59 protein-coding genes, 1 tRNA gene and 2 riboswitches (1 of these 62 cut by a window edge) are annotated in these 51,450 nt (G+C 67.2%); of the genes, 22 read left to right on the forward strand and 38 right to left on the reverse strand.

What is annotated here, in order from left to right; translation table 11 throughout:
* Together LWW96_RS18500 and LWW96_RS18505 are read left to right on the forward strand one after the other, a co-directional pair.
* A protein-coding gene (locus LWW96_RS18500) for a LysR family transcriptional regulator (protein ID WP_291489333.1) crosses the window boundary here: on the forward strand, window positions 1-380 show its final stretch. 532 nt of this gene lie to the left of the window's left edge; the window shows 380 of its 912 coding nt (coding positions 533-912); the start codon falls outside the window, past its left edge; it ends in the stop codon at window positions 378-380.
* Between the two features lie 107 nt (window positions 381-487).
* Window positions 488-1,402 carry an EamA family transporter gene (locus tag LWW96_RS18505; RefSeq protein WP_291489334.1) on the forward strand — a complete coding sequence of 305 codons (915 nt, stop codon included), beginning with the start codon at window positions 488-490 and terminating at the stop codon, window positions 1,400-1,402.
* A gap of 3 nt (window positions 1,403-1,405) precedes the next feature.
* Here LWW96_RS18505 and LWW96_RS18510 read toward each other — a convergent pair whose 3' ends face one another.
* Window positions 1,406-1,921: an Lrp/AsnC family transcriptional regulator gene (locus LWW96_RS18510; protein WP_291489335.1), complete on the reverse strand. Its 516-nt coding sequence runs from the start codon at window positions 1,919-1,921 to the stop codon at window positions 1,406-1,408.
* 160 nt (window positions 1,922-2,081) lie between these two features.
* Here LWW96_RS18510 and LWW96_RS18515 point away from each other — a divergent pair, with 160 nt between their 5' ends.
* On the forward strand, window positions 2,082-3,098 hold the full coding sequence (locus tag LWW96_RS18515) for a 1-aminocyclopropane-1-carboxylate deaminase (protein WP_291489336.1): 1,017 nt from the start codon (window positions 2,082-2,084) through the stop codon (window positions 3,096-3,098).
* A 112-nt stretch (window positions 3,099-3,210) separates the two neighbouring features.
* A complete protein-coding gene (locus tag LWW96_RS18520; protein WP_291489337.1) occupies window positions 3,211-4,209 on the forward strand; it encodes a tripartite tricarboxylate transporter substrate binding protein in 999 nt (332 codons plus the stop codon).
* Window positions 4,210-4,231: 22 nt separating this feature from the next.
* Here LWW96_RS18520 and LWW96_RS18525 read toward each other — a convergent pair whose 3' ends face one another.
* Genes LWW96_RS18525 through LWW96_RS18535 form a run of 3 tightly spaced genes read right to left on the reverse strand, consistent with a single transcriptional unit; the run spans window position 4,232 to window position 7,604 of the window.
* Complete coding sequence (locus LWW96_RS18525) at window positions 4,232-4,765, reverse strand: hypothetical protein (RefSeq protein ID WP_291489338.1); 534 nt, start codon at window positions 4,763-4,765, stop codon at window positions 4,232-4,234.
* Window positions 4,765-6,702: an MFS transporter gene (locus tag LWW96_RS18530; RefSeq protein ID WP_291489339.1), complete on the reverse strand. Its 1,938-nt coding sequence runs from the start codon at window positions 6,700-6,702 to the stop codon at window positions 4,765-4,767. The genes LWW96_RS18525 and LWW96_RS18530 overlap by 1 nt, the downstream gene beginning before the upstream one ends.
* Before the next feature lie 44 nt (window positions 6,703-6,746).
* Window positions 6,747-7,604: a hypothetical protein gene (locus LWW96_RS18535; protein WP_291489340.1), complete on the reverse strand. Its 858-nt coding sequence runs from the start codon at window positions 7,602-7,604 to the stop codon at window positions 6,747-6,749.
* Between the two features lie 122 nt (window positions 7,605-7,726).
* Here LWW96_RS18535 and LWW96_RS18540 point away from each other — a divergent pair, with 122 nt between their 5' ends.
* The 6 genes from LWW96_RS18540 (at window position 7,727) to LWW96_RS18565 (ending at window position 12,441) form a co-directional block, all read left to right on the forward strand.
* Window positions 7,727-8,458 carry a helix-turn-helix transcriptional regulator gene (locus LWW96_RS18540; protein ID WP_291489341.1) on the forward strand — a complete coding sequence of 244 codons (732 nt, stop codon included), beginning with the start codon at window positions 7,727-7,729 and terminating at the stop codon, window positions 8,456-8,458.
* 197 nt (window positions 8,459-8,655) lie between these two features.
* The gene (locus LWW96_RS18545) at window positions 8,656-9,489 is read left to right on the forward strand and encodes a TetR/AcrR family transcriptional regulator (protein WP_291489342.1); all 834 of its coding nucleotides are present in this window, start codon (window positions 8,656-8,658) and stop codon (window positions 9,487-9,489) included.
* Window positions 9,486-10,055 (forward strand): DUF2867 domain-containing protein, encoded by a 570-nt coding sequence (locus LWW96_RS18550; protein ID WP_291489343.1) that lies wholly within the window; start codon window positions 9,486-9,488, stop codon window positions 10,053-10,055. Before LWW96_RS18545 ends, LWW96_RS18550 begins: the two co-directional genes overlap by 4 nt.
* Window positions 10,048-11,385, forward strand: a complete 1,338-nt coding sequence (locus LWW96_RS18555; RefSeq protein WP_291489344.1) for an AarF/ABC1/UbiB kinase family protein — start codon at window positions 10,048-10,050, stop codon at window positions 11,383-11,385. Before LWW96_RS18550 ends, LWW96_RS18555 begins: the two co-directional genes overlap by 8 nt.
* Complete coding sequence (locus tag LWW96_RS18560; RefSeq protein WP_291489345.1) at window positions 11,382-11,762, forward strand: hypothetical protein; 381 nt, start codon at window positions 11,382-11,384, stop codon at window positions 11,760-11,762. The genes LWW96_RS18555 and LWW96_RS18560 overlap by 4 nt, the downstream gene beginning before the upstream one ends.
* 214 nt (window positions 11,763-11,976) lie before the next feature.
* Window positions 11,977-12,441, forward strand: a complete 465-nt coding sequence (locus tag LWW96_RS18565) for a YXWGXW repeat-containing protein (RefSeq protein WP_291489346.1) — start codon at window positions 11,977-11,979, stop codon at window positions 12,439-12,441.
* 30 nt (window positions 12,442-12,471) lie between these two features.
* Here LWW96_RS18565 and LWW96_RS18570 read toward each other — a convergent pair whose 3' ends face one another.
* Window positions 12,472-13,257 (reverse strand): fumarylacetoacetate hydrolase family protein, encoded by a 786-nt coding sequence (locus tag LWW96_RS18570; protein ID WP_291489347.1) that lies wholly within the window; start codon window positions 13,255-13,257, stop codon window positions 12,472-12,474.
* A gap of 147 nt (window positions 13,258-13,404) precedes the next feature.
* A riboswitch (glycine riboswitch) is annotated at window positions 13,405-13,494 on the forward strand.
* Window positions 13,495-13,610, forward strand: a riboswitch (glycine riboswitch).
* A gap of 95 nt (window positions 13,611-13,705) precedes the next feature.
* Between LWW96_RS18570 and LWW96_RS18575 the strand changes: the two genes are divergently transcribed.
* Entirely contained in the window at window positions 13,706-15,025 is a 1,320-nt protein-coding gene (locus LWW96_RS18575) for a D-amino acid dehydrogenase (protein ID WP_291489348.1), read from the forward strand.
* A gap of 93 nt (window positions 15,026-15,118) precedes the next feature.
* Here LWW96_RS18575 and LWW96_RS18580 read toward each other — a convergent pair whose 3' ends face one another.
* Window positions 15,119-15,451: a c-type cytochrome gene (locus LWW96_RS18580; protein WP_291489349.1), complete on the reverse strand. Its 333-nt coding sequence runs from the start codon at window positions 15,449-15,451 to the stop codon at window positions 15,119-15,121.
* Window positions 15,448-16,653: a sulfite oxidase gene (locus LWW96_RS18585; RefSeq protein WP_291489350.1), complete on the reverse strand. Its 1,206-nt coding sequence runs from the start codon at window positions 16,651-16,653 to the stop codon at window positions 15,448-15,450. Before LWW96_RS18585 ends, LWW96_RS18580 begins: the two co-directional genes overlap by 4 nt.
* A gap of 262 nt (window positions 16,654-16,915) precedes the next feature.
* Here LWW96_RS18585 and LWW96_RS18590 point away from each other — a divergent pair, with 262 nt between their 5' ends.
* Window positions 16,916-18,094 carry a rhodanese-like domain-containing protein gene (locus tag LWW96_RS18590; protein WP_291489351.1) on the forward strand — a complete coding sequence of 393 codons (1,179 nt, stop codon included), beginning with the start codon at window positions 16,916-16,918 and terminating at the stop codon, window positions 18,092-18,094.
* Window positions 18,095-18,196: 102 nt separating this feature from the next.
* Window positions 18,197-19,522, forward strand: coding sequence for a hemolysin family protein (locus tag LWW96_RS18595; RefSeq protein WP_291489352.1), 1,326 nt, complete (start codon window positions 18,197-18,199; stop codon window positions 19,520-19,522).
* A gap of 76 nt (window positions 19,523-19,598) precedes the next feature.
* Here LWW96_RS18595 and LWW96_RS18600 read toward each other — a convergent pair whose 3' ends face one another.
* The 4 genes from LWW96_RS18600 to LWW96_RS18615 all read right to left on the reverse strand — a co-directional run bounded on the left by LWW96_RS18600 (window position 19,599) and on the right by LWW96_RS18615 (window position 23,150).
* Complete coding sequence (locus LWW96_RS18600) at window positions 19,599-20,948, reverse strand: FIST N-terminal domain-containing protein (RefSeq protein ID WP_291489353.1); 1,350 nt, start codon at window positions 20,946-20,948, stop codon at window positions 19,599-19,601.
* Window positions 20,949-21,012: 64 nt separating this feature from the next.
* The gene (locus tag LWW96_RS18605) at window positions 21,013-21,900 is read right to left on the reverse strand and encodes a PhaM family polyhydroxyalkanoate granule multifunctional regulatory protein (protein WP_291489354.1); all 888 of its coding nucleotides are present in this window, start codon (window positions 21,898-21,900) and stop codon (window positions 21,013-21,015) included.
* A 115-nt stretch (window positions 21,901-22,015) separates the two neighbouring features.
* Window positions 22,016-22,522 carry a copper chaperone PCu(A)C gene (locus tag LWW96_RS18610; protein ID WP_291489355.1) on the reverse strand — a complete coding sequence of 169 codons (507 nt, stop codon included), beginning with the start codon at window positions 22,520-22,522 and terminating at the stop codon, window positions 22,016-22,018.
* A 256-nt stretch (window positions 22,523-22,778) separates the two neighbouring features.
* Window positions 22,779-23,150, reverse strand: coding sequence for a DUF2946 domain-containing protein (locus tag LWW96_RS18615; protein ID WP_291489356.1), 372 nt, complete (start codon window positions 23,148-23,150; stop codon window positions 22,779-22,781).
* A 153-nt stretch (window positions 23,151-23,303) separates the two neighbouring features.
* Here LWW96_RS18615 and LWW96_RS18620 point away from each other — a divergent pair, with 153 nt between their 5' ends.
* The 4 genes from LWW96_RS18620 to LWW96_RS18635 all read left to right on the forward strand — a co-directional run bounded on the left by LWW96_RS18620 (window position 23,304) and on the right by LWW96_RS18635 (window position 25,551).
* The gene (locus LWW96_RS18620; RefSeq protein ID WP_291489357.1) at window positions 23,304-23,951 is read left to right on the forward strand and encodes a glutathione S-transferase; all 648 of its coding nucleotides are present in this window, start codon (window positions 23,304-23,306) and stop codon (window positions 23,949-23,951) included.
* Between the two features lie 110 nt (window positions 23,952-24,061).
* Window positions 24,062-24,433 (forward strand): TraR/DksA family transcriptional regulator, encoded by a 372-nt coding sequence (locus LWW96_RS18625; RefSeq protein ID WP_291489358.1) that lies wholly within the window; start codon window positions 24,062-24,064, stop codon window positions 24,431-24,433.
* A 114-nt stretch (window positions 24,434-24,547) separates the two neighbouring features.
* On the forward strand, window positions 24,548-24,961 hold the full coding sequence (locus LWW96_RS18630) for a VOC family protein (protein WP_291489359.1): 414 nt from the start codon (window positions 24,548-24,550) through the stop codon (window positions 24,959-24,961).
* Window positions 24,958-25,551: a MarC family protein gene (locus LWW96_RS18635; RefSeq protein WP_291489360.1), complete on the forward strand. Its 594-nt coding sequence runs from the start codon at window positions 24,958-24,960 to the stop codon at window positions 25,549-25,551. Before LWW96_RS18630 ends, LWW96_RS18635 begins: the two co-directional genes overlap by 4 nt.
* Window positions 25,552-25,600: 49 nt before the next feature.
* Here the strand turns inward: LWW96_RS18635 and LWW96_RS18640 are convergent, their stop codons facing one another.
* Window positions 25,601-26,152 (reverse strand): Rrf2 family transcriptional regulator, encoded by a 552-nt coding sequence (locus tag LWW96_RS18640; RefSeq protein WP_291489361.1) that lies wholly within the window; start codon window positions 26,150-26,152, stop codon window positions 25,601-25,603.
* Window positions 26,153-26,298: 146 nt separating this feature from the next.
* Between LWW96_RS18640 and nhaR the strand changes: the two genes are divergently transcribed.
* Complete coding sequence (gene nhaR / locus LWW96_RS18645) at window positions 26,299-27,198, forward strand: transcriptional activator NhaR (protein WP_291489362.1); 900 nt, start codon at window positions 26,299-26,301, stop codon at window positions 27,196-27,198.
* Window positions 27,199-27,298: 100 nt separating this feature from the next.
* Here nhaR and LWW96_RS18650 read toward each other — a convergent pair.
* The 25 genes from LWW96_RS18650 to LWW96_RS18770 form a co-directional block, all read right to left on the reverse strand.
* A tRNA-Met gene (locus LWW96_RS18650) sits at window positions 27,299-27,375 on the reverse strand.
* A 22-nt stretch (window positions 27,376-27,397) separates the two neighbouring features.
* Window positions 27,398-27,787 (reverse strand): 50S ribosomal protein L17, encoded by a 390-nt coding sequence (rplQ, locus tag LWW96_RS18655; protein ID WP_291489363.1) that lies wholly within the window; start codon window positions 27,785-27,787, stop codon window positions 27,398-27,400.
* A gap of 170 nt (window positions 27,788-27,957) precedes the next feature.
* Window positions 27,958-28,950, reverse strand: coding sequence for a DNA-directed RNA polymerase subunit alpha (gene rpoA / locus LWW96_RS18660; protein WP_291489364.1), 993 nt, complete (start codon window positions 28,948-28,950; stop codon window positions 27,958-27,960).
* 117 nt (window positions 28,951-29,067) lie between these two features.
* Window positions 29,068-29,691: a 30S ribosomal protein S4 gene (gene rpsD, locus LWW96_RS18665; protein ID WP_291489365.1), complete on the reverse strand. Its 624-nt coding sequence runs from the start codon at window positions 29,689-29,691 to the stop codon at window positions 29,068-29,070.
* A gap of 92 nt (window positions 29,692-29,783) precedes the next feature.
* Window positions 29,784-30,188, reverse strand: coding sequence for a 30S ribosomal protein S11 (gene rpsK / locus LWW96_RS18670; protein ID WP_011793799.1), 405 nt, complete (start codon window positions 30,186-30,188; stop codon window positions 29,784-29,786).
* Window positions 30,189-30,206: 18 nt separating this feature from the next.
* Window positions 30,207-30,572 (reverse strand): 30S ribosomal protein S13, encoded by a 366-nt coding sequence (gene rpsM, locus LWW96_RS18675; RefSeq protein ID WP_291489366.1) that lies wholly within the window; start codon window positions 30,570-30,572, stop codon window positions 30,207-30,209.
* 23 nt (window positions 30,573-30,595) lie between these two features.
* Window positions 30,596-30,709, reverse strand: a complete 114-nt coding sequence (gene rpmJ, locus LWW96_RS18680) for a 50S ribosomal protein L36 (RefSeq protein WP_005793651.1) — start codon at window positions 30,707-30,709, stop codon at window positions 30,596-30,598.
* Between the two features lie 141 nt (window positions 30,710-30,850).
* The gene (gene secY, locus LWW96_RS18685; protein WP_291489367.1) at window positions 30,851-32,170 is read right to left on the reverse strand and encodes a preprotein translocase subunit SecY; all 1,320 of its coding nucleotides are present in this window, start codon (window positions 32,168-32,170) and stop codon (window positions 30,851-30,853) included.
* A gap of 24 nt (window positions 32,171-32,194) precedes the next feature.
* Window positions 32,195-32,626: a 50S ribosomal protein L15 gene (rplO, locus tag LWW96_RS18690; protein WP_291489368.1), complete on the reverse strand. Its 432-nt coding sequence runs from the start codon at window positions 32,624-32,626 to the stop codon at window positions 32,195-32,197.
* Window positions 32,627-32,636: 10 nt separating this feature from the next.
* Window positions 32,637-32,819, reverse strand: coding sequence for a 50S ribosomal protein L30 (gene rpmD, locus LWW96_RS18695; RefSeq protein WP_291489369.1), 183 nt, complete (start codon window positions 32,817-32,819; stop codon window positions 32,637-32,639).
* A 13-nt stretch (window positions 32,820-32,832) separates the two neighbouring features.
* Entirely contained in the window at window positions 32,833-33,351 is a 519-nt protein-coding gene (gene rpsE / locus LWW96_RS18700; RefSeq protein WP_291489370.1) for a 30S ribosomal protein S5, read from the reverse strand.
* A 17-nt stretch (window positions 33,352-33,368) separates the two neighbouring features.
* Window positions 33,369-33,734: a 50S ribosomal protein L18 gene (gene rplR, locus LWW96_RS18705; RefSeq protein WP_291489371.1), complete on the reverse strand. Its 366-nt coding sequence runs from the start codon at window positions 33,732-33,734 to the stop codon at window positions 33,369-33,371.
* Window positions 33,735-33,745: 11 nt separating this feature from the next.
* Window positions 33,746-34,279, reverse strand: coding sequence for a 50S ribosomal protein L6 (rplF, locus tag LWW96_RS18710; RefSeq protein WP_291489372.1), 534 nt, complete (start codon window positions 34,277-34,279; stop codon window positions 33,746-33,748).
* A gap of 26 nt (window positions 34,280-34,305) precedes the next feature.
* Window positions 34,306-34,701 carry a 30S ribosomal protein S8 gene (rpsH, locus tag LWW96_RS18715; RefSeq protein ID WP_291432885.1) on the reverse strand — a complete coding sequence of 132 codons (396 nt, stop codon included), beginning with the start codon at window positions 34,699-34,701 and terminating at the stop codon, window positions 34,306-34,308.
* A 20-nt stretch (window positions 34,702-34,721) separates the two neighbouring features.
* A complete protein-coding gene (gene rpsN, locus LWW96_RS18720; protein WP_005793633.1) occupies window positions 34,722-35,027 on the reverse strand; it encodes a 30S ribosomal protein S14 in 306 nt (101 codons plus the stop codon).
* 8 nt (window positions 35,028-35,035) lie between these two features.
* Window positions 35,036-35,575 carry a 50S ribosomal protein L5 gene (gene rplE, locus LWW96_RS18725; protein ID WP_291489373.1) on the reverse strand — a complete coding sequence of 180 codons (540 nt, stop codon included), beginning with the start codon at window positions 35,573-35,575 and terminating at the stop codon, window positions 35,036-35,038.
* A 9-nt stretch (window positions 35,576-35,584) separates the two neighbouring features.
* Window positions 35,585-35,905, reverse strand: a complete 321-nt coding sequence (gene rplX, locus LWW96_RS18730; RefSeq protein WP_291489374.1) for a 50S ribosomal protein L24 — start codon at window positions 35,903-35,905, stop codon at window positions 35,585-35,587.
* 9 nt (window positions 35,906-35,914) lie between these two features.
* Entirely contained in the window at window positions 35,915-36,283 is a 369-nt protein-coding gene (gene rplN, locus LWW96_RS18735) for a 50S ribosomal protein L14 (RefSeq protein ID WP_007861702.1), read from the reverse strand.
* Between the two features lie 194 nt (window positions 36,284-36,477).
* Window positions 36,478-38,070: a glycerol-3-phosphate dehydrogenase/oxidase gene (locus LWW96_RS18740; RefSeq protein WP_291489375.1), complete on the reverse strand. Its 1,593-nt coding sequence runs from the start codon at window positions 38,068-38,070 to the stop codon at window positions 36,478-36,480.
* A gap of 182 nt (window positions 38,071-38,252) precedes the next feature.
* Complete coding sequence (locus tag LWW96_RS18745; RefSeq protein ID WP_291489376.1) at window positions 38,253-39,986, reverse strand: ABC transporter substrate-binding protein; 1,734 nt, start codon at window positions 39,984-39,986, stop codon at window positions 38,253-38,255.
* A gap of 188 nt (window positions 39,987-40,174) precedes the next feature.
* Window positions 40,175-40,483: a DUF2160 domain-containing protein gene (locus tag LWW96_RS18750; RefSeq protein WP_291489377.1), complete on the reverse strand. Its 309-nt coding sequence runs from the start codon at window positions 40,481-40,483 to the stop codon at window positions 40,175-40,177.
* Window positions 40,484-40,639: 156 nt separating this feature from the next.
* The gene (locus LWW96_RS18755) at window positions 40,640-41,452 is read right to left on the reverse strand and encodes a carbohydrate ABC transporter permease (protein ID WP_291489378.1); all 813 of its coding nucleotides are present in this window, start codon (window positions 41,450-41,452) and stop codon (window positions 40,640-40,642) included.
* Complete coding sequence (locus tag LWW96_RS18760; RefSeq protein WP_291489379.1) at window positions 41,445-42,341, reverse strand: sugar ABC transporter permease; 897 nt, start codon at window positions 42,339-42,341, stop codon at window positions 41,445-41,447. The genes LWW96_RS18755 and LWW96_RS18760 overlap by 8 nt, the downstream gene beginning before the upstream one ends.
* A complete protein-coding gene (locus LWW96_RS18765; RefSeq protein ID WP_291489380.1) occupies window positions 42,338-43,429 on the reverse strand; it encodes an ABC transporter ATP-binding protein in 1,092 nt (363 codons plus the stop codon). Before LWW96_RS18765 ends, LWW96_RS18760 begins: the two co-directional genes overlap by 4 nt.
* A gap of 1 nt (window position 43,430) precedes the next feature.
* Window positions 43,431-44,519, reverse strand: a complete 1,089-nt coding sequence (locus LWW96_RS18770; RefSeq protein WP_291489381.1) for an ABC transporter ATP-binding protein — start codon at window positions 44,517-44,519, stop codon at window positions 43,431-43,433.
* 181 nt (window positions 44,520-44,700) lie between these two features.
* Between LWW96_RS18770 and LWW96_RS18775 the strand changes: the two genes are divergently transcribed.
* The 3 genes from LWW96_RS18775 to proC all read left to right on the forward strand — a co-directional run bounded on the left by LWW96_RS18775 (window position 44,701) and on the right by proC (window position 48,115).
* The gene (locus LWW96_RS18775) at window positions 44,701-45,465 is read left to right on the forward strand and encodes a DeoR/GlpR family DNA-binding transcription regulator (RefSeq protein WP_291489382.1); all 765 of its coding nucleotides are present in this window, start codon (window positions 44,701-44,703) and stop codon (window positions 45,463-45,465) included.
* 154 nt (window positions 45,466-45,619) lie between these two features.
* On the forward strand, window positions 45,620-47,113 hold the full coding sequence (gene glpK / locus LWW96_RS18780; RefSeq protein WP_291489383.1) for a glycerol kinase GlpK: 1,494 nt from the start codon (window positions 45,620-45,622) through the stop codon (window positions 47,111-47,113).
* A 156-nt stretch (window positions 47,114-47,269) separates the two neighbouring features.
* On the forward strand, window positions 47,270-48,115 hold the full coding sequence (gene proC, locus LWW96_RS18785) for a pyrroline-5-carboxylate reductase (RefSeq protein ID WP_291489384.1): 846 nt from the start codon (window positions 47,270-47,272) through the stop codon (window positions 48,113-48,115).
* 42 nt (window positions 48,116-48,157) lie between these two features.
* Here proC and ubiA read toward each other — a convergent pair whose 3' ends face one another.
* Window positions 48,158-49,057, reverse strand: coding sequence for a 4-hydroxybenzoate octaprenyltransferase (gene ubiA / locus LWW96_RS18790; RefSeq protein ID WP_291489385.1), 900 nt, complete (start codon window positions 49,055-49,057; stop codon window positions 48,158-48,160).
* A 206-nt stretch (window positions 49,058-49,263) separates the two neighbouring features.
* Here ubiA and LWW96_RS18795 point away from each other — a divergent pair.
* Window positions 49,264-51,450, forward strand: a 2,187-nt coding sequence (locus LWW96_RS18795; RefSeq protein WP_291489386.1) for a CHASE3 domain-containing protein, incomplete at its 3' end; no start/stop codon positions are given.

Below are 51,450 nucleotides of genomic sequence, written 5' to 3' on the forward strand. Positions count from 1 at the left end.
ACCCCCATGTCACCAACGCCCTGGGCTTTGACGACTACCTGGCCGCCGGCCATGTGGTGGCCGACTATTCGGGCGCGCGGCACATTCCGGCGTTCGACGGCTGGTTTCTGGAACGCTTCGGAGTGAAGCGGCGCATCGAGATCTCGGCGCCCACCATGGCCGCCCTGCCCAGCCTGGTCGTTGGCACCCACCGTGTGGCCACGGTGCACAAACGCATCGCCCTGCGCGCCGTTCAGCTGGGTCTGCCCGTGCGCATCTGGGAGCCGCCCCTGGAGATTCCGCCCATGCGCCAGAAGCTGCAATGGCACCGGCATCGCGACAAAGACCCGGGGCTGGAGTGGCTGCGCGAGCGGGCCATGGCCGTGGCAACGCGCATCTAGCTGCGCAAAATGTCCCGTTTTGACCGGAAACCTGGCCTAACGCCACCGTCACCACCGGGGTGCGCAATCCACAATCGGTCCCCATCCACGGTCCCTTCCGCAACACCATGCCCTCGCCTCTGCGCCCCCGCGACCTTGCCCTGGCCCTGCTCGTCATCCTGGTCTGGGGCGTGAACTTCGCCGTCATCAAGGTCGGTGTGGCCGATGTTCCGCCCATGCTGCTGGGTGCGCTGCGGTATCTGCTGGCGGCCTTTCCGGCGCTGCTGTTCGTGCGGCCGCCCAAGGTGCCGTTTCGGCTGTATGCGCTCTACGGCATGACGATGGCCGTGGGCCAGTTTGCGCTGCTGTTCACGGCCATCCACATCGGCATGCCCTCGGGCCTGGCCTCGCTGGTGCTGCAGGCGCAATCGTTCTTCACGCTGCTGCTGGCGGCTTGGTGGCTACGCGAGCCGTGGCACGGCAACCAGGTGGCGGGCCTGGTGCTGGCGGCTGCGGGGCTGGTGCTGATCGGCAGCGCGCACGGGGCCTCCATGCCGCTGGCAGGCTTTGCGCTCACCGTGGCCGCCGCTGCGATGTGGGGCTGCGGGAACATCGTGACCCGCGCCGTGGGCCGGTACGGGCCCATGAACCAGTTTGCGTTCATCGTGTGGTCAAGCCTGGTGGCGCCCCTGCCCTTCGTGGCGCTCTCGCTGTGGATCGACGGCCCGGGTGCTGTGCTGTCTGCTGTACAACACCTGTCGCTGCGTTCCATGGCCGCGGTGGCGTACATCGCATGGATCTCCACGCTGCTGGGCTTTGGCCTGTGGACCTACCTCATGTCGCGCTACCCCGTGAACCGCGTGGCGCCCTTCACCCTGCTGGTGCCGGTGGTGGGGCTGACGACGGGCTGGCTGGTGTTTGGCGAGGCGCTGCAGCCGGTGCACTTTGCGGGCGCCGGGCTGTTGATGGCCGGGCTGGTGGTGAATGTGTTCGGAGGGCCGGTGTGGTCGCTGCTCAAGAGCCGGGTGCGCCCTGCCGCTTGAGGGTCACACCGCCAGCGGCAGCTCAGTGGTGGACAACACATTGCGCAGCACCATGAACGACCGCACCTGCCGCACCCCCGGCAGGTAGAGCAGCTGCTCGGCGTGCAGCCGGTTGAAGCTGTCGTTGTCGCGCGTGCGCACCAGCATGAAGTAGTCGAACTCGCCGGTGACCACATGGCACTCCATGCAGCCGGAGACCTTGGCCGCCGCCTTTTCGAACTCGGCAAACGACTCGGGCGTGGAGCGGTCCAGCACCACGCCAATCATCACCAGCATGCCCGCGCCCACGGCGCGTGGGCTCAGCAGCGCCACCACCTTGTCGATCAGCCCCAGCCGCTTGAGGCGCTCCACCCGGCGCAGGCAGGCGGGGGGGCTCAGGTGCACCTTGGCGGCCAGCGCTACGTTCGACAGCGACGCGTCGCGCTGCAGCTGGCGCAGGATGGCCCGGTCGGTGCGGTCCAGCTCGGCAGACAGGTCCACCGGCGGCACATTCTGCTGACGAACTTTTGTTGTGCTCATTTCAATAATTGAAAAATTCAGTGAGGCAATATTCTCTTTCACAACACTGAAAAGCCAAAAATTCACCCAACTTTGCAACCACCTGACGCACCCGTTTTCCTACGATGAAGGCATGGCAGACGCCCCGTCTGCGCTCCGTCACCGCTTGAGGAAAACCGCCATGAACCTGCAGAAATTTGAACGCCACCCGCTCACCTTTGGCCCCTCGCCCATCACCCCGCTCAAGCGCTTGTCGGCCCACCTGGGCGGCAAGGTGCACCTGTATGCCAAGCGGGAGGACTGCAACTCGGGCCTGGCCTTCGGCGGCAACAAGACGCGCAAGCTCGAATACCTGATCCCCGAGGCCATCAAAGGCGGCTACGACACACTGGTGTCGATTGGCGGCATCCAGTCCAACCAGACGCGCCAGGTGGCTGCCGTGGCGGCCCACCTGGGCATGAAGTGCGTGCTGGTGCAGGAGAACTGGGTGAACTACTCCGACGCGGTGTACGACCGCGTGGGCAACATCGAGATGAGCCGCATCATGGGCGCCGATGTGCGCCTGGACGCAGCGGGCTTTGACATCGGCATCCGCCCCAGCTGGGAGCAGGCGATGGAGGACGTGAAGAAGGCCGGCGGCAAGCCCTTCCCGATTCCCGCAGGCTGCTCGGAGCACCCCTACGGCGGCCTGGGCTTCGTGGGTTTCGCCGAGGAAGTGCGCCAGCAGGAGAAGGAGCTGGGCTTTCAGTTTGACTACATCGTCGTGTGCTCGGTCACGGGCAGCACGCAGGCGGGCATGGTGGTGGGTTTTGCGGCCGATGGCCGCGCGCGCAAGGTGATCGGCATCGACGCCTCGGCCAAGCCCGCGCAGACGCACGCGCAGATTCTGCGCATCGCCCAGAACACGGCCAAGCTGGTGGAACTGGGCCAGGAGATCACCGCCGAGGACGTGGTGCTGGACACGCGTTACGGCGGCCCCGAATACGGCCTGCCCAACGAAGGCACGCTGGAAGCCATCCGCCTGTGCGCGCGCCAGGAAGGCATGCTCACCGACCCGGTGTACGAAGGCAAGTCCATGCACGGGATGATCGACAGGGTGCGCAAGGGCGAATTCCCCGAAGGCTCCCGCGTGCTGTATGCGCACCTGGGAGGGGTGCCGGCGCTCAACGCCTACAGCTTTCTTTTTCGCAACGGCTGAGCCCCTGAACGAACAGCAGCGGCTGGCCCGGCTGGCCGCGCTGTCGGTGATCTAAGCGACCATTCCTCGCAGGGACCTTTCGCCTCCTGCGCCTGAATCCAAGGAGCGCCCCATGATGTGCCTGAAGCTTGACCGACGCAGCAGCCTGGTTCTCTGCGCCGCAGCCCTTGTGGGATCGACCTTCGGCACGGCGCAGCCTGCGCGTGCGGAGGGCTTTCCCGCCAAGCCGGTGCAGCTCGTTGTGCCCTTCCCGCCCGGCGGGGCGGTGGACATCGTGGGCCGGCTGATCAGCAAGAAGCTGGGCGACCGGCTGGGCCAGCCCGTGGTGATTGAAAACAAGGCCGGCGCCGGCACGGTGGTGGGGGCAGGCTACGTGGCCAACGCGCCCGCCGATGGCTACACGCTGCTGATCAGTTCCGGCTCGACCTTCACCGTGAACCCGGCGCTGCAGGCCAAGCTGCCCTACGACCCCGTCAAAAGCTACGAACCCATTGGCAGGGTGGCCCGCGTGCCCTTGATTCTGCTGGCGAACCGCGACGTGCCGGTGGGCAGCCTCCAGCAGCTGATCGCCGCCGTACAGCGCACGCCCGACAAGTATTCGTACGGGTCCTTCGGCAACGGCACCACGGGGCACTTCGCGGCGGAACTGACCTGGTCGGCCGCGGGCATCAAGCTCATGCATGTGCCCTACCGGGGCAGCGCGCCAGCGATGGCGGACCTGATGGGCGGGCAGATCCCGTTCACCATCGACACCGTGGCCGCCGCGCTGCCGCAGCTCAAGGCGGGCAAGATCAAGGCGATTGCCGTCACCGGCGCCACACGCGCCACGCAGCTGCCCGACGTCCCCACGGTGGCGGAAAGCGGCTTCGCGGGCTTTGCCGCCGACTCCTGGTTGGCCGTGGTGGCGCCGCGGGGACTGCCCGTGGAGGCCAAGGCCAAGCTGCACAAGGCGCTGGCCGACACCCTGGCGGACGCCGACATCCGCAACAAGCTGGTGGCCAGCGGTCTGGAGCCCGCTTATGCGCCCGGCGACGCGGTGCTGGCGCAGATTGAGGACGAACTGCCGCGCATGCGCGCGATCGCGCAGCGGGCGCAGATCCGCGCGGAGTGAACGCGGCAGGGCGCAGCGCGAATCAACCCCGCAGCCAGGCCAGCATGTGCGGATAGGCCGGCGGCCCACCGGCCACCCCCTGCGCCGGCAGCAGGGTCAGCCCCGCAGCGGCCAGGCCGGAGGCTCCCAGGTACACCCCCAACTCGAACGTGGTGCGCAGCCCGGCCGAGCGACCGTGGTAGCCGCCGTCATGGAACAGCACGGCGGACTCCAACCCCAGGTGTTGCAGCGCGGCCCAGGCCCACGCCGTGGCTTCGATCTCGCCGCCGTGCGGCACCGGCGGCAGTTCGGCAAGGTCATCGTCCATGTCCGAACGCAGGGCCGCGGGCACGACCGCCAGGTGGCCCGCCTCGTGCAGCAGGTCGCCGGGCCAGCGCAGGCGAGCACGGTCCACGCGCAGGCCGCCACGCTCGATGCGGATGCCGGGCAGGAAGCTGCCCTCAGGCACCTCGGCCTCGCAGACGGCAATGCCGATGTCGCGCAGGAAGCAGATGATGTGGTCGGTCACTGCGCCGTGGGGTGCTGCCGCGGCGACAGATGCGTTGTCGCGGTCCATCATGCTTGCAGCAAGTCCGCGACCTGGCTGCGCAGCAGCGCCGGCTGCACCTGGGCGGGCGCCACCGGCCGGCCCACATTGAGGCCCACGCGGTTGAAGAAGCCGCGCCGGAAGGGCCGCACCATGGCGCCGCCCTGCTCGATGCGGCTGAAGTACGAGCCCCACAGGTTGGTCAGCGCCATGGGGATCACCGGCGCCTCGACGCCTTCGGCCTGGGCGCGCTCGATGATCTTCATGATGCCGCCCTTGAACTCCTGCAGCTGCCCGTCGCGGGTGATGCCGCCCTCGGGGAAGATGGCCAGCAGGTCGCCCTCGCGCAGCACCTGGGCCGCGCGGTCGAACGCCGCCTCGTAGGTGGCGGGGTCTTCCTTGTAAGGCGCGATCGGGATGGCCTTGGCCAGGCGGAACAACCAGCCCAGCACCGGCACGCGGAAGATGCGGTGGTCCATCACGAAGTAAATGGGCCGGGGGCTGGCGGCCATGAGCAGCACCGCGTCCACAAAACTCACGTGGTTGCACGCCAGAATGGCCGCGCCCGCCGTGGGCAGGTGCTCGTCGCCTTGTACCTTGAAGCGGTACACAAAGCGCGACGACACCCAGGCCACGAAGCGCAGCAGGTATTCGGGCACGAGCAGGAAGATGTAGGCCGCCACCACCGCGTTGGCGATGCCGGTGAACAAGAAGATCTGCGGCACGGTAAAGCCCGCCCCCAGCAGCGCGCCGGCGATGAGCGAACTGGCGATCATGAACAGCGCATTGAGGATGTTGTTGGCCGCGATGATGCGCGCGCGGTGCGTGGGCTGGCTGCGCATCTGGATCAGCGCGTACATGGGCACGCTGTACAGGCCGGCAAATAGGCTGAGCAGGGCCAGGTCCAGCATCACGCGCCAGTGCGCGCCCTGGGCCAGAAAGGCCGCCAGGCCCATGACTTCCGACGGCGGCAGCGCGCGCGACGCGAAGTACAGGTCGATGGAGAACACGCTCATGCCGATGGCGCCCAGCGGCACCAGGCCGATCTCCACGTGGCGGCGCGAGAGCACTTCGCACAGCAGCGAGCCGATGCCGATGCCGATGGAGAACACCACCAGCAGCAGTGAGGCCACCTGCTCATTGCCATGCAGCACGTTCTTGGCCAGGCTGGGAAACTGGCTCAGGAACACGGCGCCGAAGAACCACATCCAGCTGATGCCCAGCAGCGAGCGGAACACCACCACGTTGCCGTGCGCGAGCTTGAGGTTGCGCCAGGTCTCCGAGAACGGGTTCCAGTTGATGGTCAGGCCCGGGTCGGTGGCCGGCGCGGAGGGGATGAACTGCGCCACCGCGCGCCCCACCAGCGCCGCCGCCACACAGGCAATGGCCACCGTGGTGTGGCCGATGCCCGGCAGGGCCACCAGCAGGCCCCCTGCCACGTTGCCCAGCAGGATGGCCACGAAGGTGCCCATCTCGACCATGCCGTTGCCGCCCGTCAGCTCCCGCTCGTTCAGCACCTGGGGCATGTAGGCGAACTTCACCGGCCCGAACAGCGTGGAATGCACGCCCATGAGGAAGGTGCACAGCAGCAGCACCGGCACGTTGCCCCGCACAAAGCCAAAGGCCGCCACCAGCATGATGGCGATCTCCAGGTTCTTCACGAAGCGGATCATCTTCGTTTTGTCGTACTTGTCGGTCAGCTGGCCCGAGGTGGCCGAGAACAGCAGGAACGGCAGGATGAACAGCGCGCCGATCACCAGGCCCGCCATGGCGGGCGGCATCCAGTCCACGCTGAGCTGGTAGGTCACCATCACCGTGAAGGCGAACTTGAACAGGTTGTCGTTGGCCGCGCCCGAGAACTGCGTCCAGAAGAACGGCGCGAAGCGGCGCTGGCGCAGCAGGGCGAACTGGTTGGGCTCGCCGTGCGCCGATGGCTCGGTGGTGGAGTGCCCGGGTTGGGGGGTCATGAAGTACTTCTCCTCACGTCTTGTTGTGTGGTGGGGGTGCTGCATTACGTGCGCCCCGCACGGTGCCCGCCATTCTGCATGCGGGCGGTCGCCCAGGGCCGGGCCGTATAGCGGCTGTGGTGCAGACGCGCCATGGCCCGCAGCAGGGGCCAGGCCGCACCGGCGGCTAGCAAGTGCTTGAGCGTGTGGCCGGACACCCAGTGGCCCGTGGCCTCGAACACCGCGTGGTCCGCCCCTTCCAGCACCTTCGCGGCCGCGTACCAGGCGATCACGGCGCCCAGCGGCAGGGCCAGTGCGCCATGGCGGTGCGGCTGCCACGCCAGCACCAGCACCACGGCCATGCCGCCCATCTGCACCACGGCCCAGGGCAGCAGATTGCCGGTGTGAGCCCACACCGCCACAGCCGCCGGGCCACCCACCAGCACGCCCAGCGCCACCGCCACACCCGCCCGGGAGCTGATGCGCCCCACCACCGCCCACCCCAGCAAGCCGGCGAAAGCTACCGCCATGCCCAGGCGGTCCCACAGCAAGCCGGCGTCCGAAGGCCGCCAGTGGTACACCGTGGAGCCCAGCGCCGTGAGCAGCAGCCCACCAAAGAACAGGCCCACCGTGGCGCGCGTGGCCCGGCACAGGCGCAACGCACCCAGGCGCCGCAACCACACCAGGCCTGCGACGCCCGCCACGGCAAACGGCAGGTTACTGAGCACGTCCAGCGCGCAGGGCAAGCCCCACCACGTGCGCTGGTCGGCAAAATCATGCTGGTGCGGGCTGGGTGCCAGCGCAGGCCCCCACACGGCCAACGCGAGCAATACCGCCAAGGCGGCCAGCAAGCCCCATTCGGAGCACTGGAGGGCTGCGCCATGGCGCGCAGCGGGGGGCAGTGGACGGACAACAGTGTGCATGGCGGCCTCCGTGGGCAACAAGAAGAAGATGCCGCGCAGTGTGCAAACGGCCCCCCCTGCAGCCCCTGAAAAGTCGCTCACAAGGCTACCCACGCCACCTACGGTATCCATAATCGATACCCATGAGCACCACCGCCGATCTCGTTGCCGCCCTGAAAAAGGAACTGAAAACGGCCCAGATGACCTACGCCGACCTGGCGCAGGCGCTGGGCATGGCCGAATCCAGCGTCAAGCGCATGCTGGCCAAGGGCGACATGCCGCTGTCGCGCATCGACGCCATCTGTCGCGCGCTGGCACTGGACTTTGCCGACCTGGCCCGCCGCGTGGCCGACAGCCAGCCGCTGCTCAAGGAACTGAGCCACGAGCAGGAAAAGGCCGTGGTGGCCGACAAGAAGCTGCTGCTCATGGCCATCTGTGTGCTCAGCCAGTGGACGCTGGAGCAGGTGACCGGCTACTACCGGCTGACCGAGGCGGAAGGCATCAAATACCTCGCGCAGCTCGACCGCATCGGCATCATCGAGCTGCGCCCGCTCAACCGCTACCGGCTCAAGCTGGCCAAGACCTTCCGCTGGCGCCCGCACGGACCGGTGATGAACTACTTCCGCGACCACGCGCTGCTGGACTACTTTGCCGGCGGCTTCGACGGCCCCGGCGAGGGCGTGCTGCTGGTGCACGGCAACATCAGCCGCGGCCTGGCGCCCGCCTTCATGGAGCGCATGCAGCGCGTAGCGCAGGACTTTGCCCAGCAGCACCTGGCCGACCAGAAACTGCCCGACCGCGAGCGCGAGGGCTACACCCTGCTGCTGGCCATGCGCAGCTGGGAGTTCGAGGCGTTTGCGCTGATGCGGCGCTGAGCGGCGGCATCGCGCCAATTGCTATCTTTTCAATAGCTGCTTGCACTTTACAGACAAGCTCTAGCGGCCAAAAACTCTTCCGCGTTCCACCTGCCATGCTGGCCCCCATTTCCAGTGGGCCTACACTGCCCGTTTGACGCCGCTAACAAAAATAACTATTCTTTAAATATCAAATTCGGCACATTTAAAGATAGCAAATGAAAACCACGCGCCAGCAGCAAGAGGCCACCCGCCGCCAGATCCTGGCCAGCGCGGTGGACCTGATGACCCGCCAGGGCTTTGACGGCACGACGATGAAGGACATCGCGCGCGCGGCCGGCATTGGCGACGCCACGATCTACAAGTACTTTCCCACCAAGGACCGCATCGTGGTGGGCTACCTGGACGACGCGGTGCAGCAGGCGCTGGACGCCACGCTGCAGACGCCGGGCTTCGCCGGCTACCAACTGCAGGAAAAGCTGCAGCGCCTGACGGACGCGGTGCTGGAGCACCTGCTGGCCGACCGTGAATTCGTGGCGCAGGTGCGCACGCTGGCCCAGCGCTCGCCCCTGTCCATGCTGGCCGAGCCGCTGGCTGCGCGCCAGCGCCTGCGCGAGGTGGTGGCCGGCTTTCTGGAAGCCGCCGAGGCCAGCGGCGAGATCGAGCCCTGCGATTTCAAGGGCGTGGCGGGCAGCCTGTACACCGACTACCTCGCCGGCGTGGTCACCTACTGGCTGGGCGACACCTCCGACGAGTTTGCCGACACCACGCAGCTGGTGGACCTGTCGCTGGGTGTGCTGGTGCAGACGCTGCGCAGCGGCCTGGTCAACCGGGTGCTGCAGCTGGGCGGGTTTGTGCTGCGCAGCCAGATGGCCCGCCTGGCCCAGCACCGCAGCGGGCTGCTGGGGCTGCTGCAGCTGGCCCGGCAGACGGTGGGCAGCGCTCCGCCCCCCGAGCGTCCTGGCGCAGGCACGCCGCCAGCGCCGCCCCGCAAACCCCGCGCAGCACGGCCAGCCACCCCCACGGGCAAAAAACAGAAGGGCACCCCATGACCACGACCGCGACTCCACAGCCTGCACCCGCCGTGCACGCCACGCAGGTGCCGCCCGGCACCGCCATCCACGCCACGCTGCCCGGTGCGCACTTCTTCGATGCCTACGAGGTGGCCGACCGGCACCCGGAGCGCCCGGCCCTGCAAGCGTGGCTGGACGTGGCCGCGCGCACCCCAGCGTGGACGCGCGCGCTCATGGCCGTGCGCAACAAGGCCGTGCGGCTCGTGGGCCTGAAGGACCTGGGCCAGCTGCACGACGGCTACCCGCCTGCCAGCGGCCGCGCGCTAAACGACGCACGCAGCTACCGGGTGGGCGACCGGGTGGGCATCTTCCGCATCCGGCACCTGAGCGACACGGAGGTGGTGATGGGCCAGGACGATCGGCACCTGGACGTGCAGGTCTCCATCTGCAAGCGCGCAGCAGCCCCGGGTGCCGCACCCACGGTGGTGCTCAGCACCGTGGTGCACATTCACAACCTGCTGGGCCATGCCTACATGGCGGTCATCACGCCCTTCCACCGCGTCATCGCCCGCGATACGGCGCGGCGCCTGGCACAGCATGGTTAGCGACCGCGCCCCGCGCACCGGCAAACTGGCCCGCAGCGCCATCACCGGCCTGGCCGCCGCACGCATCGGCATGGCTGAGGTGGGGCACCGCACCCGCCGCCGCACGCCCGCAGCCCAGGCCGAGCACGAGGCCGCCGTGGGCCGCATCCTGTTTGGCGCGCTGGGGCAGTTGCGCGGCTCGGCGCTGAAGGTGTCGCAGCTGCTCAGCATGCACCCGCAGCTGCTGCCCGAGGGGGTGCGGCGCGAACTGGCGCGCGCCCACCACCAGGCCCCGCCGCTGAACCGCGCGCTGGTGGGCCGCGTGTTCCGCCAAGCTTTCGGCCAGGAGCCCGAGGCGCTGTTCGACCCGTTCGAGCCGACCGCGTTTGCCGCTGCCAGCCTGGGCCAGGTCCACCGTGCCGGGCTGGCCGGCCACGGCACAGTGGCCGTGAAGGTGCAGTACCCCGGCATCGCCGGCACCATCGCCAGCGACATGCAGCTGGTGCGCGGCGTGCTGCGCACCCTGTCCCACACCGACCTGCCCTTGCCCGAAGCGCCTGTGGTGCAGGCAGTGATGGACGAGATCGAGGCCACCTTGCTGCGCGAAGTGGACTACCTGCAGGAGGCGGCGCAGCTGCAGTGGTTTGCGCAGCACGCGGCACAGCTTGGCGTGGTGATCGCACAGCCCGTGCTGTCGCACACCCGGGCGCAGGTGCTCACGCAGCAGTACCTGCCCGGCCTGCCGCTGCAGGCCTGGCTGGCCACGCAGCCCAGCCAGGCGCTGCGCGACCAAGCCGGGCAGCGCCTGTGGGACTGGTTCCTGCACTGCACCTTCGTACTCGGCAGAGTGCATGCCGACCCGCACCCCGGCAACTTCGTGTTCACCCCGGAGGGCGCGGTAGGGGTGCTGGACTTCGGCTGCACCCGCGAGTTGTCCGTGCCGTTCCGCCAGCACGTGGCCAGCGCCTGGTCGGCCCTGCTGCGGCCGGCCGGCGATGCACAGCGCGATGCGCAGGTGCTGCGGGCCTACCAGGCCCTGGGGCTGGCCCGTCCGGACCTCACGGCACAGACCTACGCGCGCGACATTGCCCCCGTGCTGGCCGAAATGCAGGCCTGGCAGGTGGAGCCGTTCACCCAGCCGGTGTTCGACTTCAGCACCAAGGCCCCCGTGCCCCTCACCCCGCCTGCGCACCAGCGCGTGCTGGGGGAGCATCTGGTGCAGGTGCCGCGGGAGATGCCCGTGTTCGAACGCATGTGGATGGGCCTCATGCACCTGCTCACCCTGCTGGGCGCGCGCGTGGACACGCACGACCCCCACGTCCACGGCCCCGGGCCGCAGTCGCCGGCATGAACACCGCACTGGTCCTGGCGGCTGCAGGCCTCGCAGTGGTGGGGGCGGCCCACTCGGTGCTCGGCGAACTGCGGGTGTTTCGCCCGCTGCGCACGCGCGGCATGGTGTCCACTGGGGGACAGCCGGTACTGCGCGAACGGCAGGTGCGCATCCTGTGGGGCTGCTGGCACCTGGTCACCGTGCTGGGCTGGGCCCTGAGCGCGCTGCTGTGGCGCCTGGGCACCGTGCCGGCGGACCCCGACCTGGGCGCCTGGGTGGCCGACGTGGCGGGCGCCGCCACGCTCGCCAGCGGCCTGCTGGTGTTCTTTGCGACGGACGGCCGGCATCCTGCCTGGGTGGCGCTGCTCACGGTGGCCGCCCTCGTCTGGTGGCGCTGACCCGGTGGCGCCGGCGTGAAAAATTTCACGGAATCGCGGCCTCACGCCCGGTCGGGAAACACTACGTCACAAGTCTTCGCCAAACGCCTACACCGGCTTGACAACCCGCACGCACCATGAAGGCTCCGGTTCCGCAAGGAATCACTTGTCAGACGCCTCGGACACGTCTCCAGAACCCTTGTGAGAACGTTGAAGAGGCGCCAAGGAGACCACCATGCACCGCAATGCAATCGCCGCTGTTTCCGTCGCCCTGCTGTCCGCGCTGGGCACCGCCACCGTGGCGCAGGCCCAGACCAGCGCCGCCGTCGTGATCCAGTCGGGTCCGCCCCCGCAATACCGTCCCGCCGCACCCGTCGTCGTCCAGTACGGGCCGCCGCCCCCGCCCCGCCACGAAGTCGTTCCCCATCCGCGCCGCGGCATGGCGTGGGTGCCTGGCCACTGGGAATGGCGCGGCCACCGCTACGTGTGGCTGCAGGGCTACTGGGTGAAGGCCCGTCCGGGCTACTACTACCGCGAGCCCCGCTGGGTGGAGCACGGTGGGCGCTGGGAGATGCGACCCGGCGGGTGGGACCGGGATGGCAACGGCGTCCCGGATCGCTACCAGCGGCCGCACGACCGCGACCGCGACGGCGTCCCTAACCGCTACGACCGCAACCCCGACAACCCGTATCGCCGTTGAGGCCTGCACCGTAGCCGGCGCGTGGGCGCCTCAGTCCACGCGCAGCACGGCGGACCCGAGCCCCGCAAAGTCCGCGACCACCTGCGCGCCGGGCGCCACCAGCACCGTCCCCGTGCACGAGCCGGTGGTCACCCACTGGCCTGCACGCAACCCGCCCAGGCTGGCAGCGCCGCTGTTGGCCAGCCACACCAGCAACCGCAAGGGGTCGCCCGCAGGGTTGCTGCCGGCGGCGTGGCGCACCGCCGCTTCGCCATTCACCCACAGGCAGACCGGCTGTTGCAACGGCCGCACTCCCGCCACGTCGGCCGACCCGCAGCCCACCACCAGGGCGCCATGGCAGGCCTGGTCGGCCAGCCGGCTCCACTCGCCTTGTTGCGCCCAGGCGGCAAACCGGGTGTCGCACACCTCGATGGCTGCGCGCACCGATACCACGGCGGCCAGCACCTCTTCCGGGCGGTACGGCGTGTCCCGGGGAGGCAGGTCGGCGCCCAGTTCATAGACCAGCTCCGCCTCCACGCCGACCACCGCAAAGTCCGCGGCCGCTAGCCGGACGGCCGGCGGCTCTCCCTCGCCCACCCACACGGAATCGCGGGTGAGCGCCGCACGCGCGGGTGGGGCCACGGGGCTTGCGGCCCCGACCTTCCAGCCGGCCACCTCGCCCCGCTCGCGCACCACGGCGTCCTGCACCGCATAGGCCTGGGCGGCATCGCGCGGCCGCAGCCCCGCGGGCAAGTCCAGGGGCCGGGCCATGCGCCCCTGGCGCGCCATGGTCAGGACGGCGGCAGCGGCAAAGGCATCAAAAGCGGTGTCGGGCATGGAAGGGATCCAGGAATACGAGGCGCAGGCCGTTGGGGCGAAGGGAAAGGTGCGACGGATTATGGCGACCCGGCACCGCCCGCATCAGCAACGATTGCCACCCATTAGCGCGGCGAGATGCCTGCCGGCTCCGCAGCGCCTCCTAGAATCGGCCTCGCAGGAGAGCACGCGGCACCGTCCGCGTCACCGAAGGCGCAAACTCCCATGCACGCTCAGGTTCCGTACTGCATCTTTTTCACAAAGCCGTCTGGAGAGACGCCACCGCCCGCCGGGCGCGGCGCACCGAAGGAGCAAGCCGCAGCCCGGGTGGGTGAGCGGTGAATCTCTCAGGTACCAAGGACAGGGGGAGCGGCAGCTTGGCGGACGCGCGCCAGCTGCATTGCTATCAAATTGATAGCTGCTTGCGCATATCCATCAAGCGCCAGAGCCCAGAAAGGCTTTGAAAATCATGCGCGTGATCGTTTTGGGTGCCGGCTTGCTCGGCGTGACTTCGGCGTATTTCCTTGCACAGCGCGGCCACGAGGTGACCGTCATCGACCGCCAGGCCGCCCCCGGCGCCGAGACCAGCTTTGCCAACGGGGGACAGATATCGGTGAGCCACGCCGAGCCCTGGGCCAACCCGAGTGCACCGCTCAAGGTGCTGCAGTGGCTGGGCCAGGAAGATGCGCCGCTGCTGTTCCGCCTGCGCGCGGACCTGCGGCAGTGGCTGTGGGGCTTGTCCTTCCTGCGCAACTGCACGCCGGCGCGCACCCGCTACAACATCGAGCAGATCGTCAACCTGGGCACCTACAGCCGCAGCGTGCTGCAGCAGCTGCGCGCGGCCACCGGCATCCAGTACGACCAGCGCACGCAGGGCATCCTGCACTTCTATACCAATGCCAGGGAGTTCGACGGCGCCCTCGCCCCGGCCGAGCAGATGCGCGCGCTGGGGTGCGAGCGCCAGGTCATCAGCGCCGACGAGGCCGTGCGCATCGAGCCCGCCCTGGCCCACATCCGGCCGCAGCTGGCCGGCGCCACCTACACAGCCGAAGATGAATCCGGCGACGCCAACCAGTTCACGCGCGAGCTGGCCCAGCTGTGCGAAGCGGCAGGCGTGCAATTCCGCCTGGGCCACCACATCACCGCGCTGCGCGAGGTGGCAGGCCGCGTCGACCATGTGGAGGTGACCTGCCCCGAAGGCCGCTTCGAGCGCGTGCACGGCGATGCCTTCGTGCTGGCGCTGGGCTCGTTCAGCCCGCTGCTGGCCAAGCCGCTGGGCGTGAAACTGCCCATCTACCCGGCCAAGGGCTATTCGGTGACCATGCCCGTCAAGGACGCGCGCTTGGCGCACCAGGTGAGCCTGACGGACGACGAGTTCAAGCTCGTGTTCTCGCGCTACACCAGCGAACGCGGCGGTGACCGCCTGCGCATCGCCGGCACGGCGGAGCTGAACGGCTACGACCGGCACCTGAACCCCGTGCGCTGCGAGGCCATCGTGCGCCGCGTGGAGCAGCTTTTCCCAGGCGCGGGAGACACCGCGCGGGCGCAGTTCTGGACGGGCCTGCGCCCTGCCACGCCCAGCAACGTGCCGCTGATCGGCGCCACGCGCCTGGGCAACCTGTACCTCAACACCGGCCACGGCACGCTGGGCTGGACGCACGCTTGCGGCTCGGGCCAGGCCCTGGCCGACATCGTGAGCGGCCGGGTGCCGGAGGTGGACTTTGCCTTCCAGGGCGTGCAAGGGCGGCGCCCCGGCGCGGGCCTGCTGCCGTCGCGCACGGCGGCCTGAGCGGCCTGAGCGGCTTGAGCTGCCGGCCTGCCCGCTGGCAGGCGCCCACCTCACGCGCAATGCCCGGCCACAGCGCGGAGCGCCGGGGCGACGCTACTCGGCCGCGCCCGTGGCGTTCGCCACAAAGCGCGCCACGGCCTGCATGTCCGCCTCGCTCAGGCGCTCCGCATACGAGGGCATCACACCGATGCCCGCCTTCAGCGCGCGCAGCACGCGCGCGGCGTCGGGCTTGAGCTCGTCCAGCACCGGACCCACCTGGCCTTCGGCGCCCGCGGCCTGCAGCGTGTGGCAGGTGGCGCAGGCGGGCTGCAGGGTGGTGAACAGCTCCTTGCCGCGCGCCAGTTCCGCGGGGTCGGCGGCGGTGGCCGCCCCCGCCCCCAGCAGCAGCGCGCTGCACAGCGCCGGGCGCAAACGGGCCCCCGTCATCCCACCGTGAGCGTGACGGCGTGGTCGCGCCAGCTGGCGTTGTTGTAGCCGCCCAGGTTTTCCTCGCGCTGCTCGGCCTGGACGTTGCCCGCGGTGTCGGTGGCGCGGCTGGCCAGCACGTGCGTGCCCGCCTCCAGGCGCACCGGCACGGCAAACTGGCGCCAGGCGAAGGGGCCCAGGTCCGGGCCGATCAACGGCGCCGCCTGCCAGGTCTTGCCGCCGTCCACGGACACCTCCACGCCCTTGACGCCGCGTGTGCCGCCAAAAGCCACGCCATGCACCTGCACCATGCCCGGCTTGAGCGGCCCCTTGTCGGGCAGCGGGCCGTTGATCCAGGATTTCACGCCCATCTCCCACACCGACGGCTGGTCGGGGCTGGCCTTGGTGCCGGGCGGCGACATGCGATAGCCGTGCGACATGATGCGCGCCTGCGACTGTGCGGCGGTGAAGGCCACGCGCTTGACGTACTTGATGTTGTTCACGCCCTGGTAGCCGGGCACCACCAGGCGCAGCGGGCCGCCGTGCGCCAGCGGCAACGGCTCGCCGTTCATCTCCCAGGCCAGCAGTGCATCGTCTGCCGCCTTGACCGGCACCGAGCGCTCCACCAGCACCGAAAGCGGGTCCACCCCCTCGGGCAGCTTTTCGCCGCCGGTTCCGGTCAGGTAGGCCGCGCCTTCCGCCAGCCCGCCCAGCGCGGCCACCACGCTGCGCAGCGGCACGCCGCTCCACACCACGCAGCCCGCAGCCCCCACCGTCCAGGGCGTGCCGCTGGGCTTGCTGGGGAAGAAGCCGCGGCCGTTGCCCGAGCATTGCAGCACCGTGGCCACGGTATCCACCCCCAGCGTCTTGAGTTCGGCCAGCGTCAGGCTGCGGGGATTCCGCACGCCTTCGACGGAGACGGTCCAGGCGTCCCGGTCCTGCAAGATGGCGGCGTCGGGCGCCGGCAGGTTGTTGCGCACGTACAGCTGGCTGGACGGGGTGATCACGCTGGTGCCAAACGCCGAGCGCCGCGTCTCCAGCGTGCTGGAGCTGTGCAGGATCAGGGCGTCTTGCGACTTCCAGCCAGCATAGGCCGGCAGCGGCTTGGGCGCCGCGGTCTGCGCAGCGGCGCGCCCGGCCCAGCTCGCCAGGCCTGCGGCGCTCAACGCGGCGGCACTTCCGGCCAGCAGGTGCCGGCGTGCAAGGGTCATGGAATCTCTCATGGGTTCGGTCTCCGAAAAATGGGGATCAAAAGAACCACGCAACCAGCAACACCCGGCGCTCCCGCCACGGCCGGTGGGCACCGGGCAGGCCCCTCCTCTCTCTGGCATTGCAGCTCCGCAGGGGAGTTGCATTCTGTGGGCGAAGGGTCTGTTTTCGTGCCGGCGGCGCATGTGAGTAGATGTAATAAAAACAAACGGCCTGAAACATTCGTGCACGGATAAACAGCCTTTGGCAGTATCCCGGCCCATCACAGGAGACTTTATGACTGGCCATGGCAGACCTCTCGGTACCCGGATGTGGGCGGCGGCTGTGCTGCTCGCGGGGGCGGCATGCAGCGCCCAGGCCCAGCTCACGGTGGTGGTGGCGGTGGAGCCCACCGCGAAGAAGGCGGCGCACACCATCGTGCGCAGCGCGGCGGAATCCGGGCTGTCCCGCGCAGCGGGCCAGCCGGTCACCGTCACCGCCAGCGAGGACCTGGCCGACGTGATGCGCGCCACCCGCAGCGCGGGCTTCGACGTGTTCATCGGCCCGGCCCAGGTCGCGGCTTCCGCGCTGCAGCGGGGCTACGAACTCGTGGGCGCGACCCAGAAATCGGACCGGTACCTGCTGGTGGCCGTGCCGCAAGTGGAATCGGTGGCCGCCATGCAGGGGCGCAGGCTGTACCTGCCGCAGCAGGATTCCGTCTACACGTACATGGCACGCGGACTGCTCAACGAGGCCGGACTCTCCTTGCAAAGCCTGCGCAGCGTGCAGTACGAGAAATTCCCGCAGGCCGGGCTCACGGCCCTGACGCTGAGCACCGCCGACGCCACCGTGGTGCGCGAGGACGAATGGGCCGAATGGTCAGCAGCCCATCCCAAGGCGGCCCATGTGCTCGCCACCTCGCAACCCGTGCCGGGGGGCTTCTCGGTCGTGGTCAGGAAAGACCTTCCCGCCGACACCCGCGGCAAGCTGGCCCAGTGGTTCGGCACGGCGTCCTCGGGTGCCGGGCTGGCGGCGGTGGCGGTGCGGCCGGACCCGGGCGAATACCGGCGCGTGGCCGAACTGGGCCTGTTCACGCCCGTCAGCCTGCCCGGGGTGAACCGCGTGAGCGCCAAGGAAGCGCAGGACCTGCTGGCGCGCGGCGCAGTGCTGGTGGATACCCGCACCGAAAAGGAATACAAGGCCAAACGCATCCGCGGCGCCGTGCTGGCAGCGTACGTGGAAAAGAGCCTCAAGGACGTGGCCTTCAACGCGGCGCAGGATGACTTCCAGTCGCTGGACAAGCTCACCCAGCTCGACAAGGCCAAGCCCGTGATCTTTGCCTGCAACGGGGCCGAGTGCTGGAAGTCCTACAAGGCCGCCAAGGTCGCGGCATCGCGCGGCTTCACCTCGGTGCACTGGCTGCGCGGGGGCTTGCCGGAATGGGACGCGCAGGGGCTGCCCACCGAAGGCGGCTGACCTCGCCATAGCCTCGTTTGCCGCGGGGCACCGCGCTCCTGGCCCCAGTTCCCTACAATCAGCGCCTTCTCAACACCCAAGGGCACGTTCGGCGCCCTTTGTATGGAAATCGCATTACTGTTCGCTCTCATCCTGCTCAACGGCCTGTTCGCCATGTCCGAGATTGCCCTGGTCACGGCACGCAAGGCGCGGCTGCAAAAGCTGATTGATGAGGGCGATAGCAGCGCCGCCGCGGCCGTGAAGCTCGGCGAGGACCCCACCCGCTTCCTGTCCACGATCCAGATCGGCATTACCTCGATCGGCGTGCTCAACGGTATCGTCGGCGAAGCCGCGCTGGCCGCACCGCTGGCCGGCCTGCTGGAGCGCCTGGGCGTGCCGCAGCCGTATGGCGGCTACGCGGCCACCGCGCTGGTGGTGGTAGTCATCACCTATTTCTCCATCGTGGTGGGAGAGCTGGTGCCCAAGCGCATCGGCCAGTCCTACCCGGAAACCTTTGCACGCCTGGTGGCCCGGCCCATCAACTTTCTGGCGGCGGCCACCAAGCCGTTCGTGCTGCTGCTGTCCACCTCCACGCGCACGCTGCTGCGCCTGCTGGGGGTCCGGGAAACCAGCGGCAGCCCGGTGACGGAGGAGGAAATCCACGCCATGCTGGTGGAAGGCACCACGGCCGGCGTGATCGAATCGCACGAGCACACCATGGTGCGCAACGTGTTCCGCCTGGACGACCGCCAGATCGGCTCGCTGATGGTGCCGCGCAGTGACGTGGTGTGCCTGGACGTGGAGGCGCCGTTCGAGGAGCACTTGCGCTGCATTGAAGAGTCCGACCATGCGCGCTTCCCCGTGGTGCGCGGCGGCATGGACAACATCCTGGGGGTGGTCAACGCGCGCCAATGGCTTTCGCGCGCCCTTCGCGACGACGCCCGCAAGCTGGCGGACCAGCCGCTGCAGACAGCGCTGTACGTGCCCGAGACGATCACCGGCATGGAACTGCTGGACAACTTCCGCCTGTCGGACGTGCACATGGCCTTTGTCATCGACGAGTACGGCGAAGTGCAGGGCATCGTGACGCTGCAGGACCTGATCGAGGCGATCACGGGCGAATTCCAGCCCCGCGACCCCGAGACCTCGTGGGCCTTGCAGCGCGAAGACGGCAGCTGGCTGCTGGACGGCCACATTCCCGTGCCCGAGCTGAAGGACCGGCTGGACCTGGACTCCGTGCCCGAAGAGGAGCGCGGCCGCTACCACACCCTGAGCGGCATGATCATGCTGCTGACCGGCCGCCTGCCCAAGGTGACCGACACCGTGCAGTGGGAAGACTGGAAGCTGGAAGTGGTGGACATGGACGGCAAGACCATCGACAAGATCCTGGCCACCCCGCTGACCGAGGCGGAGAAGGCGCAGGCCCAAGGCGACGCATCGGCCCCTTGACCCGCCCCTTGACCCGCCTCTTGATCGGCCACCGCTGACGCCCTGCCAGCGCGCCCGGCTTCAGGCGTTCCAGTCCTCAGCGGCCTGCCGGGTCCGGCGCCGCATCCACAAACACCGTGAGCACGCCGGTGTAGCCGTACAGGTGGTGGTGCGCAATCTCGCCGCCGGCAAAGAACCCCACCAGGGGGACCTCACCCAGCGCGTGGCGCACGATCTGCAGCTCGGCGCTGGGCCCGCCAAAGTGCGGGCCGCCGCGGCCTGAACAGCTCACGTACACCGCACCGCAGATCTGCCGCGCCGTAGGGCGTTCACCCGGCGCGTGCTGTGGCGCACGGGCCAGCGCGGCACGCTGTGCGGCTCCACCGCCCAGCGCCGCGGACGCCAGGGGCGCTGCTTCAGGCTCCTCCGGCGCCAGCTCTTCCCGGATCTCGGCGCAGATGCGCATCAGGTCGGCCCGCGCCGCCGCCACGTTGCGCTGGCAGAACGCGAGGTGCATGCCGGCTTCCACCGGCTCGGCGAGCGCCACGCCGCGCCGCGCGCCGTCCAGCCCGATGATGTGCCGCACGCGCGTGTCGGCACCGAAATGGCCGGTGCGGCGCTGGCCCTGGGGCTGCGCGCCCGCGTCCACCAGACCGGCCAGCGTGGCGCGGACCATGCGCAGGGCCGGCTGGGGATCGCCCTCCAGCGTCACCTGCAGTGTGTCCAGCAGCACGTCCAGCGCCGGCTCGTCGTCCAGCTCCAGCACCAGGTTGTCCTGCGCCTGGGTGATGGTGTGCAGCGGCCCCACCGGCTGGCAGCCCTGCGTGACCCGGGACAGCAGCGACACGCCGGCCCCGAACGCCACGCCCGACAGGCCGCCTCCGAAGACACCGCTGGCCGCACCCTGCCCGGCGATGTTGCCGTTTCCGCCCACTGCAAACTGCACGCTGGCGCCCCGGCTGGCGCTGACGCCGCCAAACAGGTACCCCGTTTCGGTGCGCGCCGCCATTTCCGTGAGCAGGCCGGCCAGATCCGGTGTGGTTCCGTCGGCATGCACCAGCGCCGTGTGGGCGGTGAAGGCGCCGGGATCCCGGTGGGGCGGGTGCGCGGGCAGCGGGGCGACCCCTGAGAACACGCGGTACTGGTCGGCCGGCACGTCCAGCAGCATCACCGACAGGGCGGGCTCGTCAAAGTATTCCGCGTTGCAGGCCGACACGCCCACGCCCACGGTCCCGCTCCAGTCGGTCACCTCGGGCAGCTCGCTGCTGAGGTAGTCGAGCAGTTCGCGGGCGTCGCCGGCGTAGTGGTCGGTGATGTACACCAGGCCCAGCGTAGGCGCCGCGGCGTAGCCGGGCAAGGCCATCTGCGCACGCAGCTGCGCCAGCACCAGCGCGGCGGCCATGCGCCATTGCGGGTGCGTGGCGTGGCCCGTAGGAAAGAGTTTCATCCGGGTCTCCCGAGGTCAGGCTGGCTGGCGGGCAGCGCCCGGGGGGCGCCAGCCGCAGGCGGCTTCAGCCGGCGCGCTTACGCGCCGTGCTGCGCGTGGTGGTGGATTTCTTGGCAGCAGCGCCGCGGGCCGGCTTGGCGCCCGAGGCCTTGCGTGGCGCGGTGCGCTTGGCCGTGGCGGCCCGGCCGGCAGGGGCGGCCTTCTTGGCCGCACCGGCGGCCTGCGTGCTCTTGGCCGCAAACTGGCTGGCCATGCCGGAGGCGGTCTTGAGCGCCTCCTTGGCGAAGCCGGTGGCCATGTTCTTGGTGGTCTCGATGGCCGTCTGCTTTGCCGCGTCCTTCATGGCATTGGCGGCAATCTGCTGGAACTGGCTGGTCAGCGCGCCCCACCATTGCATCGGGTCCACCACGGGGGCGGCGGCCGTCTCGGCGGCCTTGCCCCTGCGCGATTTTCCCGGGGCTTTCGGGGCTGCGGACGGCGCGGCCGCCTCGGCGTCCGCAGGCTCGTCGCCGGCCTCTTGCGAGGTCGCGGTCGCGCGTGCAGCGGCGCGTGCTGCCGCCCCGGCCACGGCGTCGGCGGCGCCGCTGACCGTGTCGGCGGCCTTCTGTACACCGCTCATCACGGTATCGGCCGTCTTGAGCTTGAAGGCGTTGGCCACGTCGCCCATGCTGAAGTTCATGCCCTTGAGCGTGGCCAGCGTCATCTTCTGCACTTCCAGCGCCTGGATGGTGGCGGCCAGCGCCCGCGAGTTCTGCTCCAGCCAGAACTGCACGGCCTTGAGTTCCTCGATGCGTTTTTCCAGCTCTTCGACGTTGATCGTCGGCGCCACCCAGTTGGAGAGATGGGGCAACTGCGGGATGCTGCTGGTCGCCCCCTTGGCCAGGTTTTGCAGAAAATCGAACCCGGGGACGAACTTGCCGAAACCGAAGGCGCTGGATGTGTTGTCACTCATGGCCGCTCCAGGAGGTGGTCTGTGGTGGGGGCACAGCTTACTCCAACCTGCACGGCCGCGGCAGGTGGCATCACCCCTGCACACGGGCGGCGTGCCGCCCCTTGCGCGGGGCCTTTCAGTGCTTGTGGCCGTTCATCATCATGCCGCCGGCTGCAGGCGCGCCCGCCGGGGGCGTGGCCGCCACGGGCACCGTCAGGCTCAGGCTGCTTTCGCTGCCCTTGGCGTCCTGGAACACCAGCGTCACCGGCACGGTGGTGCCGCTGGCCAGCGGGGCCTTGAGGTCCAGCAGCATGACGTGGTAGCCGCCGGGCTTGAGCTCCACCGTCTTCCCGGCGGGCAGCTCCAGCGACGGCACGGCGCGCATCTTCATCACGTCGCCTTCCATTTTCATTTCATGCACTTCGGTCACGCCGGCCGCGGGCGATTCGGCACGCACCAGGCGCGCCCCGTCCTTGGCGGTCAGGCGCATGAAGGCGCCGGTGGCCTTCTGGCCCTGCACGCTGGCGCGCGCCCAGGCGCCGTCGACGGTGACCGGGGCGGTGGTTTGGGCATGACCGGGCAGGGTCGCCAACGCCGTCACAAAGGCGCCAGCAAGGGCGGCGGAGTGGATCAGTTTTTTCATGGTGAAGAATCCTTGGGTCAGGGAGGGATGTCGCAAGATCGGGAACAAAGCGTTTTATAGGGTCATATTCGGCCCTGACGCTTATGCACAAAGCGCAAGCAGCTATATTTTTTATAGCATTCTGCAAAGCCAGGGAAGGCGGTTTTTTCCGCCTCGGGCGCTCAGGAGGATGGCATGGACCGCGCAGGGCTCGCCAGCGGTCTCCAAAGCCGCCGGCGGACTTCCCGCAGCGCCGGCCGCCATCAGGAAGGGCGCCTCAGACCAGCTGCGGCGGGCCGCGAGGCGGCAGCGGCGCAGCAGCGCGGACCGCCAGGGGGGAGTCAGGAAGCGGTCGCACAGCGCGCGCAACCGGCCCCGCCCCCGGCTCCTGCGGCCGGGCAGCGGGCGGCGGCGCGCCGAGGGATGCGCACAGCGGACAGTCCAGCGTATGGCCCGGCACCTGCTGGGCGCCGTCGCCCGCCTTCACCACCAGCTTGAAAGCCCCCGCGCCGGAGCAGACCAGCTCCAGGGCCTGCGGGCGGACCATCGGTGATGCCGTGGCCACGCCGAGCGTCAGCACAAACCACGCGAGCACCAGCCGGGTAAGCCAGCGGCAGCTGCGAAGGGTGTGCGCTAGGGGGGCGGCCATGGAAATTCGATTGTAGGGGCGGCTTTCACCAAGGCGTCCCCGGCCCCGCCCTTCCATGACGCAGGTCATGTGCGCGACGCCCGGTGCGGTGCCTGCGGCCTACGATGGCGCCCTTCCCCTCACCCTCTCAACCAAGAGCCTTCAGGAGACACCATGCTGACGCTTTGCGGATTTTCAGCCAGCAACTACTACAACAAGGTCAAGCTCGCCCTGCTCGAGAAGGGCGTGCCTTTTACCGAAGAGCTGGCCTGGGTCGGCGAGACCGATCGCTCGGCCAGCCCCTTGGGCAAGGTGCCCTACCTGCGCACGCCGCAGGGGCCGTTGTGCGAATCGGGCGTGATGGCCGACTACCTGGAGGCCGCCTACCCCGCGCAGCCGCTGGTGCCCGCCGACCCCTTTGCCGCCGCCAAGGTCCGCGAGCTGATCACTTTTCTGGAGCTGCACCTGGAGCTGGTCGCCCGCAATCTCTATCCCCAGGCCTTCTTCGGCGGCAGCGTGAGCGAATCCGCCCGCGAGAAGATCGGCCGGCAGCTCGAAAAGAACATCGCGGCCTTTGCCCAGCTGGCCCGGTTCAGCCCCTTTGTGGCCGGCGACAGCTTCACCCTGGCCGACTGCGCCGCCATCGTGCACCTGCCGCTGGTCAGCTCGGCCACCAAGATCGTCTACGGACGCGACTTCCTGGCCGACCTGCCGGTGCGCGACTATTTGGCCCGCATGGGAGAGCGCCCCCACGTGCAGCGTGTCAACGCCGACCGCAAGACCAACACCGCCGAAATGCTGTCCCGCCCGCCCAAGCATTGAGTCGCCCCCGCGGAGTCATGGGCCTGCGGCGGCAGGAAGGCTTGACTTCCGTCAACGCCCACCGGCACCCACGGGCGCACCATAGGGCTATTGCACCTTTGGAGACACGCATGGATTCCACCCAAGCCGCCCCGTTCCGCCAGCAACTCCTCGCGCAGCGCGCCGCGCTGCTGGCGCAGTTGGCCGAACAGCGGGGCGGCGCCGTCGGGCGCGCCGAGGCGGCCGCCAACCATTTCGCGCCCTCCGAGGATCCCCGGGCGCAGCAGGCCACCGAACGGGAGCTGGAGTTCGCCATCGACGAGCACGAAACGGCCCACCTGGCCGCCATCGTGGCGGCCCTGGAGCGCATCGAGGCCGGCACGTACGGCGAGTGCACCGACTGCGGCGCAGACATCGCCCGTGCGCGGCTGCAGGCCACCCCGGAAGCCGCGCGCTGCCTGGCCTGCCAGCAACAGGCCGAGCAGCACCACCGCCCCGCTTGAGCCCTCCGCACACCCTCGCCCTTGCGCCAATGCGACGCAGGGCGGGGAGCACCGGGCTGTGCCGGCTGGCCGTAGAGCCTTGGCGCCCTGGGCGGCTGCTATCCTTGACAGCCTATGCGCAGCCTTTTTCACCTGGCCTTTCATGTGACCGACCTGGACGCCGCCCGGCGCTTCTATGGCGGCGTGCTCGGGTGCCGAGAAGGCCGCAGTACCGACACCTGGGTGGATTTCGATTTTTTCGGCCACCAGATCTCCCTGCACCTGGGCCGACCGTTTGAAACCACCCTGACCGGCCGCGTAGGCGACCACCTGGTCCCGATGCCGCACCTGGGTGTCATTCTGGAGCTGCCGGACTGGCAGGCCCTGGCGGCCCGGCTGCAGGCCGCGGGCACCGCGTTTGTCATGGAGCCGCAGGTGCGGTTCGCAGGGCAACCCGGGGAGCAGTGGACGATGTTCTTCCGCGACCCGAGCGGCAACCCGCTGGAAATCAAGGGCTTCCGCTCGCTGGACACGGTCTACGCCCGATGAGCTACACCTTTGCCTCGGCCACGATCCTGCTGCTGCTGATCACCGATCCGCTGGGCAACATCCCCATTTTTGCCAACGCCTTGCGCGGCGTGGCGCCTGAGCGGCGGGCGCGCGTCATCGTGCGCGAGGTGCTCATCGCCTTTGCACTGCTGCTGGCGTTCCTGTTCTTTGGCGCCCAGTTCCTGCGGGTGATGAACCTGAGCGACCTTTCGCTGCAGATCGCAGGTGCCGTGGTGCTGTTCCTGATCGCGCTGCGGATGATCTTTCCCACCGCGGCCGGCCCCGAGACGGACCCACCGGGCGAACCGCTGATCGTGCCGCTGGCCATCCCCGCCCTGGCGGGCCCCTCGGCCCTGGCCACCGTGATGCTGCTGGTGGCGCAGGCCCCCGAACGGCGCCTGGAATGGGTGGGTGCGCTGTGCGTCACCATGGCGGTGTGCGCCGTGGTCCTCCTGCTGGCCGAGCGCATCCAGCGGCTCGTCGGCGAGCGCGTGGTCATGGCGTTCGAGCGCCTGATGGGGCTGATCCTGGTGGCCATTGCGGTGGAGATGCTGATCCGCGGCATCAAGCAACTGGCCCACCAACTGTAGCGGTACGCCCACCCGGCGTGGCCGGCCATTTCCGGCCACGGGCGCGCGCTCAGCGCCGCTGCAGCAGCGGCACCGCTCCCAGCGCAAACACGGAATTGGGCACGCCCACCCGTGCCATCAGCGGCCGGGGCTTCGCCGGGAGCTTCTTGGAGGCAGCGGCAGGTGCGGCGGCGGCCTCTTCCACTGCCACCCCTTTGGCCAGCTGCTGCTCCACCAGGCTCTGGAGCGTGACCGACTGCAGGTACTCCAGCACGCGCGCGTTGAAGCTGGTCCACAGCTCCCCGGTCATCGAGCGCACGCGCGCCGCCTGGCCGGATTCCAGGCTCTGCAGGTCGTCGGCCTTGAGGTTTTCGACGGCCAGGATGATGTCCGCCACCGAAATCTGCTCCGGGTTGCGGGCCAGCGTGTAGCCGCCGCCGGGCCCGCGCGTGCTGTCCACCAGCCCGGCGCGGCGCAGGCCGCTGAACAGCTGCTCCAGGTAGGACAACGAGGTCCCCTGGCGCGTGCTGATCGTCGACAAGGCCACAGGCCGCGCCTTCTGGCGCAGCGCGAGATCGGTCATGGCCGACACGGCCAGTTGTCCTCGGGTCGTAATCCGCATGGTGCTACTCCTTATGGCATCGGGCGGTCCGTTCTCGGTGCAGGCCGCACCGGTAGGCTGCCACGGGACAATGTAGAGCCTTTGACACTTCGCGTATATTCGCTTTATCGTTCTCAACACCTCTACTTTTTTCGAAGTATTGCCCCGTGAACTTCAAGCATCTGCGCTACTTCTGGACCGTAGCCAAGGCGGGCGGCGTCATGCGCGCCAGCGAGCAGCTGCACACCACGCCGCAAACGCTGTCCGGCCAGATCCGCCAGCTGGAGGAATGGCTGGGACACGATCTCTTCCGCAAAAGGGGCCGCGGGCTGGAGCTGACCCCCGAAGGGCGCATCGCGCTGGGCTATGCCGACCAGATCTTCACCCTGGGGGACGAATTGGAGGGCGCCATCCGCCTGGCCCGCAGCCAGGAGCGGCCGCTGGAGTTCCGGGTCGGTGTGGCGGACTCTCTTGCGAAGTCCGTGGTCTACCACCTGCTGGAGCCGGCACTGGGCATGTCGCAGCAGGTGCACATGACCTGCCAGGAAGGCAAGTTTCCGGAGTTGATCGCCCAGCTGAGCCTCCACCGGCTGGACCTGGTGCTGGCCGACGAGCCGGTCTCCCGAAAGATCGGCGTCAAGGCCTTCAACCACCCTTTGGGGACCAGCAGCCTGAGCTTCTTGTGCGCCCCGGCCTTGAAGGCGCAGCTCCGGGGTCCCTTCCCCGAATGCCTGCACGAGGCTCCGATGCTCATCCAGGGCCCCATGTCGTCCGTGCGCCAGCAGCTCGACCACTGGCTCAACCGCTACCGCCTGCAGCCGCGCATCGTGGGAGAGTTTGACGACAGTGCGCTGATGAACGCGTTCGGCCGGGAAGGCCGTGGCGTCTTCACGGCGCCTGCTGTGCTGGAGGCCGAAACCACCGCCCAGTTCGGCGTGGAAGTCATTGGCCGCTCGGCAGAACTGGTGGAAGAGTTCTTTGCCATTTCCGTGGAGCGCAGGATCACCCACCCCTGCGTGGCGGCCATCACCCGCGCCGCCCGGGGCGCGCTGTTTGCCGCGGAATAGCCCGCACAGAGCCGCTCCTCAGCACGCCGACATCTGCGTGCAAAAACAAAAACGCCCACTGAGAAGTGGGCGTTTCAGTGCAGCGGTTGCTGCGGGTATTTGGTTGCGCGAGAAGGATTTGAACCTCCGACCTTTGGGTTATGAGCCCAACGAGCTACCAGACTGCTCCATCGCGCGGCAAGAAATAAATTATACCCTATTATTCTGCGGCTGCCGAATTATTTTCACCTTCGGCACGGTCCACCAATTCAACCAAGGCCATGGGCGCATTGTCGCCCACACGGAAGCCCATCTTCAGGATGCGGGTGTAGCCGCCAGGACGCACCTTGAAGCGGGGGCCCAGGTCGTTGAACAGCTTGGTCACGCTGTCGCGGTCGCGCAGGCGGTTGAAAGCCAGACGGCGATTGGCCAGGGAATCTTCCTTGGCGAGGGTGATCATGGGCTCGATCACGCGGCGCAGTTCCTTGGCCTTGGGAACGGTGGTCTTGATGACTTCGTGCTCGATGAGCGAGTTCATCATGTTCTGCAGCATCGCGAGGCGGTGCGAGCTGGTGCGGTTGAGTTTGCGGAGGCCGTGTCCGTGGCGCATGGTGCTTTCCTTCTACTGTCTATGTAATTAAATCGGGCAGCCGTATCAGGTACTTCCCGAGGCACGGTTCCCCTCGGCATCGCGCCTGGGGGAACGAAAAGTCCCCCGGGCGGGGGACTTGGAAACCGGACTCCCCATTTCTGGGAAGCCTGCGATTATAGAGCGCGTGCTCAGCGCTTGTCCAGGCCGGCAGGCGGCCAGTTCTCGAGCTTCATGCCCAGCGTGAGGCCACGCGAGGCGAGCACTTCCTTGATTTCGTTGAGCGACTTGCGGCCCAGATTGGGGGTCTTGAGCAGCTCGTTCTCGGTGCGCTGGATCAGATCACCGATGTAGTAGATGTTCTCGGCCTTCAGGCAGTTGGCGGAACGCACGGTCAGTTCCAGCTCGTCCACAGGCCGCAGCAGGATCGGGTCGAACGTAGCGCTGCCGCGCGGGCCGGCCGGTGCATCGAAAGCTGCCAGTTCGCCGCCTTCCAGCTGTGCGAACACCGCCAGCTGCTCCACCAGGATCTTGGCGGAAGCACGCACCGCGTCTTCTGCCGTGATGGCGCCGTTGGTCTCGATTTCAACCACGAGCTTGTCCAGGTCGGTACGCTGCTCCACGCGGGCGCTTTCCACCGTGTAGCTCACGCGCTTGACGGGCGAGAAGGAGGCGTCCAGCACGATGCGGCCGATCGACTTGGTCGATTCGTCCGCATAGCGGCGCATGCTGCCGGGCACGTAGCCACGGCCCTTCTCCACCTTGATCTGCATGTCCAGCTTGCCGCCGGCGGACAGGTTGGCAATCACATGGTCCGGGTTGACGATTTCCACGTCATGGGGAGTCTGGATGTCCCGGGCGGTGACCACGCCCTCGCCGTCCTTGCGCAGGCTCAGGGTGACTTCGTCTCGGTTGTGCAGCTTGAACACCACACCCTTGAGGTTCAGCAGGATGTTGACCACATCTTCCTGAACGCCGTCGATGGACGAGTACTCGTGGAGGACCCCTGCGATGGTGACTTCCGTCGCTGCGTAACCCACCATGGACGAGAGCAGGACGCGCCGAATGGCATTGCCCAGCGTGTGGCCGTAACCACGCTCGAACGGCTCCAGTGCGACCTTGGCCCGGTTGTGGCCAAGCTGTTCGACATTGATCGCCTTGGGTTTCAGCAAATTGGTTTGCATTCAGACTTCCTCTCAATACCCCCAGCTCGTTACACCGGTAAGGCTGGTGAAGCGCCTAAACCGCGATGCCTCGCGGTTCAGGGACGGTTTGCTTGAAATACTTCCGTACTCTACGGATTAGCGCGAGTACAACTCAACGATCAGCGATTCGTTGATGTCGGCGCCGAACTCATCGCGGTCCGGAACCTTCTTGAACACGCCTTCGGCCTTGTCGGCGTTCACTTCCACCCATGCAGGCATGCCAACTTGGGCCGCCAGTTGCAGGGCTTCCACCACGCGGGCTTGCTTCTTGGACTTTTCGCGCACGGCCACCACGTCGCCGGCCTTGACCAGGTACGAAGCGATGTTCACCGACTTGCCGTTCACCGTGATCGCCTTGTGCGACACCAGCTGGCGGGCTTCAGCGCGGGTGGAACCGAAACCCATGCGGTACACCACGTTGTCCAGACGGGACTCGAGCAGGAACAGCAGGTTGGCGCCGGTGTTGCCCTTCTTGCCGTCAGCGGCTTCGAAGTAGCGGCGGAATTGCTTTTCCAGCACGCCGTACATGCGCTTGACCTTTTGCTTTTCGCGCAGTTGCAGGCCGTAGTCGGAGGTGCGGGCACCCGAGGTGCGGCCATGCTGGCCGGGCTTGGAGTCGAACTTCGACTTGTCGGCGATCGAGCGGCGGGCGCTCTTCAGGAACAGGTCGGTGCCTTCACGGCGGGAGAGTTTGGCCTTGGGGCCGAGGTAACGTGCCACTTGAGCTTCCTTTGTGTCATCTGCCGCAAACCATTGCGGGAGCCGCCTGGAGCGCTTGCGCGTACCCAGGCGGCGGTGGGCTTAGAGAGAAATTAGATACGGCGGCGCTTTTGGGGGCGGCAACCGTTGTGGGGCACGGGCGTCACGTCCGAAATGGACGTGATGCGGATGCCCAGAGCACCCAGGGCGCGAACCGAGGATTCACGGCCGGGACCGGGACCCTTGATTTCGACGTCGAGGTTCTTGATGCCTTGTTCAATGGCAGCGCGGCCGGCCACTTCCGAAGCCACCTGTGCAGCGAACGGAGTGGACTTGCGCGAGCCCTTGAAACCCTGGCCACCCGACGAGGCCCACGACAGTGCATTGCCCTGGCGGTCCGTGATCGTGATGATGGTGTTATTGAACGAAGCGTGCACGTGGGCGATGCCGTCCGAAACGTTCTTGCGAACCTTCTTGCGGACGCGCTGGGCTGCGTTATTGGCAGGAGACTTGGCCATGTTGATCTTTCAATCTCTTTATTTCTTCAGTGCAGCAGCACCCTTGCGCGGACCCTTGCGGGTGCGGGCATTGGTACGGGTGCGCTGACCACGCATGGGCAGACCGCGGCGATGGCGGAAGCCACGATAGCAGCCGATGTCCATCAAACGCTTGATGTTCATCGTGGTTTCGCGGCGCAGGTCACCCTCGATGGTGAACTGTTCGATTTGCTCGCGAATTTTTTCCAGGTCGCCGTCCGTCAGATCCTTGATCTTCTTGGAGTAAGCGATGCCCGTTGCTTCGCAGATCTTGCGAGCGCGGGTGCGACCGATGCCATAAATGGCGGTCAAACCGATTTCCGCGTGCTTGTGCGGCGGAATGTTAATGCCAGCGATACGTGCCATATGCGTCCTCTAATACTTTCCAATCAACCTTGGCGCTGCTTGTGACGCAGATCCGTGCAGATCACGCGCACCACACCCTTGCGGCGGATGATCTTGCAGTTGCGGCAGATTTTTTTGACCGAAGCCGAAACTCTCATTGCATTCTCCTAAAACTTTTCCATCGTCCCGGCTGCTTTGCGCGGAACACACACTGTGCCCGCGAAACGTGGGGCCTTCACTTAAACGATATCCAGCCTGCAGGCAGTGCCGCCGCTGCGGCTCCCGCCTTGTTCTATGCATCAACCGCCCGTGCCGCCTTTGAAGTTGGCTTTCTTGAGCAGCGATTCATACTGCTGCGACATCATGTAGTTTTGCACCTGGGCCATGAAGTCCATGGTCACCACCACGATGATCAGCAGCGATGTTCCACCAAAGTAGAACGGTACGTTGTACTTCAAGATCATGAACTCTGGCAGCAGGCACACGAAGGTGATGTACACCGCGCCTGCCAGCGTCAAACGAACCAGGATCTTGTCGATATAGCGAGCCGTCTGCTCACCGGGACGAATCCCGGGAATGAACGCGCCGCTCTTCTTCAGGTTGTCCGCCGTCTCACGGCTGTTGAACACCAGTGCCGTGTAGAAGAAGCAGAAGAAGACAATGGCCGCCGCATAGAACATCACATAGATGGGCTGACCAGGCGTCAGCGCACCAGAAATGTCTTTCAGCCAGCGCATCGACTCGCCCGCACTGAACCAGTTCACCACCGTGGCCGGCAGCAGGATGATCGACGAAGCAAAGATCGGCGGAATCACCCCGGCCATGTTCAGCTTGAGCGGCAGGTGCGACGACTGGCCGCCATACACCTTGTTGCCCACCTGACGCCGCGCATAGTTCACCAGGATCTTGCGCTGCCCCCGCTCCACGAACACCACGAAGTAGGTCACCAGGCCCACGATGAGAACGATGAAGATGGCGGCCAGGATGCTCATCGCACCCGTGCGGACCAACTCCAGAAGGCCCCCGATGGAACTGGGCAGACCTGCCGCAATCCCCGCGAAGATCAGGATCGAGATCCCGTTGCCCAGGCCCCGTTCAGTGATCTGCTCGCCGAGCCACATCAGGAACATGGTGCCTGCCGTGAGGCTGACCACCGCCGTCAGGCGAAAGCCAAAGCCCGGGCTCAGCACCAGACCTTGAGAGCTTTCCAGCGCCACCGCAATTCCCAGCGACTGGAACAAGGCCAGGGCCAGCGTTCCGTAGCGGGTGTACTGCGTGATCTTGCGACGGCCGGCTTCACCTTCCTTCTTCAACTGCTCAAAGGTCGGCACCACGTAGGTCATCAGCTGCATGATGATCGATGCCGAGATGTACGGCATGATCCCCAGCGCAAACACCGTGAAGCGCGAAAGCGCCCCGCCCGAGAACATGTTGAACAGGTTCAGGATCCCGCCTTGCTGGCCACTGAACAGCTGCTGAAGTTGGGCTGGATCGATGCCGGGCACGGGGATGTGCGCCCCGATGCGGTATACGACCAGCGCCAGCAACAGAAAAACCAGTCGGCGACGCAGATCGCCGAATTTGCCGGTCTTTGCGATTTGAGCCGCGCTAGTAGCCACAGATGCCTTCCTTCGGAATCACACTCAGGCGACGCTGCCGCCAGCGGCTTCGATCGCAGCCTTGGCACCCGCCGTGGCGCCCACGCCGCTCAGCTTGACAGCCTTGGTGAGGGAACCGCTCTTGATGACCTTGACAACCTTGGCCAGCTCGCCGACCAGGCCTGCCTGCTTCAGTGCCAGCACGTCCACTTCGGCCAGGCCGAGCTGTTCCAGCGCGGACAAGGTGATTTCGGCGTTGAACTTGAGCAGGTGCGACTTGAAGCCGCGCTTGGGCAGACGGCGCTGCAGAGGCATTTGACCGCCTTCGAAGCCCACCTTGTGGTAGCCGCCTGCGCGAGACTTCTGACCCTTGTGACCACGGCCAGCGGTCTTGCCCAGGCCGGAGCCGATACCACGGCCTACACGGCGCTTGGCATGCTTGGCGCCGTCGGCGGGCTTGATGCTATTGAGTTCCATGATCGATCTCTCAGACGATTTTGACCAGATAGCTGATCTTGTTAATCATGCCGCGCACTTCGGGCGTGTCCTTCAGCTCGCTCACGCTATTGAGCTTGCGCAGGCCCAGGCCACGCACGGTGGCGCGGTGCGATTCCTTGGTGCCAATCGGGCTGCGCACCAGTTGAATCTTGACGGTTTGTTGCGTTGTCATTTCAGGCTCCGGTTCAGGCGAAGATGTCTTCGACCGTCTTGCCGCGCTTGGCCGCAACATTCGCCGGCGTGGTCGAATTGACCAGTGCGTCGAACGTGGCGCGGACCATGTTGTAGGGGTTGGAAGAACCATGGCTCTTGGCCACGATGTCCGTCACACCCAACACTTCAAAGACTGCGCGCATCGGGCCGCCGGCGATGATGCCGGTACCCTTGGGAGCGGGAGCCATCATCACGACGGCCGCGCCATGGTGGCCCGTCACGTTGTGGTGGATGGTGCCGTTCTTCAGCGAAACCTTGACCATGTTGCGGCGGGCTTCTTCCATTGCCTTTTGCACGGCAGCAGGCACTTCCTTGGACTTGCCCTTGCCCATGCCCACGCGGCCGTCACCGTCGCCAACCACCGTCAGTGCGGCGAAACCGAGAATACGGCCACCCTTCACGACTTTGGTCACGCGGTTGACCGCGATCATTTTTTCGCGCAGACCGTCGTCACGACCTTCGTCTTGCACCTTGGGTTGAAATTTAGCCATTTTGTATTCCGCTCCGCTTAGAACTGCAGGCCTGCTTCACGGGCTGCGTCGGCCAGGGCCTTGACGCGACCGTGGTAGGCGAAGCCTGCGCGATCAAATGCAACCTTCTCGACACCGGCGGCCTTCGCTTTTTCAGCGATGCGCTTGCCGATGGCCTGGGCTGCAGCGGCGTTGCCACCCTTGCCCGAACCGCCGAGCGACTTGCGCACTTCGGCTTCTGCCGTGGAGGCGCTGGCCAGCACCTTGCTGCCGTCGCCGGAAATCACACTGGCGTAGATATGGAGGTTCGTACGGTTCACGGTGAGACGCGCCACGCCTTGCTGCGCAATGCGGATGCGGGTCTGGCGTGCACGACGAAGACGCTGCTCTTTCTTGGTCAACATGTTGCAGCTCCTTATTTCTTCTTGGTCTCTTTGATCGTGACCTTTTCATCCGCATAGCGGATGCCCTTGCCCTTGTAAGGCTCGGGAGGACGAACAGCACGGATCTCGGCGGCGATCTGCCCCACGCGCTGGCGGTCGGAACCCTTGATCACCACTTCCGTGGGCGTGGGGGTGGCCACCGTGATGCCGGCGGGCATTTCGATGTTGACCGGGTGCGAGTAGCCCACGGCCAGATTCAGCTTGGAACCCGATGCCGCAGCCTTGTAACCCACGCCGATCAGGCTGAGCTTCTTCTCGAAGCCCTTGCTGACGCCGACCACCATGTTGTTGACCAACTGGCGAATCGTGCCGCTCATGGCATTGGCTTCGCGGGAATCGTTGGCCGGCTCAAAGCTGAGCTTGCCATCCTTGTTCGACACCTTCACCAGCACGTTTTGCGCCAGCGACAGGGTGCCGCCAGAACCCTTGACGGAGATCTGGTCATCTTTCACGGACACATCCACGCCGGCGGGGATGGTCACGGGCATTTTTCCTACTCGGGACATTTCAGTTTTCTCCTCAATGCCGCGGGTTAGGCCACGTAGCACAGCACTTCGCCACCGACACCGGTAGCGCGCGCCTTGCGGTCGGTCATCACGCCCTTGGGCGTTGTGACGATTGCCACACCCAGACCGTTCATGACTTGTGGAATGGAATCACGGCCTTTGTAGACACGCAGACCAGGGCGGCTGACGCGCTCGATGCGCTCAATCACGGGACGGCCTGCGTAGTACTTCAGGGCAATTTCGAGTTCCGACTTGCCGGCTTCGGTCTTCACCTGGAAGCCGTCGATATAGCCTTCGTCCTTCAGCACCTGGGCAATGGCAATCTTCACTTTGGAAGAAGGCACCTGCACGGTGGCCTTGGAGACCATTTGTGCATTGCGGATGCGGGTCAGCAAGTCAGCGATGGGATCACTCATGCTCATGTTGTATCTCTCCTGCCTGCTTACCAGCTGGCCTTGGTGACACCAGGGATGTCGCCTGCAAAAGCCAGTTCACGGATCTTGGCGCGAGCCAGACCGAATTGACGGAACGTGCCACGGGGGCGGCCGGTGATTTCGCAACGGTTGCGCTGGCGCGTAGGGTTGGCGTTGCGCGGGAGCTTCTGCAGGCCCAGGCGGGCGGCATCACGCTCTTCGTCGCTGCGCTTGGCATCGCCAGCGATAGCCTTCAGTTCCGCATACTTTGCTGCGTACTTGGCTGCCAGTTTTTCGCGCTTCAGTTCGCGCTGGATCAAAGCTACTTTAGCCATGCTTCGCCTCAGTTCTTGAACGGGAAACGGAAACCTGCGAGGAGCGCCTTGGCTTCTTCGTCGGTCTTGGCCGTCGTGGTGATGCTGATGTTCAGACCGCGCAGTGCGTCGACCTTGTCGTACTCGATTTCAGGGAAAATGATCTGTTCCTTGACACCGATGTTGTAGTTGCCACGGCCATCGAAAGCGCGGCCGGAGATACCACGGAAGTCGCGCACGCGGGGCAGAGCCACCGTCACGAAGCGGTCCAGGAATTCATACATCTGGACGCCGCGCAGCGTGACCATGCAGCCGATGGCCTGGCCTTCGCGGATCTTGAAACCGGCGATAGCCTTCTTGGCCTTGGTCACCACGGGCTTCTGGCCGGCGATCTTGGTCAGGTCGGCCACGGCGTTGTCCATGACCTTCTTGTCCGAAACGGCTTCGCTCACACCCATGTTCAGGGTGATCTTGGTCAGACGGGGCACCTGCATGGGCGAGGTGTAACCGAACTGCTTGGTCAGCTCGGGGGCGATCTTGTCGCGGTAAATTTCTTGGAGTCGTGCCATGTTTACCCCTTAGGCCGCCTTGATTTCAGCGCCGCTGGACTTGAACACGCGAACGCGCGTGCCGTCAGCCTGCAGCTTGATGCCCACGCGATCAGCCTTGCCGGTGGCGGCATTGAAGATGGCCACGTTGGACTGGTGGATCGGCATGGCCTTCTCGATGATGCCGCCGGTCGTACCCTTCATGGGGTTCGGCTTGGCGTGCTTCTTCACGAGGTTGATGCCTTCGATGACCAGATGGGAGTCATCCTTGCGCAGCGTGACGGTGCCACGCTTGCCCTTGTCACGGCCGGTCAGCACGATGACTTCGTCGCCCTTGCGAATCTTGTTCATGGCGCGTCCTCAGAGAACTTCAGGAGCCAGGGACACGATCTTCATGAACTTCTCGGTACGCAGTTCACGCGTCACGGGTCCAAAGATGCGGGTGCCGATAGGCTCCAACTTTGCATTCAGCAACACGGCTGCGTTGCCATCGAATTTGACGAGCGAGCCATCGCCACGGCGAATGCCCTTCGCCGTACGGACCACCACTGCGCTGTAGACCTCGCCCTTCTTGACGCGGCCGCGCGGAGCAGCTTCCTTGATGCTCACCTTGATGATGTCGCCAACGCTTGCATAGCGACGCTTCGAGCCACCCAGCACCTTGATGCAAAGGACGGACTTGGCGCCGGTGTTGTCGGCAACCTCTAACCGAGATTCTGTCTGGATCATTTCAATATTCCCAACTTGCACCAGAAGACAACAGCCCCAGAGAACTTCTCAAGGGCTGCAAATCAGCCAGTCAGTCTTGGGCCCGTCGTCCGCACCGCAAACCATTTGCGGCACTTCCCGCTGGGCAGAAACCTCGCGCTTTGAACGCGAAGCCCACGAGTATTGCAAAAGGCGCTGGAAATGTCAAGCACCGCTCACGCGGGGGCGTGCAGGTACTGTTGCGCCAGCGCCAGGAAAGCTTCGAGGTGGGGGTCGGTGCCCAGCTCCTCGCGCAGGATGCCGGCGACGGCCGGGGCCAGCGCGAGGGCTTGGCGGGCGTCCAGGAACAGCAGCCGGCAGCGGCGGGCCAGCACGTCTTCCACCGTGCAGGCGTATTCATGGCGGGCGGCAAACCGCACCATGGCGGCTGTCAGGCCGCCGCCCAGCTCGGCGTCCGCACCGGGCAGCTGCTGCACGGCCTGCGCTTCGGCGCCGTAGGAATGCAGCCCCTGGGCATCGCTGATGCGGTGGTGCACGGCCCCCTGCGGCGTGCCGACCAGGCGCAGGTCGTTGGTCACGCCGGCCGGGCGGGACGGCAGCAGGCCCTGGGTGAAGCATTTTTGCAACACATCCTCGGCCATCGCCCGGTAGGTCGTCCACTTGCCGCCCGTGACCGTGACCAGTCCGCTGCGGCTGGCCAGCACGGTGTGCTCGCGGCTCAGGCTCTTGGTGTTGTCGCCTTCGTCGTCCTGGGGCTTGACCAGAGGGCGCAGGCCCACCCAGATGCTGCGGATGTCCTCGGCGCGGGGTGCGCGGGTGAGGTAGCGGGCCGACTCCTCCAGGATGAAGCGCACCTCGTCGCGAAACGGCTCGGGCTCGCGCACGATGTCCTGGCGGGGACTGTCGGTGGTGCCCAGGATGAGCTTGCCCAGCCACGGCACGGCAAACAGCACCCGGCCGTCGGCGGTCTTGGGCACCATCAGGGCGTGGTCGGAGGGGAGAAACTCCCGGTCCACCACGATGTGCACGCCTTGGCTGGGCGCGACCATGGGCTTGACGGGGCGGCCGATGGCTTCGCCGTCCATCTGCCGCAGGGTGTCCACCCAGACGCCCGTGGCGTTGACCACGGCCCGGGCCCGCACGGTGAACTGTTGGCCGGTGTCGGCGTCTTCGCAAACGAAGCCGGCCACCTTGCCCGCGTCATGGATCAGCGAGCGCGCCGGGCAGTAGTTGACCACCAGCGCGCCCAGGCTGGCCGCGGTGCGCGCCAGGGCCAGGGCCAGGCGCGCGTCGTCAAACTGTCCGTCCCAGTACTTCACGCCGCCCTTGAGGCCTTCGGTGCGGGCCGTCGGCAGGCATTCCAGCGTGCGGGTACGGCCCAGGAATTCTGTGGCGCCAAGCCCGGCCTTGCCCGCCAGGGCGTCGTACATCATGAGCCCCATGCCATAGAAGGGCGTTTCCCAGAAGCGGTACGACGGCATCACGAAGGGCAGCGGCTGCGCCAGGTGGGGGGCGTTGTGCAGCAAGGTGGTGCGCTCGTGCAGCGCCTCGCGCACCAGGGCGATGTTGCCCTGGGCAAGGTAGCGCACCCCGCCGTGCACCAGCTTGGTCGCGCGCGAGGAGGTGCCCTTGGCAAAGTCGTGCGAATCGACCAGCACCACGCTGAACCCCCGCGCCGCGGCGTCCAGCGCCACGCCCAGCCCGGTCGCCCCGCCCCCGATCACGGCAAGGTCGTAGACATGCGGCTGGGCCAGCCGGGCCAGCAGGTCGGCACGGCGCGTGGGCAGGGGGGCGGTGGCAGTGTTCATGGGGGTGAATTGTCCCTGCACAGGGCACTAAATTAAGGGTTTACCCTTAAATTCTCCGCGCTTCCCTGGGGAAGCGGAAGAAAGAAATCGAGGGCGGCCGGCCGCCTTTGCGGGCTCCGGCCGCCGGGGAACAGGCCGCCGCGGGGCGGCGGCCCGGTGTTCCCTGAAGGCGCTTGGCGCGCTCAGCGCACCTTGCCGTCCTTCCAGGCTTGCAGGAGCTTGTTGTAGTCAATGGTTTCGCCCTTGGGCTTTTCATTGGCCAGCTTCTTCCAGGGGGCCTGCTTGTCGCTCAGCCACTTGTTGGGATCGCTCTTGGGGTTGAGCTTGGGCGCGCAGTGGGCCATGCCGGCGCGCTCCAGGCGGGCCATCACCTGGTCCATCTCGTCGGCCAGCGTGTCCATGGCGCCCTGGGGCGTCTTTTCACCCGTGACGGCCTGGGCCACGTTCTTCCACCACAGCTGGGCCAGCTTGGGGTAGTCGGGCACGTTGGTGCCGGTGGGCGACCAGGCCACGCGGGCGGGGCTGCGGTAGAACTCCACCAGGCCGCCGAGCTTGGGCGCCATGTCGGTCATGGCCTTGCTCTGGATGTCGGACTCGCGGATCGGCGTGAGGCCGGTCAGGGTCTTCTTGAGCGAGGTGGTCTTGGCCGTCACGAACTGCGCGTAGAGCCAGGCGGCGGCCGTCTTGTTGGCGTCGTGGTCCTTGAAGAAAGTCCAGCTGCCCACGTCCTGGTAGCCGTTCTGCATGCCCTGCTTCCAGTACGGGCCGTTGGGGCCGGGGGCCATGCGCCACTTGGGCGTGCCGTCGGCGTTCACCACGGGCAGGCCGGGCTTGGTCATGTCGGCGGTGAAGGCGGTGTACCAGAAGATCTGCTGCGCGATCTGGCCCTGGGCGGGCACGGGGCCGGCTTCGCCGAAGGTCATGCCCGTGGCTTCCTTGGGCGCGTACTTCTTCATCCAGTCCACGTACTTGGTCAGGGCGTAGACGGCAGCCGGCGAGTTGGTGGCGCCGCCGCGGGCCACGCTGGCGCCCACGGGGGTGCACTTGTCGTCGGCCACGCGGATACCCCATTCGTCGATGGGCAGGCCGTTCGGGGTGCCAATGTCGGCCGAGCCAGCCATGGACAGCCAGGCGTCGGTGAAGCGCCAGCCCAGCGACGGGTCCTTCTTGCCGTAGTCCATGTGGCCGTAGATAGGCTTGCCGTCAATCTGCTTGACGTCGTTGGTGAAGAACTCGGCGATGTCTTCATAGGCGGACCAGTTCAGCGGCACGCCCAGGTCGTAGCCGTACTTGGCCTTGAACTTGTCCTTGAGGTCCTTGCGCTCGAACAGGTCGGCGCGGAACCAGTACAGGTTGGCGAACTGCTGGTCGGGCAACTGGTAGAGCTTGCCGTCGGGCGCCGTGGTGAACTTGGTGCCGATGTAGTCCTTGAGGTCGATACCGGGGTTGGTCCATTCCTTACCCGCGCCGCCCATGTAGTCGGTCAGGTTCAGGATCTTGCCGTAGCGGTAGTGCGTGCCGATCAGGTCGGAGTCAGAAATCCAGCCGTCGTAAATCGACTTGCCCGATTGCATGGAGGTCTGCAGCTTCTCGACCACGTCGCCTTCCTGGATCAGGTCGTGCTTGACGGTGATGCCGGTGATTTCCGAGAACGCCTTGGCCAGGGTCTTGGACTCGTATTCGTGGGTGGTAATGGTTTCGGAGACCACCGAAATCTCCTTCACCCCCTTGGCCTGCAGCTTCTTGGCAGCGTCGATGAACCACTTCATCTCGGCCATCTGCTGGTCCTTGGCTAAAGTGGAGGGCTGGAACTCACTGTCGATCCACTTCTTGGCCTCGGCCTCGCCGGCCCAGGCGGCCTGCCCCAACGCCAGGGCGGCGGCGGCGAAAGCGATCGCCTTGAACTGCATCTTCATTGCTGTCTCCTCAGAAGGAACCCCCGTGGTGAATCCGCTCCGGCCCCGGGGGAAATCGGGCGGGCGGTTTTTTTAATCGGCAAAAACAATAGCTGCCTACGCTTGTCCAGCTTGGATTTCAAAGCATTTATGCGATGAAAATGGCGCTGATCAAGCGCAGACAGCTATGCATTTCATAGCACCATCCATCACCCCTTGCGCAGGATCAGCGCCAGCAGCGCCATCGACAGCACAAAGCTGATCCAGACGGACGGATCGGACTCCAGGCTGAACCACTGGGCCAGCTTGCCGCTGATGCCCACAAAAATCAGGTTCACATACGCGGCAGACAGCAGCCCGATGAACAACCGGTCGCCGCGCGTGGTGGCCAGCGGCAAAAAACCCTTGCGCATCGTCGTGGGCGACTTGATCTCCCACACCGTCATGCCCACCAGCATCAGCACGATGCATAAAAAGAACACCGCCACGGGCGTGGTCCAGGCCATCCAATCAAACATTTGAAGCAATCCTTTCCGCTCGCATTGCGCTAGATTCCGCCACCGCACGCCCCCACCGGCACGCCCAAGGCCAGGGACGCCGAGCAAGGGCCGCCCCGCAGCGAGGGCGTCGTCCCCCTGGAGGGGGAAGGCGCCGAAGGCGACTCAGGGGGTGCATCACACTCTCCCCATGGCGAAGCCCTTCGCGATGTAGTGCCGCACAAACCAGATCACGATGGCGCCGGGGACGATGGTCAGCACGCCGGCGGCGGCGAGCGTGGCCCAGTCCATGCCGCTGGCGCTCACCGTGCGCGTCATCGTGGCCACGATGGGCTTGGCGTTCACGCTGGTCAGCGTGCGCGCCAGCAGCAGCTCCACCCAGCTGAACATGAAGCAGAAGAACGCCGCCACGCCCACGCCCGCCTTGATGAGCGGCAGGAAGATGGTGAGGAAGAAGCGCGGGAAGCTGTAGCCGTCGATGTAGGCCGTCTCGTCGATCTCGCGCGGGATGCCGCTCATGAAGCCTTCCAGGATCCACACGGCCAGCGGCACGTTGAAAAGCAGGTGCGCCAGCGCCACGGCGATGTGCGTGTCCATCAGCCCCACGGTGGTGTACAGCTGGAAGAACGGCAGCAGGAACACCGCCGGCGGCGTCATGCGGTTGGTGAGCAGCCAGAAGAACACGTGCTTGTCGCCCAGGAACTGGTAGCGGCTGAACGCGTAGGCCGCCGGCAGCGCCACGGTGAGCGAGATGGCCGTGTTGATGGCCACGTAGATCAGGCTGTTGATGTAGCCCGAATACCAGCTCTCATCGGTGAAGATGGTCTTGTAGTTGTCCCAGGTGAAATGCTGCGGAAAGAACGAGAACGTGGACAAGATCTCCGCGTTTGTCTTGAAGCTCATATTCACCATCCAGTAGATGGGCAGCACGGCGAACACCAGGTAGACCACCAGGAAGACCGACCGCTTCTGGAAGCGCTTTTCATTCATGGCCGGCCCCCTCGTTGCTGGCGGTGCCCACGCGCTGCATCCAGTTGTAGAGGATGAAGCACAAGAGCAGGATGATGAAGAAATAGATCAGCGAGAACGCTGCCGCAGGGCCCAGGTCGAACTGGCCCACGGCCTTGGTGGTGAGGTACTGGCTGAGGAAGGTGGTGGCATTGCCCGGCCCGCCGCCCGTGAGCACGAAGGGCTCGGTGTAGATCATGAAAGAGTCCATGAAGCGCAGCAGCACGGCAATCATCAGCACGCCGCGCATCTTGGGCAGCTGGATGTAGCGGAACACCGCGAACTTGCTGGCGCCGTCGATGCGCGCGGCCTGGTAGTACGCGTCCGGGATGGAGCGCAGCCCGGCAAAGGCCAGCAGGGCCACCAGGGGCGTCCAGTGCCATACATCCATCAGCAGCACCGTGAGCCAGGCGTGCGTGGCGTTGCCGGTGTAGCTGTAGTCGATGCCCGCCTCCTGCAGCAGCCGGCCCATGAGGCCGATGTCGGCACGGCCGTAGATCTGCCAGATGGTGCCCACCACGTTCCACGGAATCAGCAGCGACAGCGCCACCGTGACCAGCACGGCGGATGACTTCCAGCCCTGGGCGGGCATGGACAGCGCGAGCAGGATGCCCAGCGGAATCTCCACCGCCAGCACGGCCAGCGAGAAGGTGAGCTGGCGCAGCAGCGCGGCGTGCAGTTCCTCGTCGCGCATCACCTGCACGAACCATTCGGTGCCCACGAACACGCGGCGCTCGGGGCTGATGATGTCCTGCACCGAGTAGTTCACCACCGTCATCAGCGGCAGGATGGCCGAGAAGGCCACGCACAGGATCACCGGCAGGATCAGGAACCAGGCCTTCTGGTTCACGGGCTTGGTCGTAACGCTCATTGGGCGACCTCCACGGTCAGCAACTGTTCGTTCTGGTAGTAGCAGGTGTGCGTGCCCAGCACCTGCAGCCAGGCCGTGTCACCGGCCGATGGCAGACGGGTTTCAGGCGCGAAGCGCGCCTTGAGCGTGTGCTCCCCTACCTTGGCGGTCAGCATCAAATACGTGCCGATGTCCTGCACCTGCGCCACCGTGCAGGGCAGCGCGCCGGGCTGTTGCGGCTGGGCCAGGGCCAGGTACTCGGGCCGGATGCCGACCTGCAGGGCGCCATCGGGCAGCGCACGGCCCACCGGGCTGACCAGGCGGTGTGCCGCCACGGTGAGGCTGCCGCCCTCGCTGTGCGCCGGCAAAAAGTTCATGCCGGGCGAGCCGATGAAGTGGCCCACGAAGGTGTGCGCAGGCCGCTCGAACAGCGCGTCGGCCGAGCCCACCTGCACGGCCTTGCCGCGCGTCATCACCACCACCTGGTCGGCGAAGGTGAGCGCCTCGACCTGGTCGTGCGTCACGTAGATCAGCGTGAGCTTCAGCTCGTGGTGGATCTGCTTGAGCTTGCGCCGCAGCTGCCACTTGAGGTGCGGGTCGATCACGGTGAGCGGCTCGTCGAACAGCACGGCCGCGACGTCCGAGCGCACCAGTCCCCGGCCCAGCGAGATCTTCTGCTTCTGGTCCGCCGACAGGCCCGCGGCACGCATGTTCAGCTGGTGGCTCATCTCCAGCATCTCAGCGATGGCACCCACGCGCTGCCGGATCTGCGCCTCGGGCACCTTGCGGTTCTTGAGCGGGAACGCCAGGTTCTCGGCCACCGTCATGGTGTCGTAGATCACGGGGAACTGGAACACCTGTGCGATGTTGCGCTCCTGCGGGCTGGCGCGCGTCACGTCGCGGCCGTCGAACAGCACCTTGCCATGCGAGGGCACGAGCAGGCCCGACATGATGTTGAGCATGGTGGTCTTGCCGCAGCCCGAGGGGCCGAGCAGCGCATACGCGCCGCCGTCCTCGAACTCCATCTTGAGCGGCAGCAGCGCGTAGTCGCTGTCCTGCTGCGGGTTCGGCTTGTACGAATGCGCCAGGTCCAGGCTGATGCGGGCCATCTCAGCGCCCTCCTTGTGCGGCGGCGGGGCGCGCGGGCGCCCATGCCAGGGTTCCATCGGCGCCAAACACGTAGGCCTGCGATGGGTCCAGGTGCAGCGTGAGAGCGGTGCCCAGCTCGAAGTAGTGCACGCCCGTGAGCTGCGCCACCACCTCGCCCCAGGGCGTGGCTGCGTGCACGAAGGTGTCCGAGCCGGAGATTTCCGCCAGCTCCACCACCCCGGCCACGCTCACGTCGCCCGGGCGGGCCTGCACGCGCAGCGCGCTGGCGCGCACCCCCACGGTCACGGCACCGGCGCCGGCCGCTGCCGGCAGCGGCACCGCCAGTTCCAGCCCGCCCGGCAGGCGCACGCCCCCCGCCACGGCCGTGGCGGGCAGCAGGTTCATCGGCGGGTCGCTGAAGGCGCGGGCCACGCGCAGCGAGTTGGGTGCGTGGAAGACCTCGGCCGTGGGGCCGTACTGCAGCAGCCGGCCCTCGTCCAGCACGGCGGTGTAGCCGCCCAGCAGCAGCGCCTCGCCCGGCTCGGTGGTGGCGTACACCACGGTCGACTGGCCAGCGGCAAACAGCTGGGTCAGTTCTTCGCGCAGCTCTTCGCGCAGCTTGTAGTCCAGGTTCACCAAGGGCTCGTCCAGCAGCATCAGCGGCGCGCCCTTGGCCAGGGCGCGGGCCAGCGCCACGCGCTGCTGCTGGCCGCCGGACAGCTCGGCCGGGTAGCGGTCGAGGAACATGTCGATGTGCAGCCGCTGCGCAATCTCGCGCACCCGGGCCTCGATGTTCTTCTCGCCCCGCAGCTTCAGCGGCGAGGCAATGTTGGCCGCCACCTTCATGGACGGGTAGTTGATGAACTGCTGGTACACCATGGCCACGTTGCGCTCGCGCACCGGCATGCCGGTCACGTCCACGCCGTCCACCGTCACCCGGCCGGCGGTGGGCGCGTCCAGCCCGGCCATGATGCGCATCAGGCTCGTCTTGCCCGCCTGGGTGGCGCCCAGCAGCACCGTGACGGCGCCGCTGTGCAGCGCCAGGCTCATGTCGTACAGCCAGGTTTGCGGCCCGACCTTCTTGCTGATGCTGTCCAATGCCAGCTGCATCGCGCTTGCCTTTCTTGCGCCCCGCGCCGGGGCCTAAAGCGGCCCGCGCACAACGGGGCACCGCGTTTTCGATTGCGATGATTTTTGTTCGTTTTTGATCATGTCGAATCAAGGTTTACCCTTAACGAGTTCCTTTTTGTTCGATTTAAAGTACCTCCACCCCCTGAAACCGAGCATTCGCGTGAATACGAACCCCCGGCAACTGCTGCTTCTTGAAGAGGTCCGCGCGCGCAAGTCCGCCACCGTGGAACAACTGGCCGACACCCTGGGCGTGACCTTGCAAACCGTGCGCCGCGACGTGCAGCGCCTGGCCGAGGCCGGGCTGCTCACCCGCTTTCACGGTGGCGTGCGCGTGCCCAGCTCCACGGTGGAGAACCTGGCGCATACCCAGCGCGAAACGCTCCATGCCGAAGGCAAGGCGCGCATTGCCCGCGCGGTGGCGCAGCAGGTGCCCAACGACTGCTCGCTGATCCTGAACATCGGCACCACCACCGAGGCCATCGCCAAGGCGCTGCTGCACCACCGCGGCCTGCGCGTGATCACCAACAACCTGAACGTGGCCGCCATCCTGAGCAGCAACCCCGAGTGCGAGGTCATCGTGGCCGGCGGCGTGGTGCGTGCGCGCGACCGCGGCATCGTGGGCGAGGCGGCGGTGGACTTCATCCGCCAGTTCAAGGTGGACATCGCGCTCATCGGCATCTCGGGCATCGAGCCCGACGGCTCGCTGCGCGACTTCGACTACCGCGAGGTCAAGGTCGCCCAGACCATCATTGCCCACGCCCGCGAGGTCTGGCTGGCGGCCGACCAGAGCAAGTTCAACCGCCCGGCGATGGTGCAGCTGGCGACGCTGAATCAGATCGGGCGGCTTTTCACGGACGCGCCGCCGCCAGAGCCCTTCCCTGCCCTGTTGCAGGACGCCGGCGTCATCTGCACCGTGGCGGCATGATGTCCCCCCCTGAGTCGCCTGCGGCGCCTTCCCCCGAGGGGGACGACGCCCTCGCTGCGGGGCGGCCCTTGCTCGGCGTCCACTGGCCTGGGCCGCGCACGGAACCAGCGCAGCGGACACACAATCGATCCAAGAATTACCGAGACCCGTCACGATGACCTACCTGCTCGCACTCGACCAAGGCACCTCCAGCTCCCGCAGCATCGTGTTCGACGAACGCGGCCACATCGTGGCGCAGGCACAGCGGGAGCTGCCGCAGATCTACCCCCAGCCCGGCTGGGTGGAGCACGACCCGCTGGAGATCTGGCGCACCCAGCTGGCCACCGCGCGCGATGCGCTGGCCCAGGCGGGCACCACGGCCCGCCATGTGCGCGCCGTGGGCATCACCAACCAGCGCGAGACCACCGTGCTGTGGAACCGCAAGACCGGCCAGCCCGTGCACCACGCCATCGTGTGGCAGGACCGGCGCGCCGAACCCGCCTGCGCGCAGCTGCGCGAGCAGGGCCACGCAGGCACCATCCAGGCCAAGACGGGGCTGCTGATCGACGCGTATTTCTCGGGCACCAAGCTGCAGTGGCTGCTGGACCACGTGCCCGGCGCGCGCGAGGCGGCCGAGCGCGGCGAGCTGGCGTTTGGCACGGTGGACAGCTGGCTGATGTGGCAGCTCACCCACGGCCAGCGGCACGTGACGGACGTGAGCAACGCCTCGCGCACCATGCTGTTCAACGTGCACACCAACCAGTGGGACGAGGACCTGCTGGCGCTGCTGCGCATCCCCAAGGCGCTGATGCCCGAAGTGCTGCCCTCCAGCGCCCACTTCGGCGACACCGCGGCCGACCTGCTGGGCCACCCCATCCGCATCGGCGGCGTGGCGGGCGACCAGCAAAGCGCACTGTTCGGCCAGGCCTGCTTCACGGCCGGCATGGCCAAGAACACCTATGGCACGGGCTGTTTCATGCTGATGCACACGGGCGGCGCGTTCCAGACTTCGCACAACGGCCTGCTCACCACGAGCGCGGCACAGGTTTCCGCGAAGCCCGAGTTCGCCATGGAGGGCAGCGTGTTCGTGGGCGGTGCCGTGGTGCAGTGGCTGCGCGACGGCCTGCGCGCCATCACCAACAGCAGCGAGGTCGAGTCGCTGGCGCAAAGCGTGCCGGATTCGGGCGGCGTGATGATGGTGCCCGCCTTCACCGGCCTGGGCGCGCCTTACTGGAAGCCCGATTCGCGCGGCACCATCACGGGCCTCACGCGCGGCACCACCATTGCCCACATTGCCCGCGCCGCGCTGGAGAGCATCGCCTACCAGAGCGCTGCCCTGCTGCAGGCCATGAGCCGCGACGCCGTGGCCGCCGGCGGCGCCCCGGTGAGCGAGCTGCGCGTGGACGGCGGCGCGTGCGTGAACGATCTGCTGATGCAGTTCCAGGCCGACCTGCTGGGCATTCCGGTGGTGCGGCCTGCGGTGATCGAAACCACCGCCCTGGGCGCGGCGTACCTCGCGGGCCTGTCGAGCGGCGTGTACGCCAGCACCGGCGAACTCTCCCAACTGTGGCGCGCTGACCGCCGCTTTGTGCCCACGCTGGGCAATGCGCGGGCGCAGGAGCTGATGGCGAACTGGGAGCGGGCGGTGCGCCAGACAGTAGCGGAGTAGCTCCCCCTGAGGCGCTGCGCGCCTCGGTGCTGGCCGCCACAGGCGGCAGCTCTTCGGGGAGCCCTTGCTTTGGCCGCGCCAGTTGCACGAGTCTTCGAGCAACTCGTAGGTCTAGCGGCGCTACCATCGGCTCTCCCTTTCCAGCCTGCCCGCAAAATGACCTCCCCCGCTCCAGCCACAGCAAACTCCTCCCTCCCCACCATCGCCTTCATCGGCGGCGGCAACATGGCCAGCGCCATCATTGGCGGGCTGATCCACCAGGGCCATCCGGCCCGCCAGATCGAGGTGGTGGAGCCCTATGCCCCGGCGCGCGAAGCGCTGCTCAAGAACTTCGGCATCGCGGCGCAACCCGAAGCCGGGCCCGCGCTGCAGCGCGCCAGCATCGTGGTCTGGGCCGTGAAGCCCCAGACCTTCAAGGACGCCGCCGCGCAGGCCAAGGCGCACACGGCCCAGGCCCTGCACCTGAGCGTGGCCGCCGGCATCCGCTCGGACAGCATTGCGCAGTGGCTCGGCAGCGAGCGCATCGTGCGCACCATGCCCAACACCCCTGCACTGGTGGGCAAGGGCATGAGCGCGCTCTATGCCCGCCCGGCCGTGGGCGCCGCGGAACGCGCGCAGGTCGAGGTCATCCTGGCCAGCACGGGCGAGTTCCTGTGGGTGGAAACCGAAAAGCAGCTCGACGCCGTGACGGCGCTGTCGGGCTCGGGCCCTGCGTATGTCTTTTACTTCCTGGAAGCGATGACGCGCGCGGGCACCGCCATGGGGCTGCCCGAAGCACAGGCGCACCGGCTGGCGGTGGGCACCTTCGTGGGCGCGTCCGAGCTGGCCCGCCGCTCCGACGAGCCCCCGGCCGTGCTGCGCGAACGCGTCACGTCCAAGGGCGGCACCACCTACGCGGCCCTGCAGTCCCTGGAGGCCAGCGGCGTCGCAGCGGCGTTCGAAGCCGCCATGCGCGCGGCGGAGCAACGCGCGCATGAACTGGGCAATGAATTCGGCACTTGAATCATTTTTGGCCTCCAGCCCTTATCCATCAAGCGCAAGCAGCTATGAATTAGTGAGCACCGAGCGCACCAGGTAGCTGCCCGCAATGCCCGCGAACACCGTGGCGCCCAGCCAGTGGTTGATGCGGAAGGCGCGGAAGCAGCCCTCGCGCGTGCGGGTGCGGATCAGCGAGAAATGCCAAGCCGCCTGGGCCAGGGCGGCGGCAAGCGCTACGTAAAAAATAGCGCCCAGCGCATACGGGGCCAGCGCTACCGCCCAAATACCGATGAAAAGCAGGTAGAACAGCACGATGCCCGCCACATCGAACCGCCCCAGCGTGATGGCAGACGTCTTGATGCCGATCTTCAGGTCGTCGTCGCGGTCCACCATGGCGTATTCGGTGTCGTAAGCCAGCACCCAGAACAGGTTGCCCAGCCACATCCACCACGCCACGGCCGGCACGCGGCCCTGCACGGCGGCAAAGGCAATGACGATGCCGAAGTTGAACGCGATGCCCAGCACCGCCTGCGGCATGGCGATGAGGCGCTTGGTGAACGGGTAGGCAATGGCCACCAGCAGCGCGGGCACCGACCAGGCCACGGCCGCCGCGTTGGTGGTGAGCACCAGGCCGAAGGCCGCCAGCGCCAGCACCGCGCCCAGGCCCAGCGCCTCCTTCACGCCCACAGCGCCGGTGGTCACGGGCCGCTGCGCGGTGCGCTTGACGTGCTTGTCGAAGTCGCGGTCGGCCACGTCGTTCACGCAGCAGCCCGCGCTGCGCATGAGGATGGTGCCCAGCACGAACACGATGAGCAGGTGCCAGCCCGGAAAACCGTCGGCCGCGATCCACAGCGCGCTGAGCGTGGGCCACAGGCACACCAGCCAGCCGGCCGGACGGTCCCAGCGGATGAGGTCCAGGTACAGGGCAAGGCGGCTGCGGGCAGGGGCGGCAACAGGGGCGGACATGGCGGACAACAGGCAAAAAGAAGCGGACAAGGGCGGGCACCCCAGGCGGTGCCGGCGGGCGCACCGAATGTAGCAGCCATGCCCGCCGCACCACGGTGCGCAGATGCCCCGACGCCGGCGCGGGACGTCCCGCATACGGAACGGGGAAAACCGTTAAAGTCGCGCGTTCCCCAACCACCCGACGCTCTCCTCCGGAGCCGTGCCGCATGTCCCGTACTACGACGTCTCAGGTTGCCGCTTCGCGTTTTGTTGTGCCCCGTGGCATGCTGGCGGGCTTTGTGGTGGCGGTGCTGGCCACCCTCGTGATCGCGCTGGTGAACTACCGCACCGCCGAAGTGCGCTCCCGCACGGTGGAGGCCATGGACCAGACCACCGTGGCCATGCGCCAGCTCAACCTGTTCATGTCGTCGCTCAAGGACGCCGAGACCGGCCAGCGCGGCTACCTGCTGACCGGCGACGAAGCCTATCTGCAGCCCTACCACCTCGCGCAGGGCGCGTTGCAGCGCTACATGGCCCAGCTCAAGGAGCTCACGGACGGCAACGCCGTGCAGCGCCGCCTGGTGCAGCAGATCGACGACCTGCACCGGGAGAAGCTGCGCGAGCTGAGCGACACGATCGAGGCGCGCCGCCAGCGTGGCGACGAGGCGGCCCTGGCCCTGATCCGCACCGACAGCGGGCGCGCCATCATGGACCGCATCCGCGACCAGGCCTCGGACCTCGCCACCCTGCTGAACCAGCAGCTGGAGGCAGACCGCAAGCAGTGGGTGGACGCGGCGGCCAACTCCACCTACTACTCCTGGGGCGGGTCGCTGGTGCTGCTGGTGCTGATCTGCCTCTCGGCCGCCGCCACCGCGCGCGAGTACCGCCTGAAGGCGCAGCAGTCGTGGGTGTCGGCCGGCCTGTCGGGACTGGCCCAGCGCCTGCAGGGCGACCACCGGCTCGAAGACCTGGGCCCGCTGGCGCTGGAGTATCTGGCCCAGTACCTGCGCGCGGCCGTGGGCGCCGGCTATGTGGCCGACCCCGGCGGTGACCTGACCCTGTTTGGCGGCTACGCCTTGCCCCGCGAGCGGCTGGCGCAGCGCCTGCTGCCCCAGGAGGGCCTGGTCGGCCAGGCCGCCCGCTCGCGCCAGCTGCTGCACGTGCGCGATGTGCCGGCCGGGCACTTGCCCGTCTCCTCCAGCACGGGCCAGTCCGCGCCCGCCGAACTGCTGCTGGCCCCCGCCATCGAGAAGGGCCAGGTGTACGCGGTGATCGAGCTGGGCTTTCAGCGCCCGGTGACCGACGCGGAGCGCACGCTGATGGAGCGCGCGTCGGAGATGCTGGCCGTGGCCATCCGCGGCGGCATCGACCGCACCCGCCTGGAAGCGCTGCTGGAGGAAACGCAGCGCCAGTCCGAAGAGCTGCAGACCCAGCAGGAAGAGCTGCGCGTGAGCAACGAGGAGCTGGAGCAGCAAAGCCGCATCCTGCAGGAATCGCAGACACAAATGGAGCTGCAGCAGACCGAGCTGGAGCAGACCAACGCCCACCTCGAAGAACAGACCCAGCAGCTGGAGTACCAGCGCGAGCAGCTGCTGCGCGCGCAAAGCGCCCTCACCGACAAGGCCCGCGAGCTGGAACTGGCCAGCCAGTACAAGAGCGAGTTCCTGGCCAACATGAGCCATGAGCTGCGCACGCCGCTGAACTCCACGCTGATCCTGGCCAAGCTGCTGGCCGACAACAAGCCGGGCAACCTGAGCACCGACCAGGTGAAATACGCGCAGACCATCTATGCGGCCGGCAACGACCTGCTGGCGCTGATCAACGACATCCTGGACCTGTCCAAGATCGAGGCCGGCCAGGCCACCGTCGCGCCCGAGCCGGTGAACCTGGCCAAGGCCGTGCAGGCGCTCATCGACCCGCTGCGCCCCCTGGCCCAGGAAAAGGGCCTGGCGCTGGCCGCGACGCTGGCGCCCGGCCTGCCCGCGGCGATCGAGACGGACCCGCTGCGCCTGGGCCAGGTGCTCAAGAACCTGCTGTCCAACGCGCTGAAGTTCACCGAGCAGGGCGCGGTATCGCTCACCGTCACGCCCGGGGCCGACGGCGACACCGTGGCGTTTGCCGTGAAGGACACGGGCATCGGCATCCCGGCCCACCAGCAGGACATGATCTTCGAGGCCTTCCGCCAGGCCGACGGCAGCACCCACCGGAAGTACGGCGGCACGGGGCTGGGGCTGTCGATCTCGCGCGACCTGGCGCGCCTGCTGGGCGGCCACATCAGCGTGCAGAGCGCGCCGGGCGAAGGCAGCGTGTTCACGCTGGTGGTGCCGCGAACGCTCACGGTCCCCGCCACGCCTGCCGCCCCGCAGCCTCCGGCCGCGCTGCCGCCCGCCGCTGCCGCACAGCCCGCCGCCCCG

The organism is Acidovorax sp., assembly GCF_021287135.1.
In the GTDB taxonomy this organism is placed as follows: domain Bacteria; phylum Pseudomonadota; class Gammaproteobacteria; order Burkholderiales; family Burkholderiaceae_C; genus Acidovorax.

Bases quoted from the DNA above. Each gene is read 5' to 3' on its own strand.
- LWW96_RS18505 (WP_291489334.1), top strand. From the start codon at position 488: ATGCCCTCGCCTCTGCGCCCCCGCGACCTTGCCCTGGCCCTGCTCGTC.
- LWW96_RS18510 (WP_291489335.1), bottom strand. From the start codon at position 1,921: ATGAGCACAACAAAAGTTCGTCAGCAGAATGTGCCGCCGGTGGACCTG.
- LWW96_RS18515 (WP_291489336.1), top strand. From the start codon at position 2,082: ATGAACCTGCAGAAATTTGAACGCCACCCGCTCACCTTTGGCCCCTCG.
- LWW96_RS18520 (WP_291489337.1), top strand. From the start codon at position 3,211: ATGATGTGCCTGAAGCTTGACCGACGCAGCAGCCTGGTTCTCTGCGCC.
- LWW96_RS18525 (WP_291489338.1), bottom strand. From the start codon at position 4,765: ATGGACCGCGACAACGCATCTGTCGCCGCGGCAGCACCCCACGGCGCA.
- LWW96_RS18530 (WP_291489339.1), bottom strand. From the start codon at position 6,702: ATGACCCCCCAACCCGGGCACTCCACCACCGAGCCATCGGCGCACGGC.
- LWW96_RS18535 (WP_291489340.1), bottom strand. From the start codon at position 7,604: ATGCACACTGTTGTCCGTCCACTGCCCCCCGCTGCGCGCCATGGCGCA.
- LWW96_RS18540 (WP_291489341.1), top strand. From the start codon at position 7,727: ATGAGCACCACCGCCGATCTCGTTGCCGCCCTGAAAAAGGAACTGAAA.
- LWW96_RS18545 (WP_291489342.1), top strand. From the start codon at position 8,656: ATGAAAACCACGCGCCAGCAGCAAGAGGCCACCCGCCGCCAGATCCTG.
- LWW96_RS18550 (WP_291489343.1), top strand. From the start codon at position 9,486: ATGACCACGACCGCGACTCCACAGCCTGCACCCGCCGTGCACGCCACG.
- LWW96_RS18555 (WP_291489344.1), top strand. From the start codon at position 10,048: ATGGTTAGCGACCGCGCCCCGCGCACCGGCAAACTGGCCCGCAGCGCC.
- LWW96_RS18560 (WP_291489345.1), top strand. From the start codon at position 11,382: ATGAACACCGCACTGGTCCTGGCGGCTGCAGGCCTCGCAGTGGTGGGG.
- LWW96_RS18565 (WP_291489346.1), top strand. From the start codon at position 11,977: ATGCACCGCAATGCAATCGCCGCTGTTTCCGTCGCCCTGCTGTCCGCG.
- LWW96_RS18570 (WP_291489347.1), bottom strand. From the start codon at position 13,257: ATGCCCGACACCGCTTTTGATGCCTTTGCCGCTGCCGCCGTCCTGACC.
- LWW96_RS18575 (WP_291489348.1), top strand. From the start codon at position 13,706: ATGCGCGTGATCGTTTTGGGTGCCGGCTTGCTCGGCGTGACTTCGGCG.
- LWW96_RS18580 (WP_291489349.1), bottom strand. From the start codon at position 15,451: ATGACGGGGGCCCGTTTGCGCCCGGCGCTGTGCAGCGCGCTGCTGCTG.
- LWW96_RS18585 (WP_291489350.1), bottom strand. From the start codon at position 16,653: ATGAGAGATTCCATGACCCTTGCACGCCGGCACCTGCTGGCCGGAAGT.
- LWW96_RS18590 (WP_291489351.1), top strand. From the start codon at position 16,916: ATGACTGGCCATGGCAGACCTCTCGGTACCCGGATGTGGGCGGCGGCT.
- LWW96_RS18595 (WP_291489352.1), top strand. From the start codon at position 18,197: ATGGAAATCGCATTACTGTTCGCTCTCATCCTGCTCAACGGCCTGTTC.
- LWW96_RS18600 (WP_291489353.1), bottom strand. From the start codon at position 20,948: ATGAAACTCTTTCCTACGGGCCACGCCACGCACCCGCAATGGCGCATG.
- LWW96_RS18605 (WP_291489354.1), bottom strand. From the start codon at position 21,900: ATGAGTGACAACACATCCAGCGCCTTCGGTTTCGGCAAGTTCGTCCCC.
- LWW96_RS18610 (WP_291489355.1), bottom strand. From the start codon at position 22,522: ATGAAAAAACTGATCCACTCCGCCGCCCTTGCTGGCGCCTTTGTGACG.
- LWW96_RS18615 (WP_291489356.1), bottom strand. From the start codon at position 23,150: ATGGCCGCCCCCCTAGCGCACACCCTTCGCAGCTGCCGCTGGCTTACC.
- LWW96_RS18620 (WP_291489357.1), top strand. From the start codon at position 23,304: ATGCTGACGCTTTGCGGATTTTCAGCCAGCAACTACTACAACAAGGTC.
- LWW96_RS18625 (WP_291489358.1), top strand. From the start codon at position 24,062: ATGGATTCCACCCAAGCCGCCCCGTTCCGCCAGCAACTCCTCGCGCAG.
- LWW96_RS18630 (WP_291489359.1), top strand. From the start codon at position 24,548: ATGCGCAGCCTTTTTCACCTGGCCTTTCATGTGACCGACCTGGACGCC.
- LWW96_RS18635 (WP_291489360.1), top strand. From the start codon at position 24,958: ATGAGCTACACCTTTGCCTCGGCCACGATCCTGCTGCTGCTGATCACC.
- LWW96_RS18640 (WP_291489361.1), bottom strand. From the start codon at position 26,152: ATGCGGATTACGACCCGAGGACAACTGGCCGTGTCGGCCATGACCGAT.
- rplQ (WP_291489363.1), bottom strand. From the start codon at position 27,787: ATGCGCCACGGACACGGCCTCCGCAAACTCAACCGCACCAGCTCGCAC.
- rpoA (WP_291489364.1), bottom strand. From the start codon at position 28,950: ATGCAAACCAATTTGCTGAAACCCAAGGCGATCAATGTCGAACAGCTT.
- rpsK (WP_011793799.1), bottom strand. From the start codon at position 30,188: ATGGCCAAGTCTCCTGCCAATAACGCAGCCCAGCGCGTCCGCAAGAAG.
- rpsM (WP_291489366.1), bottom strand. From the start codon at position 30,572: ATGGCACGTATCGCTGGCATTAACATTCCGCCGCACAAGCACGCGGAA.
- rpmJ (WP_005793651.1), bottom strand. From the start codon at position 30,709: ATGAGAGTTTCGGCTTCGGTCAAAAAAATCTGCCGCAACTGCAAGATC.
- rplO (WP_291489368.1), bottom strand. From the start codon at position 32,626: ATGGAACTCAATAGCATCAAGCCCGCCGACGGCGCCAAGCATGCCAAG.
- rpmD (WP_291489369.1), bottom strand. From the start codon at position 32,819: ATGACAACGCAACAAACCGTCAAGATTCAACTGGTGCGCAGCCCGATT.
- rpsE (WP_291489370.1), bottom strand. From the start codon at position 33,351: ATGGCTAAATTTCAACCCAAGGTGCAAGACGAAGGTCGTGACGACGGT.
- rplR (WP_291489371.1), bottom strand. From the start codon at position 33,734: ATGTTGACCAAGAAAGAGCAGCGTCTTCGTCGTGCACGCCAGACCCGC.
- rplF (WP_291489372.1), bottom strand. From the start codon at position 34,279: ATGTCCCGAGTAGGAAAAATGCCCGTGACCATCCCCGCCGGCGTGGAT.
- rpsH (WP_291432885.1), bottom strand. From the start codon at position 34,701: ATGAGCATGAGTGATCCCATCGCTGACTTGCTGACCCGCATCCGCAAT.
- rpsN (WP_005793633.1), bottom strand. From the start codon at position 35,027: ATGGCTAAAGTAGCTTTGATCCAGCGCGAACTGAAGCGCGAAAAACTG.
- rplE (WP_291489373.1), bottom strand. From the start codon at position 35,575: ATGGCACGACTCCAAGAAATTTACCGCGACAAGATCGCCCCCGAGCTG.
- rplX (WP_291489374.1), bottom strand. From the start codon at position 35,905: ATGAACAAGATTCGCAAGGGCGACGAAGTCATCGTGCTGACCGGCCGT.
- rplN (WP_007861702.1), bottom strand. From the start codon at position 36,283: ATGATCCAGACAGAATCTCGGTTAGAGGTTGCCGACAACACCGGCGCC.
- LWW96_RS18740 (WP_291489375.1), bottom strand. From the start codon at position 38,070: ATGAACACTGCCACCGCCCCCCTGCCCACGCGCCGTGCCGACCTGCTG.
- LWW96_RS18745 (WP_291489376.1), bottom strand. From the start codon at position 39,986: ATGAAGATGCAGTTCAAGGCGATCGCTTTCGCCGCCGCCGCCCTGGCG.
- LWW96_RS18750 (WP_291489377.1), bottom strand. From the start codon at position 40,483: ATGTTTGATTGGATGGCCTGGACCACGCCCGTGGCGGTGTTCTTTTTA.
- LWW96_RS18755 (WP_291489378.1), bottom strand. From the start codon at position 41,452: ATGAATGAAAAGCGCTTCCAGAAGCGGTCGGTCTTCCTGGTGGTCTAC.
- LWW96_RS18760 (WP_291489379.1), bottom strand. From the start codon at position 42,341: ATGAGCGTTACGACCAAGCCCGTGAACCAGAAGGCCTGGTTCCTGATC.
- LWW96_RS18765 (WP_291489380.1), bottom strand. From the start codon at position 43,429: ATGGCCCGCATCAGCCTGGACCTGGCGCATTCGTACAAGCCGAACCCG.
- LWW96_RS18770 (WP_291489381.1), bottom strand. From the start codon at position 44,519: ATGCAGCTGGCATTGGACAGCATCAGCAAGAAGGTCGGGCCGCAAACC.
- glpK (WP_291489383.1), top strand. From the start codon at position 45,620: ATGACCTACCTGCTCGCACTCGACCAAGGCACCTCCAGCTCCCGCAGC.
- proC (WP_291489384.1), top strand. From the start codon at position 47,270: ATGACCTCCCCCGCTCCAGCCACAGCAAACTCCTCCCTCCCCACCATC.
- ubiA (WP_291489385.1), bottom strand. From the start codon at position 49,057: ATGTCCGCCCCTGTTGCCGCCCCTGCCCGCAGCCGCCTTGCCCTGTAC.